This is a genomic window from Crossiella sp. NPDC003009, assembly GCF_053591555.1.
In genome coordinates, this window is record NZ_JBSFUA010000013.1 from 56677 (window position 1) to 114347 (window position 57671).

Below are 57671 nucleotides of genomic sequence, written 5' to 3' on the forward strand. Positions count from 1 at the left end.
CTACCGCCACTTCATCGCCGACCTGCTCGCCGCCGACGGCCTGACCGCCCCGGCCCGCACCGTCTCCTACCGCCGCGCGCACACCCTGACCGCGCTCAGCGAGGCGACCTGGCGCGCCCTGCGCCTGCCCGGCAGGCCACCCCTGGACTACCTGACCCTGTGGCGTGCGGGCCTGGAGTGCACTGTGGACACTCGCAAGGCGCGAGCCCAGCTCGGCTACGAACCGGTCCGCTCCCGCGGCCAGGGCCTGGCGGAACTGCGGGATGCCTTGTCCTGCAACGCCTAGTGGGGCTGGCCCCACCCCGAAGTGTCGAGCTGCCCGGATCGTGCCGGCGCCGCTGGGCGCACAGGATGAACCCATGACCTTCAAGCGGAACACGGTGCGCCGCGCCGCGGTCGTGCTGGCCGCGGGCGCGGTGTGCGCCACCCTGACCGCGGGCAGCGCGGGCGCGATCGTCGGTGGCACCAAGGCGGCGGGGCACTACCCGTTCATGGCCTCGATCCCGATCTCGCTGCCCGGCACGGACCTCAACGGGGTGTGCGGAGCCTCGCTGGTGCACCCGCGCTGGGTGCTCACCGCGGCCCACTGCCTCGACCCCGGGGTGGGCGCCAAGCCGGACGGGACCGTGCGGATCGGCAGCTCCCGCCGCTCCACCGGCGGCTCGGTGCGCGCGATCGAGTTCACGGTGACGCACCCCGGCTACCGGCAGGGCGAGCCCAACCAGGACGACGTCGCGCTGATCCGCCTGGACCGCCCGGTGCGGCAGCAGCCCATCCGGATCGCCGACGAGCCCGGCAGGCCCGGCACCCCGACCCGGCTGCTCGGCTTCGGCACCGTGGTCGACGCCGAGCCGCTCAAGGCCGTGTTCCCCGAACGCCTCCAGCAGCTCAACACCCGGATCGGCGCGAGGACCGAGTGCGCGCCCGGCTACGCCGGCGACACCCGGCTGTGCACGGTGAGCCGGGTGCCGCGCGCGATGGCCTGCTTCGGCGACTCCGGCGGACCGCAGATCCGGCGCGGGCAGCACGGCCGCTGGGAGCTGGCCGGCGTCACCTCAGGACCCGGCGACGGGCCGGGCGACTGCGCGAACGGACCCGGCCTCTACAGCAGCGCGCCCGCCTACGCGAACTGGGTGAAGCGGACCATCGCCGAGAACCGCTAGCTCCACCACCACAGCCAGAGCGCGACCGCGGCCACCACGAACACGCCGATCCCGGCGCACCAGGCCCCGGCCCCGGTGCGCCGGTCCGCGAAGGACTGCAACAGCACCGCGACCGCCGCGGCGAGCAGGTGCCCGCCGACCGCGATCCAGCCCGGCCCCGCCCAGGACTCGGTGGCGGCGAAGATCTGCGCGCCGATCACCAGGACCGCCAGCAGCACCACCGTGGCCGCCACCGAGCCGCTGAGGCCGCGGAGCACCGCGCCCAGCCGGACCCGGCGGGGCCGTTCGTCCAATGCTCCGGTCATGGCGCCAGCATCGCCCACGGCTCGAGCTCCGGTGCGGCCGCCTGGCCTTCCGGGCAGTGCCTGCGGAAGTCGCACCAGGAGCAGTGCCGTCCGGTCACCGGTGGGAACAGCGCGTCCCGGTCGCCACCGGCGGCCAGCTGCTCCCCGGCCACGGCCAGCTCCTCGGCGGCCTCCTCGGCGCGGCGGACCTGGCGGGCCAGCGACTCGTCGGTGTGCTCCCAGGCCGCCACCTCGCCGGTGGGCAGGTGGTGCAGCTCGACCAGGTGGCAGGGGCGGCGCAGGGTGCGGGCGGCGGCCAGCGCGTAGAGCGCCAGCGCCTGCGAGCCCCTGGCGTCATCGGTGGTCAGCGCGTGCCTGCCGGTCTTGTAGTCGACGATGACCAGCTCGCCGTCCCGCTCGTCGATCCGGTCCACCCTGCCCTCGGCCACGATGGTCCCGGTCGGCGTGGACACCCAGCGCTCCAGCCCGACCGGCTCGATGGTCACGTCCAGGTTCCGCACGTACTCGTGCACCCAGCCGCGGGCCCGCTCCCGGTAGGTCCCGGCCTGCTCGCCGTCGGCGAAGCCATCGCCCTTCCAGTGCTTGACCACCAGCGACTCGGCCTGTTCCGGCGTGCGCCTGGCCACCGGCAGGTCGAAGAAGGCGCGCAACGCGTTGTGCACCACCGCGCCCAGGGTGTTGTGCGCCCAGGCGCCGCCGCGCGCGGGCGCCGGGCGGTCCAGGTAGTTCATCCGGTAGCGCCGCGGGCAGCCGGTCCAGGTGGCCAGCTTCGCCGGCGTCACCCGCACCAGCTTGCGCGGCATGCCTTCGAGTTCCAGTCCGAGCTGAGCCACGCCACTCACCGTACTCAGCCGAGCACCGGCACCGCACTCGCCTTCGACACCAGCGCCTCCAGCTGCTCCGGCGCGGTGCTCTCCGCGCCGAGCCGGACGGTCTTGTTGGTGCCGTGGTAGTCGCTGGAGCCGGTCACCACCAGGTTCTGTTCCTCGGCCAGCGCGCGCAGCTCCTCGCGGTCGGCAGGCTCGTGGTCGGGGTGGTCGACCTCCACCCCGGTCAGCCCCTGGCCCACCAGCTCCCTGATCACCTCGGCGGTGACCACCGGGCCGCGCCGCCGGGCGAAGGGGTGCGCGAACACGGTCACCCCACCGGCCGCGGCGATCATCTGCACCGCGCGCTCCACCGGGGTGTCGGTGCGCGGCAGGTAGTAGGCGCCGCCGTCGCGCAGGTACCGGGCGAAGGCCTCGTCCACGGTGTTCACCAGCCCGGCCGCGACCAGCACCCTGGCCAGGTGCGGGCGGCCGACCGAGGCGTCGGGGGCGAGCCCGGCGAACATCGCGTCCGGGTCCACCGGCAGCCCGTCGGCGGCCATCCGCTCGGCGATCAGGCGCAGCCGGGCGCGGCGCTCGGCGCGCAGCCGGGTCTGCTCGGCCACCACCGCGGGCGCTTCCGGGTCGAACAGGTAGGCCAGCAGGTGCACGGTGAGCCTGCCGCCCCGGCCGTCCGGCGCGATGCAGGACAGTTCCGCGCCCCTGACCACCCGAAGGCCGGCCGGGCGGGCCTGCTCAGCCTCGGCCCAGCCGGCCGTCGTGTCGTGGTCGGTGATCGCCACCGCGTGCAGTCCGGCGGCCGATGCCGCGGCCATCAGCTCGGCCGGGGTGTCGGTCCCGTCGGAGGCGGTCGTGTGGGCGTGCAGGTCGATGAGCACACCCACGAGTGTGAACCATTCAGCCGATGATCTTCTTACCGGCCGTTTGCTTCTTCGCCTTCATCATGGTGAAGCGCTCGGCCTGGGCCTTCTTGTCACCGAACACCAGCTCGGAGATGGCGTCGTTGATCTGCTCCGGCTTCGGCAGGTACTCGATCTTGTTGAGCGCCTGGATCTGACCGGCCGACTCGACCACGATCGTGCCGTAGCCGAGCATGCGCCCGGTCATGGTCCGCTCGAAGGTCAGGTCGGTCACCTTGGTCACCGGCATCATGGCCACCTTGGTGGTGAACACGCCGCTGGTGATCATGAAGCGCTTGTCCGTGATGACCAGCCGCTCGACCCACCAGTCGATGACGATGTAGGCGAACCGGAGCAGGATGACCAGCGCCGCGTACCACAGGAGGTTCTGGATGATCCAGGCGTCCGGTGGCAGCAGGTAGGAGATCATCACTGCTCCGGCGAGCAGCGCCATCGCCTCGAAGATGTCCCAGAGCAGACTGGCCCAGTGCCGGCGCACGCGGATGACGCGTCGCTCGGTGTCGAGCAGGTACTCGTCGGAGTCACGAGGCGAGAACACGTGTGGCTACCTCCGGCCGCTAGTTGAACAGCGACCGGACGAAGGTGATGATCGACTCAGCCGCGCCACGAAGCGTGCCGAGGATGCCGGTGACGCCGTCGGCTGCCTGTGTTGGCTGCGTAACGAGCAAGAAGAGAACCAGAGCAACACCTGCGAAGATCAGGATCTTCTTCAAGTTCATGTAAACCAACCCCGTCCGCTAACGGCCTTGTTGGCGCCTGCGGAACCGTTGTACCGCACTCCGCCGCGCTATGGCAGATTTGTACCGCACTTGGGGCAGCGGATCACGTGGCCTTCCCAGGTGAACTACTCTCCGTGTTCATGCCGGAGACCCGGGACCAGCGCGTCCGCTGTGTCGGCGCAGTCGTCTTCGACCCGTTCGGACGCATTCTGTTGATACGCCGGGGCCGGCCCCCTTCGGCCGGTTCCTGGTCCATCCCCGGCGGCCGGGTGGACCCCGGCGAAGATGATCACAGGGCCGTGATCAGGGAGTTGTCCGAGGAGACCGGTCTGACCGGCACGATCGATCGCTGGATCGGTTCGGTAGACCGGCCCTCACCGGCGGGTATCTACGAGATCCACGACTACGCCGTCCGCGCCGATCCCGGCCTCATCCGGCCTGGTGACGACGCGTCCGCGGTGGCCTGGATGGACGGTGTGATCTTCGACGCACTGCACAGCGCAGGGTCCCTTTCGCCCGGTTTGGCGGAGGCGCTCGCCGAGTGGGGAGCGCTCCCCGCCGGAGCCGTGGCCGGGACCGTGCCGGCCTAGTTCGGACCGAGCCAGGTGAGTCCCCGGGTCAGCCGATCGGCGGTAGCCAGCCTGCGCACCCGGGGCTCGCCGCCGGTCCAGTTGATCACGCTCAGCACTCGGTCCGCCTCGGCCAGGTGAGCCGCCCCGTCGCGCGGTTCGCCGGGAAACGCCTGGTAACCCTCTTGGCTGACCCACCACAGTGGACGGTGACTCGCGAGCGTGCGCAAGGCGTCCAGCCAGGCCGCCGCGAACTCGGCCGGACGCCCGTCCAGCAGCCCGCAGCTGGTCACCACCAGCGGGTGCTCGGCCGGAATCCGGGCCGCCGCCTCCGCCAGTCCGGTGACCGGGTCGGCCCGCAGCAGCGGCGGCTTGGCCGAGATCACCTCGTCCGCGGCCAGCCGCAGCAGCCGCAGCCTGCGCGGCTGGTCCGGCCAGACACAGGCCTCCAGCCAGGTCAGCTCGTCCTCGTCGGCCACGTCCACCGGATCGGCGTCCAGGCCGATCCTGGCCGCGATGGCGGGCAGCTTGGCCTGCTTGCCGAAGCCGTCGGCCGGCTTGGCCGACTGGTCGGTGACCTGGCAGTCCAGCACCAGCCGGGCGGTCTTCTTGCCCCGGCTGATGTCCGGGCCGCCGCCCGCCACCGCGTAGCGGAAGCCGTAGCGGTCCGGCACCAGCCGGAACCCGGCCCCCGCCCCGGCCTCGACCAGGCCGATCGGCGCCTTGCCCGCCTCCTTGGCCACCACCGCCAGGCCCGGGTAGAGCAGCGCGGCCGGGCGGACCAGCTCCTCCCGGACCGAGCGCTCGGCCAGGAACGGGCGGATCGCCTCGGCCCGCTCCAGCACGAAGGCGCGGAACAGCGGCCACAGCTCGCCGTCCGGGCCGTCCGCCCCGCCGAGGGAGGAGTAGTAGCGGGTCAGCGGGTGCCAGGGCTCGCGGAAGAGCACCCGCTGGGCCGCGGCCAGGAACAGCTCCGGCGAGGCGTCCCCGACCAGGGCGCTCACCTCGGCGTCCCCGGCCGCACCGGCGCTCAGGCACTCGTACAGCGGGGAGGCCGCGGCCTGGGCGGCGGCGAACTCGCGCAGCCTCTCGGCGGCAGGCGCGCTCACCGCGCTCAGGCCTTCGGCTCGGGGCGGCCGGGCTGCTCGCCGCCGCGGGCCTCGCCGTAGGAGCGCTTGGGCACCATCACCTTGCGCCGGAACACGCAGACCACGGTGCCGTCCTGCTTGTAGCCCTTGGTCTCCACGTAGACCACGCCGCGGTCGTCCTTGGACTTGGACTCGGTCTTGTCCAGCACCTCGGTCTCGCCGTAGATGGTGTCGCCGTGGAAGGTCGGCTTGACGTGCCGCAGCGACTCCACCTCCAGGTTGGCGATGGCCTTGCCGGAGACATCCGCCACCGACATGCCCAGCAGCAGCGAGTAGATGTAGTTGCCGACCACCACGTTCTTGCCGAAGTCGGTGGTCTCCCCCGCGTAGTGCGCGTCCATGTGCAGGGGGTGGTGGTTCATGGTGAGCAGGCAGAACAGGTGGTCGTCGTACTCGGTGACCGTCTTTCCCGGCCAGTGCTTGTACACCGCGCCGACCTCGAACTCCTCGAAGTACCGCCCGAACTGCACGCTGCCTCCCAAAGGTGGTGGCCGATCGACCATGACCGGGGAGGACAGTCTTGCCCGGGTACGGGTAGTCTCGACAACCGGTCTGTGAGCGAATCCACCGTTCCGGCCATGGCCCCGAGGAGGTGAGACGCGATGGGTACAGACAGCAACCCTCCCAGTACCGACCGCGTCCTCGCCGGTGGGCTCGCTACAACGAGGTAGGACCCATCGACCGGTCGGGACGCGCTATCGCGCCGGAGCCCCAGCCAGGTTCTGGCGGCACACCCGTGTTCGCGTCGCGTTCGACTGGAGCCTTCCATGTCCGTTCTGCCCACGCTCGGCCTGCGCGGCCGTGCTCCTCGTAACGGAAGTGCCATGCCGCAGCAGATCCCGGTGCCGCTGTCCGCCTACGTGGTGGACTGCGGCGTGTACGTCGACGGCAAGCGCCTGCCTGGGCGCTGGACCCACACCGGCGCGGTGGAGGAGGTCCGCAAGCGCGGCTCCGGCTTCGTCTGGATCGGCCTGCACGAGCCGGACGAGCAGCAGATCCAGAGCATCGCGGAGACCTTCGGGCTGCACGAGCTGGCGGTGGAGGACGCGGTGCACGCGCACCAGCGGCCCAAGCTGGAGCGCTACGACGACAGCCTGTTCATGGTGCTCAAGACGGTGCGCTACGTCGCGCACGAGTCGCCGACCACGGCGAACGAGATCGTGGAGACCGGCGAGGTGATGGTCTTCGTCGGCCGGCACTTCGTGATCACGGTCCGGCACGGCAAGCACCAGGCGCTGGCCGGGCTGCGCGCCGAGCTGGAGCAGGACGAGGAGAAGCTCGCCCTCGGTCCGGCCGCGGTGCTGCACGCCATCGCCGACCACGTGGTGGACACCTATCTGGACGTGACCAGCGCGGTCGAGGACGACATCGACACCCTGGAGGTGGAGGTCTTCGACCCGCGCAGCGCGGTGGACCCCGAGCAGATCTACCTGATGAAGCGCGAGGTCATGGAGCTGCGCCGGGCGGTGGGCCCGCTGGCCACCCCGCTGCGGCGGCTGGCCGAGGGCTACATCCCGCTGGTGCCGGACGAGGTGCGCACCTTCTTCCGGGACGTGGACGACCACCTCACCACCGTGCACGACCGGATCGTCACCTTCGACGAGATGCTGACCACGCTGATCGACGCGGTGCTGGCCAAGATCACGCTGCGGCAGAACAACGACATGCGCAAGATCAGCGCCTGGGTGGCCATCATCTCGGTGCCGACGATGATCGCCGGGATCTACGGCATGAACTTCGACATCATGCCGGAGCTGAAATGGACCTACGGCTATCCGGTCATCATGTCGGTGATCCTGGTGGCCTGCCTGGTCCTGTACCGCATCTTCCGCCGCAACCAGTGGCTGTGACGAGATGTTGCTGAAGGCAGTGCGCAGCCTGCGCACCTGGATCGTGCTCCTCGCCGCCGTGTGGATCACCGCGGTGATCATGATGATCAGCGCCCAGCCGGAGCGCGGCGCGGCGAGCGTGCAGGAGCTGGCCGAGCGGGTCACCGACGCGCTGCGCGCGGCCGACTCGGAGCGGCTGGCCGAGGTGGTCTCGCTGGCCGAGGGCGCCGAAGACGCCGCCCAGGCCACCGTCTCCGGCTTCGCCGAGGCCGGGGTGAGCGAGATCAGCACCAAGGCGGAGCTGTTGCGCGGGCGGATGCAGCTGACGATCAGCTACCTGCGGCCCGACGGCGGGCGGGGCACCCTGCACCTGCCGACCGTGCACGCGGACAACCGGTGGCAGGTCACGCCCGTCCCGCTGCCCTGAAGGCTGTGTGACAGGACACCGCGGTCATCCGACCTTCGGATGGTCTGTTGGTAGGTAGCGGCGCGCATCATCGGGTTTCCTCTCCCAGCCGCCAGGGGGTTCCCAGTGTCCCGACTTCGCCTTGTGCTGCCCGCGTTCGCCTTGCTCGCCTGGCTCGTGGTGGGCGCGATCGGGTGGCCTGACCTGGGGAAACTCTCCCAGGTGCAGCGCAACGACAACGCCTCCTTCCTGCCTGCCAGCGCCGAGGCGACCAGGGCCGCGGACGAGCAGAAGCGGTTCACCGAGGCCGATGTGCTGCCCGCGGTGCTGGTCTTCGAGCGCGGCTCTGGGCTGACACCGTCCGATCAGGACGCGATCGCGCGCGCGGTGCAGCGGGCGTCCACTGTGGACGGCCTCAAAGGACCGGCCTCGCCGGTGGTGCCCGCGCCGGACGGCAAGGCGGCGCAGGCGCTGGTGCCGGTGGACGGCAGCGACGGGTTCCGGGCCGGTGAGACGGTCAAGGTGCTGCGGGAAAAGGTCAGGGACGGCCTGCCCGAGGGGCTCAACGCGCACGTGACCGGACCGGCCGGGATCGTCGGGGACTTCGCGGCCACCTTCGGCGGCATCGACGGGCTGCTGCTCGGGGTCACCGCGGCGGTGGTGGCACTGATCCTGGTGCTGGTCTACCGGAGTCCGCTGCTGCCGGTGGTGGTGCTGGCCTCGGCCGGGCTGGCGCTGCTGGGCGCGGCGGCGGTGGTCTACCGGCTGGCCAGGGACGAGGTGCTCACGCTGAACGGGCAGAGCCAGGGCATCCTGTTCATCCTGGTCTTCGGCGCCTCCACCGACTACGCGCTGCTGCTGGTGGCGCGGTACCGGGAGGAACTCCGGCAGGCCGGTCCCCGGCTGGCCATGCGGCGCGCCTGGCGGGCCTCGCTGGAGCCGATCTGCGCCTCGGCCGGGACCGTGGTGCTGGGCATGCTGTGCCTGCTGTTCAGCGACCTCAACTCGAACAAGGGGCTCGGGCCGGTGGCCGCGATCGGCATCGGGACCTCGCTGCTGGCCTCGCTGACCTTCCTGCCCGCCGCGCTGATGTTGCTGGGGCGCGGTGCTTTCTGGCCGCGCAAGCCGGCGGCGGCCAAGGACGGGATCTGGGGCAGGGTGGCCGGGCTGGTGGGCAGCAGGCCGCGCTGGACCTGGGTGCTGACCACCGCGGTGCTGCTGTTCGGGGTGGCGTTCGTGCCGCAGCTCAAGGCGGACGGGGTGGCCCAGACCGACGTGTTCCTGTCCACGGTGGACTCGGTGTCCGGGCAGCAGGCGCTGGGGCGGCACTTCCCCGGCGGCAGCGGCTCGCCCGCCGTGATCGTGACCGCGGAGCAGACCGCGGAGCGGGTCGTGGCGGTGGCGCGGGATGTGCCGGGGGTGGCGGAGGTGGCGGAGGTGGCCGCGCTGCCGAAGGTCGTGGACGGGCGGGTGGAGATCAACGCCACCCTGCGGGACGCGGCGGACAGCGAGGCGGCGATCGAGGCGGTGCGGGCCTTGCGCACCGCGGTGCACGGGGTGCCGGGGGCGGCGGCGGTGGTGGGCGGGCCGACCGCGGCCCAGCTGGACGTGCAGGACACCGCGTTGCGGGACCGGGCGCTGATCATTCCGTTGGTGGTGCTGGTGATCCTGGTGGTGCTGGCGCTGTTGCTGCGCTCGCTGCTGGCCCCGCTGCTGCTGATGCTCACCGTGGTGCTGTCCTTCGCGGCCACCCTTGGCGTCTCCGCGCTGGTGTTCAACCACGTCTTCGACTTCCCCGGCGCGGATCCCGGGGTTCCGTTGTACGCCTTCGTGTTCTTGGTGGCGCTGGGCATCGACTACAACATCTTCCTGATGACCAGGGTGCGCGAGGAGGCGGCCCGGCGCGGCACCGAGGCGGGGACCCTGGTCGGGCTGTCGGTGACCGGCGGGGTGATCACCTCGGCCGGAGTGGTGCTGGCCGCGACCTTCGCCGCGCTGGCGGTGCTGCCGATCCTGTTCCTGGCCCAGATCGCGTTCCTGGTGGCCTTCGGCGTGCTGCTGGACACGCTGGTGGTGCGCTCACTGCTGGTGCCCGCGCTCGCGGTGGACCTGGGGCGGGCGATCTGGTGGCCCAGCAAGCTTTCCCGGGCGCAGAAGGTGTCGGTGCTCAGTGACGTCGCAGCAGTACGGCGAGCGGCGCGCTCACGGTGACGGCGGCCGCGGCCACCAGCACGGCCGTGTGCAGGCCGCCGGTGAAGCTGCGGCCGCCGTCCAGGAGCGAACCGAGCACCGCGATGCCGACCAGCCCGCCGAGTTGACCGGCCACCTGCTGCACCGCCGAGGCCAGTCCGGCCTCCTCGGGTGCGGCGGAGGCCAGGATCGCCTCGGTGGCGGCGACCAGGGCCAGCCCGCCGCCGAGGCCGAGCGGCACGGTGGCCAGCGCGACCGCGGTGGCGCCGGAGGCCACGTCCAGCGTGGTCATGGTGAACAGCCCGGCCGCGACCAGCAGCAGACCGGCGACCGCGGGCGGGACCGGGCCGTGGCGGCGGGTCAGCGCGCCGCCGAGCGGGGCGCTGAGCACCACCACGCCGGTCACCGGGACCAGCCACAGCCCGGCGGTCACCGGGTCGAGGGCCTTGAGGTTCTGCAGGTACAGGGTGAGCAGGAACAGCACGCCGAACAGCGCGCCGAAGGTGACCGCGACCAGCGCCACCCCGGCCCGGAACTGCCTGGGGCGCACCAGGTCCAGCACCTGGCGGGCGTGCAGTGCCTTGTCCGTGCGGGACTCCTGGACGAAGAGCAGGGTGAGCGCGATGGCGAGCAGGCCGACCGGCAGGTTGACGTAGAAGATCGCCGACCAGCCGCCGGCGGCCACCAGCAGGCCGCCGAGCAGCGGTCCGGCGGCCAGGCCGAGCGCGGCCACCGCGCTCCACACGCCGATCGCCGGAGCCAGCGTGCGGGGCGGGAAACTGGCCCGCAGCAGGGCCAGCGCGGCCGGTTGCAGCATGGCGCTGAACACCCCTTGCAGCGCGCGCAGGGCGATCACCAGCCAGACCTGGCCGGCCAGCGCGATGGCCAGCGAGGTCAGGGTGAAACCGGCCACCCCGCACAGGAACACCGCCCGCCGCCCGTACCGGTCGGCCAGCGCGCCGGCCGGCAGCAGGGCGAGCGCGGTGGCCAGCAGGTAGGCGTTGGCCACCCACTGCAAGCCGGTCAGGGAGGCGCCGAGGTCGGCGGCCAGGTCGGGGCCGGCGATGGTGAGCGCGGTGCCGTCCACGCCGGTCATCACCGAGCCGACCGCGACCGCGGTGAGCACGAGCCAGGGCGAACGGGTCAGTTCCTCGGTTTTCACGAATTCCCACTAACGTCGAATTGAGGTTCTCGTATGCACAGTGAACGCTGGCGCGACGACCGCGTGGTTGACATCCAGGTGAAATCTTCCGCGTTACGCCGGGAGGCCGAACTCACACTTCTGGTTCCCAGGCAGTGGCGCGAAAGCAAACAGGGCTGGCCGACGCTGTACCTGTTGCACGGCGCGGGCGATGACCATACCTGCTGGCTCCGCTGGACAGATATCCTTCACTTGGCCGACGAGGCCGGGATTCTGGTCGTGATGCCGCCGGGCGGCCGGGTCGGCCTGTACAGCGACTGGCTGGCGCCGGATCACGTGGGAACGATCCCACACTGGGATGAATTCGTTTTCAGCGAAGTTCCCGAGCTGCTGGAAAAGCATTACCGGGCCAGCCAGGTCCGGGCCGGGGCCGGGGTCTCGATGGGCGGCTATGGCGTGCTGCGCGGCGCGCAGCGGCATCCCGGCTTCTTCCGCGCGGTCGCCTCCTTCAGCGGTCTGCTGCACACCACCCGCCGCGGCATGCCGGCCTTCGCCCGCGCCATGCTCCGCCGCGAAGGAGAAAAAGCCAGCTCACTGTGGGCGTCCCGGGCGCACTGGCTGGCCGAGGACCCGTACCGCAACGCCGAGGCGCTGCGCGGCACCCCGCTGCACCTGTCCACCGGCGACGGGCGGCGCGGCCCGCTGGACCGGCGGTTCTCCGGCGGCTCGGTGCTGGAGTGGATCATCGGGCCCGGCACCCTCGACCTGGCCGCGCGACTGGGGCAGCTGGGCATTCCGGTGAGCCTGCACGCCTACCCGGGAACGCACACCTGGCCCTATTGGCGGCGCGAACTGAACACTACCTTTCCTTTTCTGCTCTCCGTACTACGAAAGTAGGGTCTGGCACGTGCCTGGGTTCACATACCCAGGGAGGTTGCATTCCTAACGATCCGTTCGACAATGGATTCACACGGCCATTCGACGAAGCACGGCCGCTCCCCCCAGCTCCCTTCCCCGAAAAGGGTGACTCCCCGATGAACCACATCGAATTCGCCGTGCCGGAACAGCACGACTTCACCGGGTCGATGCCGCTCACCGGTTTTCTGCACCGCAACGCCGGCAGCGACCGCCCGGCATTCACCTTCGTCGACTACAACGAGGACCGGGCCGGGATCGCGCACACGCTGACCTGGCGCGAGCTGGACCTGCGGGCCCGCGCGCTGGCCGCGCAGCTGCGCCAGACCACCGCGCCGGGAGCCAGGGTGGCCATCCTGACCCCGCACGACCTCAACTACGTCGTCGCGTTCCTGGGCTGCCTGTACGCGGGCGTGATCGGCGTGCCGCTGTTCGCGCCCGAGGTGAGCCTGCACGGGTCCCGGCTGGTCGGCGCGCTGGCCGACTGCGATCCCGAGGTGTGGCTGGCGACGGAGAACGCGCTGCCGCAGGTGCGCAAGCTGCTCGACGGCGAGCTGGCGCCCAGCCCCAAGCAGGTGCTCGCGGTGGACAAGGTGGATCCGCTGGCGGCGGCCGGTTTCCGGCCCGCGCTGGTGTCCATGGACGACCCGGCCTACCTGCAGTACACCTCCGGCTCCACCAGGGCGCCCAGCGGCGCGGTGATCACGCATCGGAACCTGGTGGTGAACTCCGCGCAGATCGCCGCCGCCTACGGCATGGACGCCGGCTACACCTGCTCCGGCTGGATCCCGTTCTTCCACGACATGGGCCTGATGTCGATGCTCGCGGTGCCGGTGCTGCTGGGCGCGCACTCGGTGTTCTGCACCCCGTTCGCCTTCCTGCAGCGGCCGGAGCGCTGGCTGCGCCAGCTGGCCGAGCACCCGAACACGCTGACCGCGGCGCCGAACTTCGCCTACGACTACACCGTCGCGCGCACCAGTGACGAGTTCAAGTCCACTGTGGACCTGTCCAGGGTCAAGATCATGATCAACGGCAGCGAGCCGGTGCGGGCCAAGACGATCGAGCGGTTCAACGCCGCCTTCGGCCCGGCCGGGCTGGCCCCCGAGGCGCACCGCCCGTCCTACGGCCTGGCCGAGGCGACCGTGTACGTCACCGCCACCGGAGCGGCCGGACCGACCGTGCTCAAGGTGGACCGGGCCGAGCTCAGCGCGGGCAGGCTCACACCGTCCACTTCGGACACCGCACTGGAGCTGGTCGGCGCGGGCACCGGCATCGCGTTGCGGGTGCTGGTGGTCGACCCGGCCACCGGCGCGGCGCTGCCCGAGGGCGCGGTGGGCGAGGTGTGGGTGCACGGGCCGAACGTGGCCGACGGCTACTGGCAGAAGCCCGAGGAGTCCGCGCAGGACTTCGACGGCCACCTCACCAGCGGCCCGGACTCGGCCCCGGAACGCGGCTGGCTGCGCACCGGCGACCTGGGCGCGCTGCACCAGGGCGAGCTGTTCATCACCGGCCGGGCCAAGGACCTGATCATCATCGACGGCAAGAACCACTACCCGCAGGACATCGAGGGCACCGTGCACGAGGCGCACCCCGCGGTCCGCCGGGACTACGTGGCCGCCTTCGCGCTCACCGAGGGCGCGGACGAGCGGGTGGTGGTGATCGCCGAGTACTCCCGGCACGTGCCGGAGCCGGAGCGGGACCCGGCCGCGGTCGCCCTCGCGGTGCGCCAGGCCGTCTCGGCCCACCACGACCTGCGGCTGGCCGACTTCCGGCTGGTGCCGCCCGGCAAGGTGCGGCGCACCTCCAGCGGCAAGATCGCCCGCGGCGCGACCAGGGACCAGTACCTCAGCGGGGCATACGGAGAGCTGCTATGACCACCAGGCGACAACTCCAGGACTGGCTGCTGCGCCGGGTGGCCGAGACCGTCGGCCGCCCGCCGGAGGAGATCGACGTCCACCAGCCGCTGGACAGCTACGGGCTGTCCTCGCGGGACGCGGTGGCGCTGTCCGGTCAGCTGGAGGACCACCTCGACCGCAGTCTTCCGGCGACGCTGGTCTGGGAGCACCCGACGATCGCCGGAATCAGCGCGGCCCTGCTCGATGGGGCCGCGCCACGGGCCGCTGACGCCGTCCCGCCCGCGGCGTCAGCGGCCCCGCACACCACCGAGCCGATCGCGGTGGTCGGTCTCGGCTGCCGCCTGCCCGGCGGGGTCGACGGCCCGGAAGCCTTCTGGGACCTGCTTTCCAGCGGCCGCGAGGTCATCTCCGAGGTGCCGGAGCAGCGCTGGGCCGGGCACGCCGGTTCGCCGGAGGCGGCCGAGGTGCTGGCCCGCACCACCCGCTGGGGCGGCTACCTGGACGACATCACCGGCTTCGACGCCGACTTCTTCGGCATCAGCCCACGCGAGGCGGCCGGCATGGACCCGCAGCAACGACTGCTGCTCGAGGTCAGCTGGGAGGCCCTGGAACACGCCGGGATCGCGCCAGCCGGACTGCGCGGCAGCCGGACCGGGGTGTTCGTCGGGATCAGCGGCAACGAGTACGGGCAGCTGGCGATCAGCGAGGCCGAGCGGATCGACGCCTGGAGCGGCACCGGCGCGGCGCTGAGCATCGCGGCCAACCGGCTCTCCTACGTGCTGGACCTGCGCGGGCCCAGTGTCGCGGTGGACAGCGCCTGCTCCTCCTCGCTGGTCGCGGTGCACCTGGCCGTGCAGAGCCTGCGCGCGGGTGAGAGCGAGGTGGCGCTGGCCGGGGGCGTGAACCTGTTGCTGGGCCCCGGCGTCACGGTCAACTTCGACCAGATGGGCGTCACCTCGCCGGATGGCCGGTGCCGGGCCTTCGACGCCGCGGCCAACGGCATGGTCCGGGCCGAGGGCGCGGGTGTGGTGGTGCTCAAGCGCCTCTCCGACGCCCGGCGGGACGGGGACCGGGTGCTCGCGGTGCTGCGCGGCTCGGCGGTCAACTCCGACGGCCGGTCCAACGGCATCACCGCGCCCAACCCAGAAGCCCAGGAAGCCTTGCTGCGCACGGCCTACGCCAACGCCGGCATCGCACCGTCCGAAGTGGACTACGTGGAGGCGCACGGCACCGGCACGCTGCTCGGCGACCCGATCGAGGCCGGTTCGCTGGGCGCGGTGCTCGGCGCGGACCGCGATCCCGGCGCGCCGCTGCTGATCGGGTCGGTGAAGACCAACGTGGGCCACCTGGAGGCCGCGGCGGGCATCACCGGACTGATCAAGGTGGTGCTGTCACTGGCCCACGACGCCATCCCGGCCAGCCTGCACTTCACCGAGCCCAACCCGCACATCCCGTTCGACCGGCTCGGACTGGCGGTGGCCGCCGAGTCCCGGCCGTGGCCGCGTCAGGACCGCCCGGCCCGCGCCGGAGTCTCCGGTTTCGGGTTCGGCGGCACCAACGCGCACGTGATCGTCGAGGGGGTAGCCGCGACTGCCTCTGTTTCGACGGTGGAGGGGCCGGACGGCTACCTGTTGTCCGGCCCCTCTCCAGAACGCATCCGGGACAGCGCGGGACGGCTGGCCGAGTGGCTGGCCACCGCGCAGACCGACCTCGGCGCGGTCCGCGACGCGCTGCACCGGCGGTTCGCCGGGCCGAGCCGCGCCTTGGTGACAGCCGAGAACAAGGCCGAACTGCTGGCAGGCTTGCGCACGCTGGCGGCAGGCCGGGTCGCGCCGAACATCGCGGTGAGCAGGGGCGACCGGCTCGGTTCCGGTGTGGTGTGGGTGTTCTCCGGGCACGGCTCGCAGTGGGCCGGCATGGGCGCGGAGCTGCTGGCCACCGAACCGGTCTTCGCCGACGCACTGTCCGAAGTGGACGAACTGGTGCGCGCGGCGGCCGGGTTCTCGCCGCTGGAGCTGTTGGCGGCCAAGGCCGAGCTGAACGGTTTCGCCGTGGTGCAGCCGACGCTGTTCGCGGTGCAGGTGGCGCTGGCCGAGCTATGGCGCGCCGCCGGGGTGCGGCCGGACGCGGTGATCGGGCACTCGGTGGGCGAGGTGGCCGCGGCCGTGGTGAGCGGTGCGCTGTCGCTGGCCGACGGGGTGCGGGTGGTCACCGCGCGGTCCCGGCTGGCCGCGGAGCTGGCCGAGCCGGGGGTGATGGCCGCGCTGGAGCTGCGCGCGGACGAGCTGCCCGAGCTGGCCGCCGGACTGTCCGATGTGGACATCGCGGTGCGGAACGCGCCCGGCCAGACCGTGGTCGCCGGACCGGCCGGCGCGGTGACCGAGCTGGTGGCGCGGGTGGAGGCGAGCGGGCGGATGGCCCGGCTGGTCAAGGTGGACGTGGCCAGCCACTCCGCCATGGTCGAGCCGGTGCTGCCCGCGCTGGCCGCCGAGCTACGCGGCCTGCGCGGCCGCAAGCCGGAGATCCCCTTCTACAGCACGGTTTCGGACCGGCCTACCTTCGACTCCGGCTACTGGGTGGCCAACCTGCGGCAGCCGGTGCGCTTCGCCGAGGCGGTCTCCCGCGCGCTGGCCGACGGGTTCGGCGTGTTCCTGGAGATCGCCCCGCATCCGGTGCTGGCCCAGGCGATCACCGAGACCGCGCGGGCCGAGGAGGCCGATCCGGTGGTGCTGGCCAGCCTGCGCCGCCAGGAGCCGGAACGCAGGCAGCTGCGGCACGAGCTGGGCCGGCTGCGCCTGGCCGGGCATCCGCTGCCCAAGGCCGGGGCCGGGTTCGCCGAACTGCCCACCACACCCTGGCGGCACCAGCCGTACTGGGTCGCGCCGAGCCGCCGCCGCGGTGGTGCCACCGCCGGGCATCCGTTGCTGGGCACGCACCTGGAGCTGCCGGAGGACGGTCGGCACCTGTGGTCGGCCGAGGTCGGGCTGGAGGCACTGCCCTGGTTGACCGACCACCGGGTGGACGACGTGCCGGTGCTGCCGGGCGTGGCCTACGCCGAGATCGCGCTGTCCGCGGCGAGCGCGGCCTTCGGGCTGCCGGTCGGGCAGGTGCAGGCCAGCGACGTGGCACTGCACCGGCCGCTGGCGCTGGGCGCGCGCACCGGGCTGACCACGGTGCTGATCCCCGGCGGCGGGCTGCGCGGGCTGGTCAACATCTACAGCAGGGCCGAGGACGACAGCTGGACGCTGCACGCCACCGCCAAGGTGGCCGCGGCCGAACCTGCGGAAGCTCGACTGGAGCCCTTCGACGGCTCGGATGTGTTGTCCGGCCCGGGAATCGAGCGAGCCGAGCTGTACCGGCGGCTGCGCGCCCTCGGCCAGCAGCACGGCCCGGCCTTCGCCGGCGTGACCGAGGTGCACGCCACCGGCGACGGCACGGCCGCGGCCAGCGTGGTGCTGCCCGAGCAGGCCCCGCCGAACTCGCGGTTCGCCGCGCACCCCGCGGTGCTGGACTCCTGCTTGCAGGTGCTCGGCGCGGCGCTGCCGCCGGTGGCCGACAACGAGCTGCACCTGCCGATGGAGTTCGGCGCGGTGCGGGTCTACGGCGAGGTGAGCCAGGGCGGCCTGTGCCAGGTCCGGGTCTCCGGCGAGGGTGGCGGCATCCTGGCCGACGTGCAGCTCAGCGATCCGGACGGCAGGCTGGTGCTGGAGATCAACGGCGTGTTCGTGCGCAAGGTGCGCCGGGCCGAGCTGACCGTGCCGCTGGGCGAGCTGCTGCTGGAAACGGTGTGGCAGCGCGCCGATCTGCCGCCCGCCCCGGTGGGTGAGACCAGCGGGACCTGGCTGGTGATCGGCGAGGACGACAAGCTGGTCTGCGACCTGGCCGACGGCCTCGCCGCCTCGGGCAGGCACCCGATCCTGCTGTCCACTGTGGACATCACGACCGAGCTGCTGGCCGAGGTGCTGGACCAGGCGGCCCCGGCCGGAATCGTGCTGGTGCAACCGGATCCGGACGGTCCGGAAGGCCTGGACGCGGCGCTGCGGCTGACCGTGGCCGCCTCCGCCGTGGTCGGCGCGGTTGCCGAACGTGGCCTGACCCCACGGTTGTGGCTGGTCGGCGGGGGCGGGGCCGATGTGGTGGGCGCGGAGCTGGTGCGCCCGGCCGCGGCCGCGCTGCGCGGACTGGCCAGGGTGCTGGCCTTCGAGCAGCCCGCGCTACGGGCCAGCTGGGTGGACGTGGACGCCACCGCGGCGGTGGCCGAACTGCTGGCCGAGCTGCTCGGCGGCGGCGCCGAGGACGAGGTGGCCTGGCGCGGCGGGGTCCGGTACGCGGCCCGGCTGCGGCGGGCGACCCTGCCCGAACCGGCCGAGGCGCCGGTGGTGCGCTCCGGCGGCGCGTACGTGGTCACCGGCGGACTCGGCGGGCTCGGCCTGGTGCTGGCCAGCTGGCTGGTGGAGCGGGGCGCGGGCAAGGTGGTGCTCAACGGCCGGTCCAACCCCGGCACCACCGCACGGCAGCTGATCACTGAGCTGCGCGCGGCCGGCGCGGTGGTCGAGGTGGTCACCGGGGACATCGCCGAACCCGGGGTGGCCGAACGGCTGGTCGAGGTCGCCCAGGACGGGTCCAGCCTGCGCGGCGTGGTGCACGCGGCCGCGGTGCTGGATGACCGGGTGCTGGGCCGCCTGGACGCGGAGAACGTGCGCCGGGTGTGGCGGCCCAAGGCCTACGGCGCCTGGCGGTTGCACGAGGCCACCAGCGGGCTGCCGCTGGACTGGTGGCTCGGCTTCTCCTCCGCGGCCGCGCTGCTCGGCTCGCCCGGCCAGGCCGCCTATGCCGCGGCGAATGCCTACCTGGACGCGGTCACCGCCCGCCGCCGCGGCGAGGGCCAGGTGGCGGCCACCATCAACTGGGGCACCTGGGCCGAGGTCGGCCTGGCCGCACAGCGCGAGGTCGGCGCGGTTGCCGCGATCACCCCGGACCAGGGTGTGGCCGCGCTGGAGGCGGTGCTGGCCTCCGGCCGCCCGGCCACCGGCGTGCTGCGCCTGGACGTGCGGGCGCTGGCCGAGCTGTTCCCGGAGGCGGCCAGGACGCCGTTCTTCGCCGAGCTGGTCCCGGCCGCGCCGGTCGCCGAGGTCGAGTGGCCCGGGGTCGACGCACTGTCCACAGTGGACCCAGCGGAGGCCCGCCGGATCGCGGCCGGGCAGCTGCGGGCCAGGGTGGCCGGGCTGATGGGCTTCGCCGCCGAGTCGCTGCCCGCGGAGTCGCCGCTGACCGGGCTCGGCCTGGACTCGCTGCTGGCGGTGCGGGTGAAGAACGCGGTGCAGCACGACTTCGGGCTCACCCTGCCCACCGCGCTGCTGCTGCGCGGCGCGAGCCTGGCCGAGCTGGAGACCTGGCTGTTCGGCGAGCTTTCGCTGGGTGCCAGGGAGTCCGGCCCCGCGCAGCCGGTCAGGGTGCCGCCGAGGGACGCGGCCGAACGGCTGGTCAGCGCGGTGTGGCAGGAGGTGCTGCGGCGGCCGGTCGGGGTCACCGAGACCTTCGAGTCGGCCGGTGGCACCCCGGTGCAGGCCGAGCGGATCGCCGGGCTGCTGGCCGAGCGCAGTGGCCGGGTGCTGCGGGTGGACGAGCTGTTCGCGGTGCCCACGGTGGAGGGCATGGCCCGCTGGGTGCGGGAGCGCGAGGTGGGCAGCGGTCAGTCGCCGCTGCGGGTGCTGCGCAGGGACGGCGGCCAGCCGCCGCTGTTCTTCTTCCACCCGGCCGGTGGCGACACCGCGGTCTACCGGCAGCTGGTCGACCTGCTCGACGCCGACCAGCCCGCCTACGGCCTGGACCGGGTGGACCACGTGCGCGAGCTGCCGGAGAAGGCGGGCTGCTACCTGGACCACGTGCGTGCGGTGCAGCCCAGCGGCCCCTACCGGCTGGCCGGATGGTCCCTCGGCGGGTTCCTGGCCTACGAGGTGGCCCAGCAGCTCACCGCGGCGGGCGCGGAGGTGGAGCTGGTAGCGATGATCGACTCGCTGAACCCGCTGCCACTGCCGGCGGGCCTGGACGAGGTGCGGCTGGCCGAACTGCGCTTCCGCCGCTTCGCCGACTTCCTGGAAGCCAGCTACGGCAGGCGGATCGAGCTGCCGTATGACGTGCTGGCCCGGCTGGACGACGAGGAGCAGATCGACCTGCTGATCGAGCAGATGACCGCGCACCAGCTGGTCAACGTGGAGGTGAGCACCGCGATCCTGCACCACCAGCGCACCTCGTTCCTGGACACCAGGGTCCTGGAGCGCTACCAGCCAGAACTGTACGACGGCCGGGTGGTGCTCTACAGCGCCGCCGACAAGACCCCCGGCGGCCTGAAGGACCCGCGCTTCGACCGGGACGACGCCCCGCTGGGCTGGGACGAGTTCGCCCCGGCGCTGGAGGTGGTCCGGGTGCCCGGCCACCACCTCTCGGTGCTGGACCCGCCCAACGTCGAGGTGATCGGCGCGCACCTGAAGCAGCTGCTGCGTTCGCTGAGCTCAGCGCCGAACCGGCAGTGAGACCCCCGGCCCCGGCGAGCTCCGCCGGGGCCGGGGCGGGTCAGACCTCCGGGTCGGACTCCACGACCCGCCAGCTGACCGAGCTGATGCCCGGTTCCAGGCTCAGGCGGCTGACCGCGGACTCTAGTTCGGTGCCCTGCTTGCCCTTGCCGGACAGGCGGGCGGTGACCTCCACCTTGCCGGAGGCGCCCAGGTCCTCGCTTTCCAGGCCCTGCAACACAAATCCGGCTGTGGTCACCGACTGCACGACCAGCGCGCGGATGTGCGCCTCCTCGGCGTCCCGGCAGACCGCCTTGAAGTCGTACAGGTAGCGCCGGTCGGTCTCGGACTGGGTGCGGTCGACCTTGCGGGCCAGCGAGCGCAGCACCACGTTGGCCAGCACGATCGCCGCCGCCCCCGCCGCGGCGTGCGGGAACAGGCCAGCGCCGGCCAGGCAGCCGACGCCCGCCGCGCCCCAGATGGTGGCCGCGGTGTTGATCCCGCGCAGGCTCACCCCGTCCCGGATGATCACACCCGCGCCCAGGAAACCGATGCCGGAGACCACCTGGGCGGCGATCCTGGTCGGGCTGCCCTCGCCCGGGGTGAGCACGCTGAGCAGCACGAACAGCGCCGCCCCGGTGGCCACCAGCGCGTTGGTCCGCAGCCCGGCCATCCTGGCCCGCCACTGCCGCTCCAGCCCGATCACCGAGCCCAGCACCAGCGCCGAGCCCAGCCGGGCGGCGACCTCCCACCACAGCAACGTCATGACCGCTCTCCGTCCGCCAGCACCAGCTCCTGCGCCACCGCGTCGAAGTCGAACAGCTCGCCGTAGCGGCCCCAGTCCACGGCCACGGCGAGTTGCCGCATCGCCTCCTGTTGGGTGAACCCGCGGCGCAGCAGGTCCAGGAAGAAGGTCTGCCGCAGCCGTCCGGTGCGGCTGGTGCGCAGCGCGTGCGTGATCATCCCGATCAGCGGCGCGTGCGCCTCGGCCAGCTTGGCGAACTGCCGCTTGCTGGCCGGGATGTCCGCCTCGGCCCACACCTGCCCGTCCAGGGTCAGGTGCGCGCCGGCCCCGGCCACCTCGACCAGGCCGAGCATCCCGGCCGCGTCCACCAGCGGCATCAGGTCGTCGACCTCGAAGGACAGCTGCGCGGCCAGCTCGGGCAGCTCGGCCCGGCCACCACTGCCCGCGACCAGCTCGACCAGACCCGCCAGACCCCCGACGCTGGCTTCGGGCAGCGGGCGCATCAGCGGGGTGCGCGGGTCCGGGACCGAACGACCGGCGGCCGAGCCGGTGAGCGCGGTGTAGATCTGGTCGACCACGGCCAGGAACCCGGCGCCACGCCGGTCCCTCGGCCTGGTCAGCGGCACCGTGATCTCCGCCGTGATCCGGCCGGGGTTCGCGCCCAGCACCAGCACCCGGTCGGCCAGCAGCACGGCCTCCTCGATGTTGTGCGTGACCACGCAGATCGCCCTGGTCGGGAACCGCGCGCTGCCCCACAACGCCATCAGCTCACTGCGCAGGTTCTCCGCGGTGAGCACGTCCAGCGCGGAGAACGGCTCGTCCATCAGCAGCGCGTCCGGCTCCAGCACCAGCGCGCGGGCGAAGCCGACCCGCTGCCGCATGCCGCCGGAGAGCTCCTTCGGGTACGCCCCGGCGAAGCCGTCCAGGCCGATCAGGTCGATCATCTCCTCGGCCCGCCGCCGCCGTTCCACTGATGCGACCCCGCGTGCCTGCAAACCGAGCTCCACGTTCTCCCGCACGGTCAGCCAGGGCAGCAGCGCGAAGCTCTGGAACACCATGGCGGTGCCGGGGTTTGGCCCGCGCAGCGCCTCGCCGCGGTAGCTGACCCGGCCGCTGCTGGGCTCGACCAGCCCGGCGATGGTGCGCAGCAGCGTCGACTTGCCGGAGCCGGACTTGCCGAGCAGCGCGACCACCTCGCCCGCGCGCAGTTCCAGGTTGATGTCGGCCAGCACGGGCAGGCCGCTGAAGTTCTTGGAGACGTGCTCCAGTGCCACGATGGTCATGTCAGCACTTCCGTTCTCAGAGGTGGTAGCGGCGCTGGGCGAGGGCCTGGAGGGGCCGCCAGCAGAGCCGGTTGAGGGCGACGACGTAGGCGCTCATGACCACCACGCCGATCAGGATGTGCGGCTGGTTCCCGCTTTCGGTGGCGGTCTTGATGTAGGCGCCGAGGCCGGTAGCGGTGAGCGTGTCGCCGCCGTAGGAGACGAACTCCGAGACGATCGAGGCGTTCCACGCGCCACCGGCCGCGGTCAGCGCGCCGGTCACCCAGGCGGGGAACACCGCGGGCAGGATCAGCCGCCGCCAGCGCAGCCAGCCACGCAGCCGCAGGTCCGCGGCGGCCTCGCGCAGGTCGGCCGGGATCGCGCTGGCCCCGGCGATCACGTTGAACAGCACGTACCACTGCGCGCCCAGGCTCATCAGCAGGATGCCGCCCCAGTCCAGGGTGACGCCGGTGCCGATGAGCAGCGCGGTGACGAACGGGAACAGGAAGTTGGTCGGGAAGCTGGCCAGCACCTGCACCACCGGCTGGGCCAGCCGGGACACCCTCGGGTGCAGCCCGATCCACACCCCGACCGGCACCCACACCAGCGAGGACACCGCCACGATCAGCAGCACCCGGCCGAAGGTGACCAGCCCCAGCCAGGCGGCCTCGCCGACATCGGCCCAGCTCGCGGTGCCCGCGAGGTAGCCGACCGCGGACACCGTGCCCCAGCCCAGCAGCGCCAGCACCGCGACCAGCAGCGCCGCGTCACCCAGCCCGCGACGGCCCGCCGAGGCCTGCCAGTGGTCCCTCGGCCTGCCGAAGACCCTGGCCGCCCGGTCCAGCCCCTCGCCGAGCGGACGCAGCAGCGCGGCCAGGCGGCGGGGCAGGCTGGAGCGGCGCAGCAGGTCCAGCACCAGGCTGCGCGGCGCGGTGGCCGCCTCGGCCTCCTCGATCCGGAACCGCTCGGCCCAGGCCGTCAGCGGCCGCCAGAACAGCAGGTTCACCGCCAGCACCAGCAGCACCATGGCGCCGATGGCCAGCAGCAGCCGGTCGTCCTGGGCGCGTTCGGTGGCCGCGGCCACGTAGCTGCCGATGCCGGGCAACGCGTAGCTCTGGTTGAGCACGCTGATCGCCTCGGCGGCCACCACGAAGAACCAGCCGCCGCCGAAGCTCATCATCCCGTTCCACAGCAGCGGGATCACCGTGCTCGGCGCGTCCAGCTTCCAGAACCGCTGCCAGCGGGTCAGCCGCAGCATGGTGGCCGCCTCACCGAGCTCCCTCGGCTGCGCGCGCAATGCCTGGTACCAGGCGAAGGTCATGTTCCACGCCTGCGAGGTGAAGATGGCGAATACCGACGCGCATTCCACCCCGAGCGTGGAACCCGGGAAAAGCGCGATGAATCCGGTGACCGTGACGGAGAGGAAACCCAGGATCGGCACCGACTGGAGAATGTCCAGTGCGGGCAGGATGATCTTTTCCGCGCGCCGGGACCGGGCCGCCAGCGTGCCCACCACCATGGTGAAGACCAACGAGAGCGCGAACGCGGCGAACATGCGCAGCAGCGTGCGGCCCGCGTAGTAGGGCAGCACCGAGGGATCGGTGCTGATCCGGTCCAGGGAATGGTCGGCGGGCAGCGGGGCGATGACGCCCGCGCCGAGGCGGATGGCCAGGTAGAGCAGCAGGCCGACGCCCAGCGCGACGGCGGCGTCGGTCAGCACGGCGCGACGGCGTGCGGGCACGCCAAGGACAGCGAACATGACGGGATCCGAACTGTGCGAATGCCGGAAAAGGGCAGCAGAAGTCACCGGCTACGCCAGCTCAGGGCGCACCGGGAAATAAGGAAAGAAAGAAGTCAGAAACGACTACTAGGAGGATCACCGAGAGTCATGGGCGATCACCTCCTAGCGCGCGTGCGAAATCGAGCAAACCTTCAGCAGGCTAGCAGCGATTCCGGATCAGCTCCAGCGTTGTTCGTCCCATGTGAACGGGATCCCATGTCCGGAGCCACTGCCCAGGTGCAGCGAAATTCCGGCCGGCCACAATCGGAGCAGCAGGTCGAAGCGGAACAAACCGCCCACCCGTTCCCTGGGCTCGTAGACCAGCAGCGCCAGCGGGCTCTCCTCGGTGGCGCGGGCGGCCGCGTCGGCCAGCACGGTGCGGCCCTGCGCGCGCTGCGCGGGCGAGACGTACTGCCAGACCACCGAGTGCCAGACCACGGTGAGCAGGCCCGGCCTCGGCTGGGCCAGCTGCCGCCGCAGCCACTCGGGCCCGGCCGCGCGCTCCACCTTCACCGGGTCGTCCACGGCCAGCCGCATGGCCCGCTGCAACCGGCGCCAGCGGTCCAGCTGGTCCGGCCAGACGAAGGAGGACAGCTGCCGCTGCCCGTCCAAAGTGGACACGTCCACCGGGTTGAGGTCGCAGCCGGCGCGTTCCACCAGCTCCAGCGGCAGCTCCAGGTCGACCGGCGGCAGGCCGGTCCACTCCGGGTCGAGCTGCAGGCGGCTGCCCTTGTCACCGAGCACCCTGCCGTCGGCCAGCCGGTAGCCGACCCGGTGCGGGCGCAGGTTGAGCCCACCGCTCGCGCCGATCTCCAGCAGCCGGACCGGATAAGGCTCGGCCCGGCCGACAGCGGCGGCGGCCCGGCTCGCGGCCACCAGCAGCCCGCCGTAGAGCGGGGCGGTGCGGCCGGGCTCGTTGGTCTGCACGACCGTGGAGCGCACCAGGGCGCGCAGCTCGTCGGCGTGCTCGGCGAGCACCGGCTCCGCGTCCGACCAGAGCTTGCCCAGGTCGGTGGCGCCGCCGACGCTCGGGTAGTGCTTGGCCAGGCTGGGGGCCTTGCCCTCCAGCACCAGCCGATGCAGTGAGCCTGCGAATCGCAGACCGGGCACACTTCCGCGCCGGTCCCGCTCGGATCCGGCCATCACCGACGCCGTGACGCCACCGGCGGCCAAGTCCTCGGCCGCGGCGGTCAACAGGGCGTGGTTGAGCGGACTCCGCTGGCGGCAACCACGGGCGGCATCCTGGAACAGCTCCACGAGCACAGAGGCGAGGCTAGTCCTTCAAGAACACTGATCGGCAGTCCCCCCAACGGTTTTCACCCGGCTGCGGAAAGCCGCGGGCAGGAAGCTCGACACCCGCGGCCCTCCGGTGCAGGCACCGCTACCGAATGTCGACCGCCACCGCGTTGTACGGCGTGGTCGGCGTGGGCGGAGTGGTGAAGCGGGCGTTCGGCAGGTACAGCCGGTGACCGAACTGGGCCACCGTGGCGGGCACGTCGAATCTCGGATCGGTGATGGACCGGGTCAGCTTGCCGCTGCTGCCGTCCTCGGCCAGCCGGAACTCGGTCACCACGTTGAGCCGGTTCTGCACCACGAACAGCGTGCGGCCCAGCCGGAGCAGCCCGTCGCCGTTGGTCAGCAGCGCGCCGCCCAGGTCCACCGTCTTGGCCACGCCGGTGCGCGGGTCGACCCGGAACAGCTTGCCGGTGTTGGACTGCACCACCAGCAGCGCCGCCCCATCCGGTGTGGTGACCAGGCCGTTGGCGTTGACCCCGGTGGCGCCCTGGACGAAGTCGCCGGTCAGCGGGATGGTGCTGAACTCACCGGCGGCGGGCAGCGAGCCGTTGCGGCCCAACGGCAGCCGGTAGAGCACCGGCTTGAACGAGTCAGTGAAGTAGGCGGCCGAGCGGGTGAGCACAACATCGTTGACGAAGCTGGTGCCCGGTTCGGCGAAGGCGTAACTGGCAAGGACCTTGCCGGTCCGGGTGTCCACCACCCGCGCGTCCCCGCCGCTGCCGCCGGAGACGAACAGCCGCCCGCGCCCGTCCACCTTCAGCCCGAGCGAGGGTGTGCCCGGCCCCTTGCTGAACACGCTGCCCTTGCCGGTGGCCAGGTCGACCTTGAAGATCGATCCGTCCACTCTGGACCCGAAGTAGGCCGAGGCGCCGCCGATGGCGATGCCCTCCGGCTGGAACCCGTTCGGCAGCGGGAACTCGGCGGGAAACGGCGCGGTCCCCGCCACCGCGGCCGGCGCCCCGGCCAGCGCGGCCACCAGCACCGCGGTCCCCGCCAGCAGTCTCCGAACGCGCATCGCTGTTCCTCCCAAAGCCGTGGCGAACCTGACCCAGCGACCTTGTCGAACCCAGCTGATGACTTGCTGAAGATGTTGGCAGCAGTCGGGTTCAGCGGTTCATGGTGCGCGGTCCGTTGCGCGGAACCACACCCCGCCGGATGGAGTCCTCGTGGGTGAGCCGCACCCACTCCTTCACGTGCGGACGGCTGAGCAGGAAGAGCACCGCACCGCACACCGCGAGCATGAGGAAGGTGCCCAGCGCGGGCAGCAGCCCGACCGAGATGCCGCGCATCAGCGAGCGGACCAGGCCGATCGAGCAGATCACCATCGGCAGGCCGGTGGCCAGCTGCGACTGCTGGAGGTTGGGGAAGTCCTTGTGCGCGAGGGAGAGCGCGCCGATCAGGTTGAGCAGGCCGGGCCCGGCCACGATGACCGAGATCGGGATCATCACGATCAGGCTGCCCTCGCCGCCGATGCTCATGGCCAGGATGACGATGCCGAAGGCCAGCATGCCGACGGCCAGCAGGTAGTTGAGCACGATCGCGACCGAGACCTCGCTCGACCGGTTCGCCTGGCCGGGGAGCACCTGCTTGCCGGGGCCGGGCTGGTAGCCGGGGTGCGGCGGCGGCTGGCCCGGCGGGTAGCCCTGGTGCTGGTAGCCGCCGGGCTGCTGGTAGCCGGGTTGTGGCTGGTAGGGAGCCTGCGGCTGCTGGTACCCCGGCGGCCCGTAGGGCTGCCGCGGTTGCGGCGGCTGACCCCACTGCGGTGGCTGCGTCATCGTCTCCCCCTGCCTCGACACTGCCCTGGCAAGCTACCGCACCCTGCCGCCGGACGGCCTACGCTCGCTCCATGGCACGGGTGCTCGTGGTCTCCGACGAGGTGGTGGCCCAGCTGTGGACCGAGCAGGTCCGGCAGCACCAGGTCGACCTCATCCTCGGCGCGGGCGACCTGCCGTTCGACTACCTGGAGTACCTGGTCAGCACGCTGGACCGGCCGTGCGTGTTCGTGCCCGGCAACCACGACCCGGACCTGTCCGGCTACAGCAACGTGCACGGCCTGTGGACCAGGGACGGCATGCCGGCGCGCTGGCCGGGACCGGCGGGGGCGGCCAACATCGACGGCGCGGTGGTGGACGTGGCCGGGCTGCGGATCGCCGGGCTGGGCGGCTCGATCCGGTACAACGCCGGGCCCAACCAGTGGACCGAGCGGCAGCAGGCGCGCCGGGCCAGGCGGCTGGCCAGGCAGGCGAACTGGCGGCGGCTGCGGGATGGGAAATCCGTGGACGTGCTGCTCACCCACTCGCCACCATTGGACTGCGGGGACCGGGAGGACCCGCCGCACCGCGGGTTCGCCTGCCTGCACGACACCGTGCACCGGCTGCGACCCCGGCTGCTGCTGCACGGCCACATTCACCCGCACGGAGAGATGACACCTGATCGTCGGCTGGGCGACACGCTGGTGCGCAATGTTGTGGGCTATCACCTGCTCGACATCGGATCCACCGAGGAGGTTCGGCGTGCGCGGTGACACCGGTTTCCCCCGGGCCGACGCGGAGAACGACTTTCTGCGCGCCCGGCGGCGGCAGGTGCTGGCCAGGCTGGCCGCCTGGCTGCGCAGGGAGCCCGACGACGTGAACATCATGCTGCCCTTCGACGAGGTGGTGGCCGCGCTGGGCCGGGAGAGCGAGCGGCGGCTCGGGCTCCAGGTCATCCGGCTGGACTCGATCGTCGGCAGCGTGGACCGGACCAGGGACTTCGACCGGCGGTTCCGGCCGACCTCGGCCAGGGTGCGGGAGCGCTGGCAGCGGCTGGCGCTGGCCCAGCGGCGCGGGGAGAGCGTGCCGCCGATCGAGGTCTACCGGATCGGCGACCTGCACTTCGTCAACGACGGGCACCACCGGGTCTCGGTGGCGCACGCGCTGGGCCTGCGCACCATCGAGGCCTACGTGACCGAGGTGCGCACCAAGCTCGACCCCTACGGCGTGCGGCACCGCGGCGACCTGATCGTCAAGGACTACCGGCGGATCTTCCTGGAGCGGGTGCCGCTGGTCGGGCAGGCCAGGGCCGCGGTGGTGATGAGCGACCCGTGGGACTACGCCGAGCTGGGCGAGTCGGTCGAGGCCTGGGGCTTCCGGCTGATGCAGGACGAGGGCGAGTTCCGGGACCGGGCCACCATCGCGCGGCGCTGGTTCGCCGAGGAGTTCACCCCCGTGGTAAGCATGCTGCGACAGGCCGACCTGGTCGGCGAGCGCACCGAGGCCGAGGCGTACCTGGTGGTCAGCGGCGAGCGCTACCGGCTGATCCGCACCCACCGGTGGAGCGATGAGGTGGTCAACGCGCTGCGGGACCGGATGCGGTCCTAATCGTCGCCCAGGCCACCCGCCTGCCGTCGCCGGTGGGCGTGTAACCCCAGGTGTGCGCCACCGCGGCCAGCTCCCGGCCGCGGTCGAAGCCGCCGCCCAGCTGGGGCAGGAACGGGTCGTCCACCCGGACCGCCACGGTGAGCAGCCCGTCGCACAGCTCGACCCGCAGCAGCAGGCCCTCGCTCCAGGAGGCGTCCCCGGCCAGCGCCTCGAAGATCAGCCGCTCGGCCACCGAGGTCGCGGCCGCCGCCGAGGCCGGCACGCCCCAGTTCCGGCACACCTCGCCGACCACCTCGGCCACCCACTGCGGGCTGACCCGGCACACCGGCACGCTGAAACGGGCCCGGTTGCGCGGCGGCGTGTCCAGCACCGAGGCCAGCGCGGCGGGCACGGTCGGGAACACCGGCACGAACTCCAGCACGGTGCTGCGGTCCATCACCGCGCGCAGCTCCGGCCCCGGCTCGGCCAGCAGCACCGGCACTCCCGGCCAGCGGGCCACCGAGAGCCGGACCACGGCGAAGACCGACAGCGGCGCCGGGGTCAGCGCGGACAGCCTGGACAGGTCGACCACCAGCGCGTGCGGCGCCGGGTCGACCGCGTGCAGCAGCACATCGCGCAGCTGCGGGTAGGAACTGGAGTCGAGCAGGCCCTCCACCCGCAGGACGGCGGCGTCGCCACCGGCTTCGACCCGCGTCATCAGGACGCTGTCTTCGACCGACATCATCTCCAGCCTCGCTCTTTCTGGCGGCCCGCGAGGACTCGGGAACAGGAGTAAGTGGCGGTGGCGTCGATGGTCGAGGGGGGAGTCAGACATCGACGCCACCCGCCTCCGGCACGGCCACGCAGGGGTCAGCAAACGCGTCGCGCCGGTACGGAGGGCTCCCGGGGGGAGTGGAACCCTCTGTAGTCATCGTCGGCTGCCCGCGCCCGCGAGAGGACGGGATAAATACCTATCTTTCGCCCGAACCGCCGTCCCGGTTGCGCCGTTGCGCCACCCAGGCCGCGATCCGGGCCCTGGAGCTGAAGCCCAGCTTCTGCAGGATCCGCTCCACGTGGCCCTCCGCGGTGCGCACCGCGATGACCAGCCGCTCGGCGATCTCCTTGTTGGACAGGCCCTCCGCGACCAGCTCGGCCACCTGCCGTTCCCGCTTGGTCAGCGCGTCCGGCGCACCGGCCTTGACCGGCCGGGACCTGGCCGGTGGGCGCAGTTCCAGGGCGAGGTCGATGGCGGCCTCGGTGGTCAGGTCCCGGCCGCGCTCGTGCGCCGCGGTGTAGGCGGCCTCGCCGAGCGCGGCCCTGGTGTCGGCCACGCAGCTGACGTGCGGCTGGAGGAAGTGGCGCGAGCCGAACAGCGGGTAGCCGACCGCGCTCCACTGCGCCTCGGTCGCGCCGAGCAGCACCGCGGCCCGCTCCGGCCTGCCCTCGGCCGCGGCGGTCCAGGCCAGCAGCTCCACCGCGAGCACGATGCCGAGCAGGTCGTGGAAGTCCCGCTTGACCCGCAGCGAGGCCTGCGCGCCTGCCCGCGCGGCGGCCAGGTCGCCGCGGCAGAAGTCGACGAGGCTGAGGCAGAAGGTGGCATACGCCGAAGCCCACCGCTCGCCTGCGGCGCTGCTCAGTCCGCAGGCGGTGTGGCACAGCTGCGCGGCCCGGTCGAACTCGCCGCGGAAGCTCAGCGCCACCGCCAGTTCCACGTAGCTCATCAGCACGTGCCCGTTGACCAGGCCGAGCCGGTTGTAGCGGGCGATCGCCGAGCCGAACAGCTCGACCGCGTTGTCCAGGTCGTCGCCGAGCAGGCTCAGGCAGCCCAGCCGGTGCACCGCGTAGGCCAGCACCACCTCGTCGCCGTCGCTCTCGGCCAGCGCTTTGACCTCGGTCAGGCAGTCCCGCGCGACGGCCAGCCTGCCCTGCAGGTTGGCCACGTAACCGTTGACCCACAGCGCCTTGCGCCGCGCGGGCCGGTCAGCGGGGTTGTGCTCCAGCGCCCTGCCGAGCCAGTAGCCGCCCTCGGCGAGGTAGCCGCAGCCCGTCCAGTAGCACCACAGCGCGCCGGCCAGCCGCAGGCCGCACTCGGCCCGCTCCGGCGCGGACAGGCAGAACTCCAGCGCGGCCCGCACGTTGGCGTGCTCGGACTCCAGCCAGCGGAAGGTCTCCAGCTGCCTCGGCCCGAACCACTCGTGCTCGGCGCGCTCGATCAGCCGCAGGTAGTGCGCGCAGTGCTTGTGCTGCACCACGATCCGGGCCGGCTCGCCCAGCTTCTCCAGGCCGAACTGGCGCAGGGTCTCCAGCAGCCGGTAGCGGGCGCCTGCCGGGTGGTCCTCGCGGCTGAGGATGGACTTGTCCACCAGCCCGGCGACCAGGTCGAAGACCTCCTCCACCAGCAGCCCGTCCCCGCTGCACACCGCACCGGCCGCGGCCAGGTCGAAGCTGCCGGCGAACACCGAGAGCCGGGCCCACAGCAGCTGTTCCCTCGGCGCGCACAGCTCGAAGCTCCAGTCCACCGCGGCGCGCAGGGTCTGGTGCCTGGGCAGCGCGGCCCTGCTGCCGCCGGTGAGCAGGCCGTAGCGGTCGTGCAGCCGTTCCTCGATCTCGCCGACGGTCAGCGCGCGCACCCGCACCGCGGCCAGCTCGATGGCCAGCGGCAGCCCGTCCAGCTGCTTGCACAGCCTGGCCACCGTGGGCAGGTTCTCCGCGGTCAGGGTGAAGTCCGGGGCCACCGCGGCGGCCCGTTCGGCGAACAGGGTCAGCGCGGTGTCCTGCCGTCGCGCCGCCTCCGGCTCCGGCACCACCAGCGGCGGCACCGGCCAGACCTGTTCGCCCGCCACGCCCAGCGGCTGCCTGCTGGTGGCCAGCACGCGCAGGCCGGGGGCGGTGCGCAGCAGCCGGGCGGCCAGGGCGGCGCAGGCGTCGAGCAGGTGTTCGCAGTTGTCCAGCACCAGCAACAGGCTCCGGGCGCGCAGCTGTTCGGCGAGCACCTCCAGGCGGTCCCGGCCGGTGTCGTCGTGCAGGCCGAGCGCGGTGGCCACCGCGTGCGGCACCAGTTCCGGGCCGGTCAGGTCGGCCAGCTCGACCAGCCAGACGCCGTCCCGGAATGAGCGGCGCAGCTCGGCGGCGACCCTGGCGGCCAGCCGGGTCTTGCCGACGCCGCCCACGCCGGTGAGGGTGAGCAGCCTGGTCCCGCTCAGCTGGCGTTTGACCTCGGCGATGTCCGGACGGCGCCCCACCAGAGTGTTCACCTCGGCCGGCAGGTTCCCCGCCGGTCGCGGTGACAGCGCGCTCCCCACGAGGAGACCCTAGGTCGCCGGGGGTAGCCAATCAACCACGGTCAGCGTGGTGCGCCCGACCGGTCCACCGCTTCCTTGATCGCCCGGTCCACCGCCTGCTGGAACGCGGTGACCACGGCCCTGGTGGTGGCCGGGCGCAGCTTGCGCAGCGCGATGATCAGCTGCTCGCGTTCCTCCGGCGGCCTGCCGTGCTCCTGGTAGGGCCGCAACACCCTGGTGGAGAACAGCTTGCGCAGGTCCGCCGCGATCCGCTCGGCGTGCTTGTTGATCACCTCGCCGGCGTCCATCAGCAGCTCGAAGGGCATCGGCAGGTCGATCAGCTCCAGCGCGAGGGAGAACTCCACCGCGCTGGCCACCCGGAACTTGTCCTCGTCCACCATCTCCAGCACGTGCAGCATGAGCAGGCGGCCGAGCTCCTCGTCGGTGAGCCTGCGCCCGGCGCGGCGGTCCACCGCGTCCCGGTCCATCTCCTCGTACTCCCCAGCCCACGGCGCGACCAGCGCCCCGTGCAGCGCGATGTCCTGCACGGTGGCATCCGGTTCCAGCCTGGCCATGTAGCGCTCGACCGCGGCCAGGGTGAAGCCCAGGTTCTGCAGCTCGCGGATGAGGTCCAGCCTGGCCAGGTGCTCGGGCCCGTACAGCCCGACCCGGCCGCGCAGCGTCGGCGGCGGCAGCATGCCCTTGCCCGCGTAGAAGCGCACCGTGCGCACGGTCATCCCGGCGCGGGCGGCCAGCTCATCCACGGTGAGCGTCGGATCGTCGGCGTCCAGCACGGAGTGGACAATACACCCCTGTTGGTGTGACAGTAGTGGTGTCACACTCATCGCGGCACGTTCTCGCACCGGTGGAGGTATTCCGATGGCTGGCCCGCTGAGCGGGATCAGGGTGGTCGAGCTGTCCGGGCTCGGACCTGGTCCCTTCGCCGGCATGCTGCTCGCCGACCTGGGCGCGGACGTGGTGGTGGTGCAGCGGCCCGGCGGATCCGTGCTGACCGGCACCGGCCGCTACGACGTGCTCAACCGGGGCAAGCGGTCCCTGGTGGCCAACCTCAAGGACCCGGCCGAGAAAGAACTGGTGCTGCGCCTGACCGAGCGCGCCGACGTGCTGCTGGAGGGCTTCCGCCCCGGTGTCACCGAACGCCTGGGCATCGGCCCGGAGGACTGCTGGGCGCGCAACCCGAAGCTGGTCTACGGCCGGATGACCGGCTGGGGCCAGGACGGCCCGTGGTCGTCCATGGCCGGGCACGACATCGGCTACATCGCGGTCACCGGCGCGCTGGGCGCGATCGGCCGCGCGGGCGGGCCGCCGCAGGTGCCGCTCAACCTGCTCGGCGACTTCGGCGGCGGCGGGATGTACCTGGTGGTCGGCGTGCTGGCCGCGCTGCTGAGCGCGAAGACCACCGGCAAGGGGCAGGTGGTGGACGCCGCGATCGTGGACGGCACCGCGCACCTGGCCACGCTGATCTTCGGCATGCTGGCCAGCGGCGGCTGGCGGGACGAGCGCGGGGCCAACATGCTGGACACCGGCGCCCCGTACTACGACGTCTACCCCACCGCCGACGACCGGCACCTGGCCGTGGGCGCGATCGAACCCCAGTTCTTCGCCGAGCTGCTGACCAAGCTCGACCTCACCGACCAGGCCCCGCCGCAGCACGACACCGCCCGCTGGCCGGAGCTGCGCGCGCTGATCGGCGAGGCCGTCCGCGCCCAGCCGCTGTCGCACTGGGCCAAGGTCTTCGACGGCAGCGACGCCTGCGCCGCCCCGGTGCTGAACCTGACCGAGGCCCCCGGCCACCCGCACCTGGCCGCCCGCGGCACCTTCACCGAACGCGACGGCGTGCGCCAGCCCGCCCCCGCGCCCCGCTTCTCGCACACCCCCAACCCCCCGGTCGGGCCGCCGCCCGCGCCGGGTGAGCACACCGAGGAAGTCCTGACCGACTGGGACGTGTCCCGCCCCGCCTGACCCCCCTGCCGCACACCCCATCCCGGGAGAGTTCGATGCGCCGCGACATCTTCACCAGCGAGCACGACGAGTTCCGCGAGCTGGCCCGCACCTTCATCGCCAAGGAGGTCGAGCCGAACCACGCCCGCTGGGAGGACAACGGCATCGTCGACCGGGAGGCCTGGCTGGCCGCGGGCCGGGTCGGACTGCTGGGCATGGCCGTGCCGGAGGAGTACGGCGGTGGCGGCGCGCCGGACTACCGCTTCAACCTGGTGCTGGCCGAGGAGCTGGTGCGCGCCGGCGCCAGCGGCCTGGCGCTGCCGCTGCACAACGACATCATCCTGCCCTACCTGCTGAACCTGGCCACCGAGGAGCAGAAGCGCCGCTGGCTGCCCGGGTTCTGCTCGGGCGAGCTGGTCAGCGCGATCGCGATGACCGAACCCGGCACCGGCAGCGACCTGCAGGGCATCACCACCACCGCGGTCCGCGACGGTGACCACTACGTGCTCAACGGCCAGAAGACCTTCATCAGCAACGGGATCATGGCCGACCTGGTGATCGTGGCGGCCAAGACCGACCCAGCCGCGGGCGCGCACGGGGTCAGCCTGCTGGTGGTGGAGCGCGGCATGACCGGGTTCAGCCGGGGCCGCAACCTGGACAAGATCGGCCAGAAGGCGCAGGACACCGCGGAGCTGTTCTTCGACGACGTGCGGGTGCCGGTGGACAACCTGCTCGGCGAGGAGGGCAAGGGCTTCGTCTACCTGATGCAGAACCTGCCGCAGGAGCGGCTGTCCATCGCGGTGGCCGCGGTGGCCGGGGCCGAGCGGGTGCTGGAGCTGACCAAGCAGTACTGCAAGGACCGCGAGGCCTTCGGCAGGCCGATCGGCAAGTTCCAGCACAACCGGTTCCTGCTGGCCGAACTGGCCACCGAGATCACCATCGCCAGGGTGTTCGTGGACCGCTGCGTCACCGAGCACACCAAGGGCGCGCTGGCCATCGACGAGGCCGCGATGGCCAAGTGGTGGACCACAGAACTCCAGACGAAGGTGGCCGACCGCTGCCTCCAGCTGCACGGTGGGTACGGCTACATGACCGAGTACCCGGTGGCGAAGGCCTTCCTGGACGGCCGGGTGCAGACCATCTACGGCGGCACCACCGAGATCATGAAAGAGATCATCGGTCGCACCATGGGGTTCTAGCGGGAGGGAATGACGATGGGCCGATACCGGCGGCTGGAGGTCATCCGGGGACTGGACCCGGTCCGGGACCACTGGGAGATCTACCGCCTGTCCGCCAGTTTCGAGTTTCCCTGGGACTACCGCAAGGCGCTGGAGTTCGCGCTGTTCCGCACCTACGCGGTGCCCAGCATCTCCGCGCTGCTGGACCGGACGCGGGAGTTCGCGCAGCGCCCGCAGCGGCGCTACGACGACACGCTGCTGCTGATGGGCGCGCTGACCGAGCACGGCTACGACTCCGCGAACGGGCGGGCCGCGCTCAAGCGGATCAACCAGATGCACGGCCGCTACGAGATCAGCAACGACGACATGCTCTACGTGCTGTCCACCTTCGTCTACGAGCCGATCCGGTGGCTGGCCAGGTACGGCTGGCGGCCGCTGCACGAGCACGAGCGGCTGGCCGCCTTCCACTTCTACCGCGAGGTGGGCAGCCGGATGGGCATCAAGCAGATCCCGGACGGCTACGGGAAGTTCGAGTCGTTCAACCGGGAGTACGAGCGCGAGCACTTCCACTACCGGGACAGCAACCGGCGGGTCGGCACCGCCACCGTGGACCTGTTCTGCTCCTGGTACCCCGCGCCCAGCAGGCCCGCGGTGCGGCGCGCGCTGTACGCGGCCATGGACGAGCCGCTGCTGCGTGCCTTCGGCTTCCCGCGCCAGCCGGCCTGGCTGGAACGCGCCGTCGGGCGGGCGCTGGCCGGGCGCGGGAAGCTGGTCCGGCACCTGCCGGTGCGGCGGCACTCCCGCAGTGCGTCCGACCCGCGCAACCGCAGCTATCCCGGCTTCCCGGAGGGCTACCGGATCGCCGATCTGGGCGTCCACCCGGAGTGAGGTGGGTCTCAGGAGACTCGCCCGCACCACTGTGACATCATTACTGTCACATCACCAGTGCACGATTCACGAGCCGCGATCAGGGAGGCTCCCCGCCGATGACGTCAGAGGCCTTTGTCTACGAAGCCGTGCGCACCCCGAGGGGTCGCGGCAAGAACACCGGATCGTTGCACGGCACCAAGCCGATCAGCCTGGTCGTCGGGCTGATCGACGAGCTGCGCGAGCGCCACCCCAGCCTGGACCCGAACTGGATCTCCGACGTGGTGCTCGGCGTGGTCTCCCCCGTCGGCGACCAGGGCTCGGTGATCTCCCGCATCGCGGCGCTGAAGGCCGGTCTGCCGGACACCGTGGCCGGGGTGCAGATCGACCGCTTCTGCGGCTCCGGCCTGGAGGCGGTGAACCTGGCCGCGCAGAAGGTCCGCTCCGGCTGGGAGGACCTGGTGCTCGCCGGTGGCGTGGAGTCGATGTCGCGGGTGCCGATGGCCTCCGACGGCGGCGCCTGGTTCAACGACCCGGAGACCAACTACGCGGTGGACTTCGTGCCGCAGGGCATCAGCGCGGACCTGATCGCCACCATCGAGGGCTTCAGCCGCGACGACGTGGACGCCTTCGCGGTGGAGTCGCAGAGCCGCGCGGGCAAGGCGCAGGCCAACGGGTACTTCGACCGCTCGGTGGTCCCGGTGCGCGACCGCAACGGCCTGACCGTGCTGGAGCGCGACGAGTTCCTCCGCCCCGGCACCACCCCGCAGGCGCTGGCCGGTCTCCAGCCCTCCTTCGCCGGGATCGGTGAGCTGGGCGGCTTCGACGCGGTGGCGCTGCAGAAGTACCACTACGTGGAGAAGATCAACCACGTGCACCACGCCGGCAACTCCTCCGGCATCGTCGACGGCGCGGCACTGGTGCTGATCGGCTCCGAGCGGGCGGGCACCGAGCTGGGCCTGACCCCGCGCGGGCGGATCGTCTCGGCCGCGCTCAGCGGCGCGGACACCACCATCATGCTCACCGGCCCCGCCCCCGCCGCGCGCAAGGCGCTGGGCCTGGCCGGGCTGACCGCGGCCGACATCGACCTGTTCGAGATGAACGAGGCCTTCGCCGCGGTGGTGCTGAAGTTCATGCGCGACCTGGACGTGCCGCACGAGAAGGTCAACGTCAACGGCGGCGCGATCGCGCTCGGCCACCCGCTCGGCGCGACCGGCGCGATGCTGCTGGGCACCGTGCTGGACGAGCTGGAGCGGCGCGGCGGCCGGTACGGCCTGGTGACCCTGTGCATCGGCGGCGGCATGGGCGTCGCGACCATCATCGAGCGACTCTGAGAGCGGAAGGCGACATGTCGGAACACACCTCCACCATCCGCTGGGACGTCGACGAGGACGGCATCGTCCTGCTCACCCTGGACGACCCCGAGCAGAGCGCGAACACGATGAACGAGCGCTACACGCGCTCGATGGCCGAGACGGTCGAGCGGCTGGAGGCCGAGCGCGAGCAGATCACCGGTGTGGTGATCACCTCGGCCAAGAAGACCTTCTTCGCCGGCGGCGACCTCAACGACCTGCGCCAGGTGACCCCGGCCGACGCGCAGCGGTTCTTCGACGGCCTGACCGAGGTCAAGGCGCAGCTGCGGCGACTGGAGAAGCTGGGCCGCCCGGTGGTGGCCGCGCTCAACGGCACCGCGCTGGGCGGCGGCCTGGAGATCGCGCTGGCCTGCCACCACCGGATCGCCATCGACGACGGCCGCAGCAAGTTCGGCCTGCCCGAGGTCACCCTGGGCCTGCTGCCCGGCGCGGGCGGGGTGACCCGCACGGTGCGCATGCTCGGCATCGCCGACGCGCTGCTGAAGCTGCTGCTCCAGGGCCAGCAGCTGCGCCCGGCGCAGGCCAAGGAGACCGGCATCGTCGATGAGCTGGTGAGCAACCGGGAGGAGCTGATCGCCCGCGCCAAGGAGTGGGTGAAGGCCAACCCGGACGCGGTGCAGCCCTGGGACGTCAAGGGCTACAAGATCCCCGGCGGCACCCCGTCGAACCCGAAGTTCGCGGCCAACCTGCCCGCGTTCCCGGCCAACCTGCGCAAGCAGCTCAAGGGCGCGCACTACCCGGCCCCGCACAACATCCTGTGCGCCGCGGTCGAGGGCAGCCAGGTCGACATCGACAACGCGCTGGTGATCGAGAGCCGCTACCTGACCGAGCTGGCCGCCGGGCAGATCTCGAAGAACATGATCAAGGCGTTCTTCTTCGACCTGCAGCACATCAACGGCGGCGGCTCCCGGCCGGCGGGCGTGGCCAAGTACGAGCCGCGGAAGGTCGCGGTGCTCGGCGCGGGCATGATGGGCGCCGGGATCGCCTACGTCTGCGCCCGCAACGGGATCGAGGTCCTGCTCAAGGACGTCTCGGTGGCCGCGGCGGAGAAGGGCAAGGCCTACTCCCAGACCATCCTGGACAAGGCGGTCTCCCGCGGGAAGCTCACCCAGGACAAGCGGGACGAGGTGCTGGCCCGCATCACGCCCACCGACAACGCCGCCGACCTGGCAGGCGCGGACCTGGTGATCGAGGCCGTCTTCGAGGACGTCTCGTTGAAGCACAAGGTCTTCGCCGAGGTGGAGCCGGTGGTCGCGCCGGACGCGCTGCTGGCCTCCAACACCTCCACGCTGCCCATCACCGGCCTGGCCGAGGGCGTGTCCCGGCGGCCGGACTTCGTCGGCCTGCATTTCTTCTCCCCGGTGGACAAGATGCCGCTGGTGGAGATCATCCGCGGCGAGCAGACCAGCGACGAGGCGCTGGCCAAGGCCTTCGACGTGGTGCTCAAGATCAAGAAGACGCCGATCGTGGTGAACGACAGCCGCGGCTTCTTCACCAGCAGGGTGATCGGCACCTTCCTCAACGAGGGCGTGTCCATGCTCGCCGAGGGCGTGCCCGCCCCCAGCATCGAGCAGGCCTCGGCCCAGGCCGGCTACCCCGCCCCGGTGCTCCAGCTGATGGACGAGCTGACCCTCACCCTGCCCCGCAAGATCCGCAACGAGACCAAGGCCGCCATCGAGGCAGCAGGCGGGACCTGGGTCTCCCACCCGGCCGAGGCGATCATCGACCGCCTGGTCGAGGAGTTCGACCGCAAGGGCAAGTCCAGCGGCGCGGGCTTCTACGACTACGCCGACGGCAAGCGCACCGGCCTGTGGCCGGGCCTGGCCGAGCACTTCCCGGCCACGCCCAACGGGATTCCGTTCGAGGACCTCAAGGAGCGCATGCTCGTCATCGAGGCCATCGAGACGGTCAAGTGCTTCGAGGAGGGCGTGCTCACCTCGGTGCCCGATGCCAACATCGGCTCCATCTTCGGCATCGGCTTCCCGGCCTGGACCGGCGGCGTGATCCAGTACATCTACGGCTACCAGGGCGGTGTGGACGGCTTCGTCGCCCGCGCCAAGGACCTGGCCGCCAAGTACGGCGACCGCTTCACCCCACCCGCCGTGCTGTCCGACCCCTCCGCCCGCGAAAAACTGCTGGGCGCCTAGTGTCGTGAGTCGGAAGTGCGCCAGCTGACGCGAAGCGGGGCGGGGACCGAGTTCCGGTCTCCGCCCCGCTTCGCGTTGTGCTCAGCCCGAGTACGTCAGGTTCTTGCCCGACTGCGGGTCGAACAGCTGGATCTTGTCCGGGTCGAACCAGACCTCCAGCTGCTGGCCCTCCGTGGCGCCGGAGGTCGCGGACAGCCGGGAGATGATCTGGCTGCCCTCGGCGCTGCTGGACCCGATGTCGGTCAGGCCCGCGTCCGCGGCCAGCTCCTCCAGATCCGCCGAGCTGGCGCGCTCGCCGGAGACGGTGAAGTAGGCGTACTTGTCCGAGCCCATCGACTCCAGCACGTCCACGTGCGCGGAGAAGATCGTGCCGCGGGCCTTGGCCGCCGGGTCCACGATCGCGGCGTCCTCGAAGTGCTCGGGGCGCACGCCCACGATCACCTCGCGGCCCGCCCCGGCCTGCGAGACCAGCGAGCGCACCCGGTCCGACAGCGGAATGTCGCCCAGGCCGCTGCGGACCGTGCCCTCCTCCAGGGTCGCCGGCACGAAGTTCATCGCCGGGGAGCCGATGAACCCGGCCACGAACAGGTTCGCCGGGTTCTCGTAGAGGAACTGCGGGGCGCCCACCTGCTGCACCACGCCGCCGCGCATGACCACGACCCGGTCGCCGAGGGTCATCGCCTCGGTCTGGTCGTGCGTCACGTACACCATGGTGGTGCCCAGCTTCTTCTGCAGCCGGGAGACCTCGGTGCGCATCTGCACGCGCAGCTTGGCGTCCAGGTTGGACAGTGGCTCGTCCATCAGGAACGCCTTGGGGCTACGCACGATCGCCCGGCCCATGGCCACCCGCTGCCGCTGGCCACCGGAGAGGTTGGCCGGTTTGCGGTCCAGGTGCTGACCAAGGTCGAGCACCTCGGCGGCCTCGTTGACCTTGCGCTCCACGGTGGCGTTGTCCACCTTGGCCAGCCGCAGCGGGAAGGCCATGTTCTCCCGCACGGTCATGTGCGGGTAGAGCGCGTAGGACTGGAACACCATGGCGATGTCCCGGTCCTTGGGCGCCCGCTCGTTGACCCGCTCCCCGCCGATGCGCAGCTCGCCGGAGGTGATGTCCTCCAGGCCCGCGATCATGTTCAGCGTCGTGGACTTCCCGCAACCGGAAGGGCCCACCAGGATGATGAACTCGCCATCGGCGATCTCGACGTTCACCTCCTGCACGGCGAGCGCGCCGTCCGGGTACTTCTTGGTCACCTTGTCCAACACGATGTCGGCCACGACTCACCTCACCCCTTCACGGCGCCGGACGTCAGCCCGGCGACGATGCGGCGCTGGAAGAACAACACGAACAGAATGATCGGCACCGTGATCACGACCGCGGCCGCGGAGGTGGTGCCGGTGGGGTCCTCGAACTGCGAGTCCCCGGTGAAGAACGCCAGTGCCGCCGGCACCGTCCGCGAGGTCTCGGTGGAGGTCAGCGAGATCGCGAACAGGAAGTCGTTCCAGCAGAAGATGAACACCAGGATGGCCGTGGTGAACACCCCCGGCGCCGCCAGCGGGGCGACCACCTTGAAGAACGCCTGGCCCGGGGTGGCCCCGTCCATCTTGGCGGCCTTCTCCAGCTCCCACGGGATCTCCCGGAAGAACGCCGAGAGCGTGTAGATCGCCAGCGGCAGGGAGAAGGTGATGTACGGCAGGATCAGGCCCGGCCAGGTGTCGAACAACCCGAGCGAGCGCTCGATGTCGAACAGCGGCGAGACCAGCGATACCTGCGGGAACATCGCGATCAGCAGCGAGACGCCGACCAGCGCCCGCTTGCCGGGGAAGTCCAGCCTGGCGATCGCGTAGGCCGCCATGGTGCCCAGCACCACCGCGATGGCGGTGGCGATGATCGCGATGCCGATCGAGTTGACCAGCGGCCGGAGGAACCCGGTGGTGTTGAAGATCGCCTCGTAGTTGGCCAGCGTCCACTCACTCGGCAGCAGACCGCCGTCCTTGACCGCCTTGGGGGTCTTGAAGGACAGCGACACGATCCACAGCACCGGGAACAGCGCGTAGATCACCACAACGGTGTTCAGCAGCCCCCAGCTCCACTTGCGGCCGGTCGTCTCGGCTCCACCGATGGCCATCAACGCCTCCCCTGCGGGTCGCTGCCGGGTGCCGCGGTGCCGAACACCTTGATGAACACGAAGGCGATGATCGCCACCGCGATGAAGATCAGCACCGACATGGTGGACCCGATGCCCAGGTTCAACCCCTTGATCAGGTTGTTGTAGGTCAGCATCGACACCGAGGACGTCTCCTGCGCACCGCCGGTGAGCACGAAGATGTTGTCGAAGATGCGGAAGGCGTCCAGGGTGCGGAACAGCAGCGCGACCAGGATGGCCGGCTTCATCATCGGCACGATGACCTTGGTGAAGCGCTGCCAGCCGGAGGCGCCGTCCAGCGCGGCGGCCTTGAGCAGGTCATCCGGCACCAGCGCCAGCCCGGCCATCAGCAGCAGGGCCATGAACGGCGTGGTCTTCCAGATCTCCGCCACCGAGATGATCATCAGCGACTGGACCTTGTCGGTCAGTGGCGCGGCCTCCCCGGCGAACCACTCGGCCAGGTACCCGGTGCCGGGCGTCCAGGCGTAGCGCCAGGAGAACGCGGCGACCACGGTCACGATGCCGTAGGGGATCAGCGCCGAGGTGCGCACCAGCCCGCGCCCGACAATGGTGCGGTGCATGATCATGGCCAGCGCCATGCCCAGCACCAGCTCGATCACCACGGTGATCAAGGTCAGCAACGAGGTGATCCCGAACGCGGTCCACCAGTAGCTGTTGCCCAGCACGGCCACGTAGTTGTCCAGGCCGACGAACTCCCGCTTGTCCGGGAACTTCAGGTCGAACCGCTGCAAGGACAGCCACACCGAGTAGATGATCGGCCAGCCGGTGACCGCGACCATCACCAGCGCGGCGGGGGCGCACAGCAGCAGACCGAGCTTGCGCTCAGCCTTCTTCCCTTCGCTGCGCACGACTTTGGTAGCCATTACGGCATCACCCCCTTCGAATCGAGAGCCTCCTGGACCTCGGTCCGCAGCCGGGCCGCGGTCTTCTCCGGGTCGATGGCCGAGGGCGGGGACAGGATGAGCGACATCACCGAGGCGACGTTCTGCCAGGCTGGCGTCAGCGGCCGGTTCGAGGCGTCCCGCAGCTCCTCGCGGATGGTCTCCTTGAACGGGTAGTCCTTGAGCATCTCCGGCCGGTCGTAGACCGAGTCGATGGTCGGCGGCACCCCGTCGTTGAGCACCGAGAACAGCTGGTTCTCCGGGCTGCGCAGGCACAGCGTGGCGGCGAAGGCCAGGTCGGCCTTGCGGGTGTACCGGCTCACGCCCCAGTTCGCGCCGCCGATGGTGACCCGGCTGGGCTTGTCCGCCGTCGCGCCGGGGAACCGCGCCCACTTGAACTTCTTGGCCAGCTCCGGGTTGCCCTTCTGCATGGCCGGGTAGACGAACGGCCAGTTCAGCTGGAAGGCGGCGTTGCCCTTCTCGAACTCCAGCCGGACCCCGTCCTCCTTGGAGTTGGTCAGCGAGGCGCTGGCGATGCCCGAGGTGGCGAAGTCCTTGAGCAGCTGCAGGGCCTTGACCGCGCCCTCGTCCACCACGGCCTTGGTGCCGTCGTCAGAGATGATCTTCCCGCCGAGCGAGGCGACCAGGGTGTTGTAGTGCACCACCAGTCCCTCGTACTGCGCGCCGGTGAGCACCGCGGTGTAGGGCTTGCCCTCGGCCTTGAGCTGCTGAGCCTGGGAGATCATCTCGCCCCAGGTCTTCGGCGGCGTGGACACCACGTCGTCGCGGTACCAGAGCAGCTGGACGTTGGTGTTCTTGGTGGCCGCGTAGGTCTTGCCCTTGTACCGGGTGGACTCCAGCGGACCGGCGAGCACGTCGGCCTCGGCCTCCGCCTTGTTCTGCCCGGTCCACTCCAGCAGCCAGCCCGCCTCGGCGAACTCGGCCAGCCATGGGCTGTCCAGGTAGACGATGTCCATCTCGTCGTCCTCGGCGGCGAGCCTGCGCACCTGCTGCTCGCGCTGGCCGTCCGCTTCCCGGGGCAGTTTGTTCCACACGATCTGGTATTTGCCGGCCGCCTGCTGGTTGCAGCGGTCAACCACCTTCTGGAAGTTCTGTTCCGGTGCGCCGTAGAGGTTGATGATGTTGCCACCGGACTCGCCGCCACCACACGCGGTCAACACCGGTGTGGCGACCACGGCGGCGGTGAGCAAGCTCAACGTCCGTACGCGTCTGGTCCGACTGCCTCGCCAGGGGCCATCCATGCGCCCTGCCTCCCTTCCTGCTGAAACCCGGAAGGCAAGCCTGGACCGCGTGCAGACGACCTGGCCGACGAAGCGTGAGAACGGGCACCTCGTCGTGCCCTCCCGGAGTTGGGAACCGAACCTAGAGCCGCTGATCAGTGGCCGCAACCGGCAAGCAGCAACGATTCAGAAACACAGAAGTGGGAAAATTTTCCTACCCGTTCGGCGCAGCGTTACCCAGTCAGTCCGTCTTGGCGATCGGTCCGCGCATGGCGAGCTTGGCCAGCATGTCCCTGCCCTGCTCAGCGTTGCGCGGCGAGCAGAGCACGTCGTAGCGACCGGCCACCAGCTGGCTGGCCGAGACGAAGTCCCGCTTGCCGCGCTGGGTGGCGTACCCGGCCGCGGCGAAGATCATGAAGAACACCACGCCGGTGACCAGCGAGATCAGGATCGGGCCGAGCGCGAGCCCCTGCTGGTTGCTGAACAGGCTCACCAGCACGCCGACGAACAGGCCGAACCAGGCCCCGGAGGCCGCGCCGGTGCCCAGCACCTTGCCCCAGGTCAACCGCCCGGTGACGCGTTCGACCAGCATCAGGTCCACCCCGACGATGGTCACGTCCTGCACCGGGAAGGAACTGTCGGCGAGGTAGTCGACCGCGCGCTGCGCCTCCTCGTACTTGGCGTAGGAGCCGATCGGCCACCCGGTGGGCGGGGTGGGCAGGCCACCGGGCCGGGAACCGGAGAACGAACTGGTCAAGACAAGCACCTCCGCAGGACTGAAGCCTCAATCCTGCCAAGGTTGCCCGGTTTACGCCCTCCGACGCGCGCGGAACTTAGTTCCGGAGACCGTAGTCACGCAGCAATCCCCTGCTGATGATCGTCTTCTGGATCTCGCTGGTGCCCTCGCCGATGAGCAGGAACGGCGCCTCGCGCATCAGGCGCTCGATCTCGTACTCCTTGGAGTAGCCGTAGCCGCCGTGGATGCGGAAGGCCTCCTGGGTGACCTCCACGCAGTACTCGCTGGCGATCAGCTTGGCCATGCCGGCCTCGACGTCGTTGCGCGCGCCGGAGTCCTTGAGCCGGGCGGCGTTGACCATCATCAGGTGCGCGGCCTCGACCTTGGTGGCCATCTCGGCCAGCTTGAACGCGATCGCCTGGTGCTGGGCGATCGGCTTGCCGAAGGTGGTGCGCTGCTGGGCGTAGGAGACGGCCAGCTCGAAGGCGCGGATGGCGATACCGCAGGCGCGCGCGGCCACGTTCACCCGGCCCACCTCGACGCCGTCCATCATGTGCGCGAAGCCCTTGCCGGACTCGCCGCCGAGAATCTTGTCCGCACCGATCCGGAAGTCGTCGAAGACCATCTCGGTGGTGTCGACGCCCTTGTAGCCCATCTTGTCGATCTTGCCGGGCACGGTCAGGCCGGGCAGCACCTCGCCGTAGCCGGTGGGCTTCTCCACCAGGAAGGTGGTCAGGTTCTGGTGCGGCTTCTCGCGGCCCTCGTCGGTGCGCACCAGCACCGCGGTCAGGTTGGAGGTGCCGCCGTTGGTCAGCCACATCTTCTGGCCGTTGATCAGGTAGCTGTCGCCCTCGCGCACCGCGCGGGTGCGGATCGCGGCCACGTCGGAGCCCAGTTCCGGCTCGGACATGGAGAAGGAGCCGCGCAGGTCGCCGGTGGCCATCCGGGGCAGCAGGTCCTGCTTCTGCGCCTCGGTGGCGTGCTGCTTGACCATGTGCGCCACGATGAAGTGGGTGTTGATCACGCCGGAGACGCTCATCCAGCCGCGGGCGATCTCCTCGACCACCAGCGCGTAGGTCAGCAGGGACTCGCCGAGCCCGCCGTACTCCTCGGGGATGGTGAGCCCGAACAGGCCCATCTCCTTCATGCCCTCGACGATGTCCGCGGGGTAGCTGTCACCGTGTTCCAGGGCCTGCGCGTGCGGGATGATCTCCTTGTCCACGAACGCGCGGACGGTGCTGAGGATCTCCTGCTGGATGTCGGTGAGACCGGCGGTCTGGGCGAGCCTGGCCACGACGCTCCCCTTTCTCTACAGCACTGTAGGCGCGGTTTGTTACCGGCGAGTATGGCTGCTTCGGGGTGGTCGCGCGCTGTGAAGGTGCTCACCACAGCGGGTCAGCCGGCCACCAGCTCCAGGCTGGCACCGCAGTGCCGGCAGGTCTCGGCATAAACGTGGACATCCGCGGCACAACCTTGACAGGGGCGCAGACTGCGTTCCAAAAGATCATCGTCGGTGCGTTTCCGGAAAAAGAACATGCCAGCAGACTCGCTGGTCAGCACCCCCGCAAAGCAAGCCAGGTTGCGTTTTCGTGTGCCATCTCACTGAATTCGACGACAATTAGTGTCCGATCAATTCTGCCGCGTAGTTCGATCATGAATTACCTGGAGAACTGATGTGGGCGGCGTTCCGGGAGCGTGTCGGTGAGGCTGGCCAGCGCGGTGACCGCGTAGGTGGCCACCACCGCGCTGGCGGTGAACCACCAGCCGATCGGCAGTCCGTAGCCGGCGAACAGCAGTGCGCCACCGGCGAAGACGGCCGCGCTGAGCAGGGCGGCCAGCACCCTGCGGTCCACCCGCATCCAGCAGGTGGCCAGCCAGGTGGTCAGCGCCGCGCCCACGGTGATCGCGGCCGGGCCGAAGGAGAGCCCGGCCGAGGCCGCGTACAGGCCGCCCGCGCCGGCCAGCACGCCGAGCCCGGCCAGCGCGGCGGGCCTGCGCACCCCGCCGACGGACTTGCGGCGCACCGCGCGGACCGCGGCCCTGCCTGCGAGGAAGACCACCAGCACGGTGGCCACCACCAGGGCCCAGCGGCCGAAGTCCCACACCGTCGGCCCGAGCCTGGTCCACCAGGGGATGTCCGCCCAGTCGTCGGGGCGGTGCGCGGTGACCAGCCCGGCCAGCGCTACCGAGGTGGTCAGCAGCGCGCGTTCCGGCGCGGTGACGAAGAACAGCACGGCCAGCAGCAGTGGTTTCAGCGCGGACATGGCCACGCGGGCCGCGACCATCGGCACCGTGTGGGACTCGGGCTTGATGGTGCGGTGCGCGAGCAGGCCGAGCCGGATCGCGGTGCGCGCCATCCGCACATCGCCCAGGTCCCTGATCTCCTGGTGCCCCACCTGGTACTCGGCGACCTTCTTCTCCAGCGCGCCCGGCGGCACCGGCGCGGCGGGCTCCGGGCTGCCCGGGTTGGCCCCCAGCTCGACACTGTCCACAAAGGACATCTCGGCGGCGATCACCGCCCACTGCACGCGTTCGGTGAGCGCAGCCCTGGTCTCGCGCAGCGCAGGCGGCACCGGGTTGGGCGCGAGCACCTCGGCCAGCTCGGCCCGCACCGCCTCCCGGCGGGTCTCGAACCGCCTGCTGAGGAAACGCCGCCATTCCTTGTCCGCCACCGGGTTCTCCGTGCCCAGCTCGGCCGGGCCGGGCGGGGTGGTGGCGATCCGCTCGATGTCGGCGAAGAGCTCGTCCAGCTCTCGGCCGCGGGCGAACTCGCGCAGCCGGGCCGGATCGGTGAGCAGCGAGACCAGGCTGGCCGCGGCGTCCAGCCTGCCCCACATCCAGTCATTCGCCCGCCACTTCGCCGAGCAGAACGCGGCGAACGCGCCGAGGTCGGTGCCGCAGAGCTTGTCGTCCGGGCTGAGGTTGTCCTTGCCCGCCAACAGTTCCCGGAAGTCGATCGGGGTGGGCGCGTCACTGGCGATGCGCAGGAACCTGATCCGCCCGCCCGCGCTCTGCGCCGCGTGCAGCGGCGCGGTCAGCGCCACCACCTGGGCCAGCGTGATCGGCAGGTCGGGCGCGGTCTCCAACAGCTGGTGCACTACCGCGTCCAGCTCGGTCTCGGTGCTGCGCGGGCGGCGCGGCGCGGCCTCGGCCAGCCGGGTGGCCGCGGTGTAGACGGCCGGCCAGGCCAGCCCGAGCGCGTCCACCGCCCTGGGTTCCAGGTCCTGTTCCCGCTCCTCCACCCCGTCGGCTTCCAGCGCCTCGGCCAGTTCGAGCAGCCGTCCCTGGAACCGCTTGTTCGCCTCGACCTGCTCCTGCTCGTCGCCGGGATCCGGGGTGAGCGCGGCCTCCAGCACCCAGCCCAGCGGCTCGCTCACCCCGGGCCCCAGCTCGCGCTGTGCCTGCCGGTACTCCTCGAAGGTGGTGCCGACCCAGGCCCGCAGGTCGGTGGGCTCGCCCGGCTCGGCCGCGGCCAGCGCGGGCCAGCGCCCGTCCGCGTGGTCGGCCAGCACGTCGGCGATCTGGCGCAGCCGGTACAGCACCGCCTTGACCTCGCCGATCGCGGGCAGGTAGGCCTCGTCGGCCCACAGCTCCAGTTCCCTGGCCCAGCGGATGCACAGGTCCACGGCCGCGCCGAGCGCGGTGACATCGGCGAACACGGTCTCCGGATCCGCGGCGGCCGCGGCGGCGAGCACCTCGGTCAGCCGCGGCGCCAGGGAGCGCCTGGCCTGCGGCGACCACCCGGCCACCGGATCGTCGTGCAGCGGGGCGAGGCGCAGCAGACCGGGCGGCCGCTTGGCCGGGTCGAGCAGCGTGACGGTGATCCGCTCGGCGTCCAGGCAGGCCCGCAGGTGCGCGTGCGCAGGCCCGACCCGCCGCACCAGCTCGGTGAGCCCGGTCCCGCGCTCGGCGGCCGGTAGCGCGGTCAGCGGCGCGAACAGCGCCCGCCGCCGCAGCTCGATCCGCCGCACCTCCCGGTTGTGCGCGTCCAGCTCCTCGATATCGGTGAGCAACGACTCCTGGTTGTACCGCGCGGCCAGCGCCGCCAGCCCCACCGGCAGCCCGCGCCGCCGCTGGCTGACCGGCTTCGCGGTGGTGCCCACGATCGGTTCGGGGTTGAGGTAGACCAGCCACCGCTCGGTCGGCCCGTCCGCGGGCGAGGCCGCGATCGCCTTGATCGCCGCCCCCACCGGAATGTTGTCCAGCACCCCGCCGTCGATGACCTGGAACGCCTTGCCCCCGGCAGGCGCGGTCTCGGAGAAGCAGCCGATCAGGTCCACCTCGCCGGCGGGGGTGTCCGGCTGCGCCCGCACATTCGCCGGCTCGAACGCCAGTGGGAAGGAGGAGGTCGTCCGCGCCGCCTGCGCCAGCTGCGCCGCCGTCCGCCGCGCCTCCGTCCCGGCCGCGAAGTCCGACAACGGATCCCCGGCACACCCCCGGTGCCGGAACCGGAACGCCGCCGAGCGCCGCCGCTCCCGGATGGTCGCCAGCCGGTCGTCCCACCGGGTCACCGTGATCGGGTCCAGCAGCGTCGCGGTCAGCAGCAGGTCCACCCGGTCCGCCAACGGCCCCCGGGCGGGTTCGGCCACCAGCTTCTGCAACCGCTGCCGCAGCTCCTTGCCGAAGTACCCGTCCCCCTCCAGCAAGGAGGGCGGCTTCGCCTGGAACATGGTCGGCGTCGCCCGGCACATCGCGTCCAGATCCCCCAGTTGCACCCAGAGGTCCCGGATGGCGTCGAACCGGAACCCGTACACCAGGCTCGCCGCCATGATCGCGCTGTTCAGCCCACCCGCCGAAGCCCCGGTGAGCACATCGATCCGCACCGACTCGTACCCGGCCAGCCCAGCCAGCCCCGCCCACGGGTTCCCGGGCTCATCCGCCGCCAGCGCACACCGCAACCGCGCGATCTCCGAGGCCGCCCCACCAATCCACACGGCCAGCGACACCCCACCCCGCATGGACAGGGCGAGCCGCAACTCCTGGCGGTTGTGACCGGGCTCGGACGCGGCGGTCCCGGCAGCGGGGTCGAGTGGGCCCATGGGATCAGTGTCTGATCAACGGGACACGGATGGGGCGGTGCGCGGGAAGTACACACGGTTGGCCGAGCGGGGCCGTGCGAACGGTTGCCCGAACGGGCAGTCAGCGGGCGCGGCGAGCCAGCTCGGTGAGCCAGGCGTCGAGGTGCGGGCACTGCGCGCGGAGCGCGGGGAGGCCGAGGTCCTGGATGGCCTTGGGACCGTGCGCGGTTTTCAGGTAACCGGGGTGGTAGCGGAGCAACCGCTTGGACGGCGCGGAATCCGGGCTGTCGTTCACCAGTTCCGGCCCACCCGCTTTGCCGCAGTCCCGGCTGAGCTTGGTCGCCAGTTGTGGAGAGCGAACGTGCGCGGCGAGTTGGGCTCCGGCGGCGAAAACCCAGCTCTCGGTCTCGTGCAGGACCAGGTGCGGCACGAACCGCGGATCACCGATCGCCGCGGCGACCTGCTCCTCCACCTGGCGGACCCGGCCGACCGGATCACCCCGCGCAGCGAGGAATGGGTGACGCCGTAACCGAGTCCGGTCAGCTCGGGCCGAGCAGTTCCCGTACCAGGATCTCCTCGGTCTGGCCTTCCACGAGCAGATGGATCCGCTGGTACTCAGCCACGTGCCGAGCCCTCGTTGGTGGGACGGCCGCCGATCAGGTTCATCTCCCAGATCTCGCCGAGGGAGCACTCGTCCAGCCAGATCCGCAGCGCTTCCGGATCCGGCCGGTGGAACCTCGAGGCACCCTCCGCTCGCTCGACCACGATCAGGTCGTCCACGGTGAACTGGTTCATCAGGGTCACGGACTGGGTCGCGATCAGCACCTGGCTGCGGGTCGAGGCCGCCCGCAGCAGGTCGGCGAGCTGGACGATCGCGAAGGGGTGCAGGCCGAGCTCGGGTTCGTCCAGCACCACCATGGCGGGCAGCCTGGGGTGCAACAGGAGAGTTGCCAGGCAGACGAAACGCAGTGTGCCGTCGGACATCTGCCCTGCGGAGAACACCTCGTCCGATCCCAGCTGCCGCCAGCGGAGCAGCACTCGTTCCTCTTGGTTCGGCTCAAGTGCGAAGTCTCGGAAAAACGGAGCGACTAGCCGAATCACGTTGACGATCTGGTCATAAGCCGCCGCGTAGCCAGGGTGATGGTCGTCGCGCAGCGCGATCAGCACTGCGGCCAGGTTTCCCGCGTCCTGTCTAAGCGTCAGGTTGTCAGCGGTCGAGGTCGTGCGTTTCGGCGGCGCGCTCACACCGGCGTCGTGGAAGTGGAATACACGGCAACCGCGAAGCAGTTCGACGATGTCCTCAAGAACCTTGAACCCCGGGGAACGGGACGCAACCTGGTGGATCTTGGTTTCTCTTCCTCCGCGACCAAGCTGCCCGGTCCAGTCACCGGAAACCAGCGTCTCGGAGTCGAATACGAAGTAGTCCTCACCAGCGGGCTCAAGCACGGCGGCATAGCCATGCGGTGCAGCATCAAGTTGCAACCGGACAGCGGCCACGTCACGCGAGCTGTTCAGCAGAGCTGCCGCCCCGCCGTTCTTCCCCACGAAGTACTCAAGGTCCTCGTCAACGATCCGGCCCAGCAGCTCCAGCGCCCGGATGAAGTTGCTCTTGCCCGCGCCGTTCGCCCCGACCAGCACGTTCAGCCGCCCGAGGTCAACCGTCGCCGACCTGATCGAGGTGAACCCCTCGATCTCGAGCCTGCGCAGCAGCCGCTCGGTCACGCGATCACTCTACGGCCGGGCGCCGCGGCCGGTCAGCCGCGGCGCCGCGCGCGCCTCAGCTCTCCGGCGGCGTCCACCGGTCCGTCCGCGACATCCCGGCCGCCCGCCCCTTCGCGCTGATCACCAGCGCCATCTTCCGCGAGGCCTCGTCGATCATCTCGTCGCCCAGCATCGCCGCGCCGCGCTTGCCGCCCGCCTCCGAGGTGAACCACTCGTAGGCGTCCAGGATGTTCTCCGCGTGGTCGTAGTCGGCCTGGTTCGGGCTGTAGGCCTCGTTCGCGGCCTCCAGCTGGCCGGGGTGCAGGACCCACTTGCCGTCGAAGCCCAGCGCCGCCGACCGGCCTGCCACCCGGCGGAAGCCGTCGACGTCCTTGATCTGCAGGTAGGGGCCGTCGATGGCCTGCACGTCAGTGGCGCGGGCGGCCATCAGGATGCGCATCAGGATGTAGTGGTAGGCGTCGCCCACGTCGTAGCCGGGGGGCTGTTCGCCGACGACCAGGGACTTCATGTTGATCGAGGCCATGAAGTCGGCCGGGCCGAAGATGATGGTCTCGATGCGCGGGGAGGCGGTGGCGATGGCGTCCACCTCGACCAGGCCCTTGGCGTTCTCGATCTGGGCCTCGATGCCGATCTTGCCGACCTCGTAGCCCATGGTCTTCTCGATCTGGGTCAGGGTCAGGTCCAGCCAGGCGACCTGGTCGGCGGTCTGCACCTTGGGCAGCATGATGCAGTCCAGGTTCGCGCCCGCGCCCTCGACCACCTCGACCACGTCCCGGTAGGTCCACTCGGTGGTCAGGTCGTTGACCCGGACCACCCTGGTCTTGCCCTCCCAGCCGCCCTCGTTCAGCGCCGCCACGATGGTCTTGCGAGCCGCCGGCTTGGCCAGCGGGGCACACGCGTCCTCCAGGTCCAGGAACACCTGGTCGGCTGGCAGGGTGCGGGCCTTGTCGATCATCTTCTGGCTCGAACCGGGAACGGCGAGACAGGAACGACGGGAACGCCTGCGGTCGACCACTGCGGACCTCCTTGTACCGACCAGTAACAACGCGGCTTGGGCGAATGCTGGCACGCCGATCAAGACTCGGCCACTCCGCTGAGGTCTCTCTCACAACGCGTGCGATGCTGAACCGGTGGAGACCACCCGACTGCTGGACGCGGCCCTCCGCAAAGCGGCCGCGGTCTGGATCACCCCGGCCGGGGGCCGGGCGAGCCTGGTGTGGGCGCTGTGGCGGGACGGCGCGCTCTGGATCGCGGTCGGCGGCGCGGAGCAGACCGTGCCCGGACTGACCGACGGCGCCGCCTGCACGGTCACCGTCCGCTCCCCCAGCACGCACTCCCACCTGACCGAGGTGGCCGCGGTCGCCCGGCTGACCGAGCCGGACCCGGACACCCGCACGGCGCTGGCCGCCGCCCGGCTGAACGCGGAGCTGCGCTGCGCCCAGGTCTTCCGGGTCGAACCGACGTGATCGCGGTACCCGCCCGGTTCGTCTCCGAGATCATCGCCAGGCAGGGCGACACCGCGCGGCCGTGGCTGGACCAGCTGCCGGAGCTCATCGGCGACCTGTGCGAGTTCTGGCGGGTCGAGGTGGACGGCCCGCTCGCGCACGGCCGGTTCGCGCTGGTGGTGCCGGTGCGCAGCGGCGAGGACCGGTACGTGGTCAAGGTCTCCTGGCTGGACGAGGACACCAAGCACGAGTCCACCGCGCTGCAACGGTGGGGCGGCTGCGGCGCGGTGCGGCTGCTCGCCGAGGACCCGGCCCGCGGCGCGATGCTGCTGGAACGCCTCGACGAGCACCGCACACTGGAGCGGGAGCCGCACGACGCGGCCTGCGAGATCGTCGGCAACCTGGCCAGGCGGCTGTGGGTGCCGCCACCGCCGAGCGTGCCCCGGCTGATCGACGACGCCCTGCTGTGGGCCGCCGACGCGCACCACGAGTGGGACCGGGTCGGCCAGCCCGTGCCGCACCGGCTGGTCGGCCGGGCGGTGCGCGCGCACATCGAGCTGACCTCCGGCGGCTACCGGCCCTCGCTGCTGCACCGCGACCTGGAGTTCGCCAACGTGCTGGCCGGCCGCCGCGAACCCTGGCTGGCCATCGACCCGAAGCCGATCTCCGGCGACCCGCACTACGAGCTGCTCCCGTTGCTGCGCAACCGGTTCGGCGAGCTCGGCGGCGCGGCCGGGCTGCGCAGGCGGCTGGCGCTGCTGACCGACGCCAGCGGGCTGGACCTGGCCCGCTCCCGGGAGTGGGCGCTGGCCAGGGCGGTGGACGAGTGGATCAGCGCGGTCGGGCAGGGGCCCGCGCACCAGGAACGGGCCGAGGTGGCCAAGACGCTGGCGGAGTGGCTGGCCGAGAGCTAGGCGGGGGCGGGACGGGCGCGAGCTAGTCCGGCACGCGCAGGCTGCCCTGGCCCACCTCGACGACCCCGCCCCACACCGTGACCTCCCGCGCCAGCCCACCGGCCGAGGTCACCGCGCAGTGCAGCTCCGACGGCCGCCCCACCCATTCCCCCTGCCGCACCAGGTACTCCGACCGCCCCTCCGCGGGCAGCAGCCCCCGCGCGACCAGCCACACCCCGAGCCCCAGCGCGGCCGAGCCGGTCGCCGGGTCCTCGCCGCCGGTGCCGCGGAACATCCGCACCGTCGCGGTCCGGGCCGCCGGGTCCCAGGCCACCGGCACGATGCCGCGGCCGAGCACCGCGGCGAGCACCAGCTCGGGCCGGGCGGTGGCGGCGGGCAGTTCGGCCGGGTCGGCCAGGAAGTAGTTGAAGTCCAGGCCGCAGCCCGCGATACCGGCCTTGACCGAGGCCTCGGCCGGGCGCAGGCCCACTGCCTCGGCCAGCACCCCGTTGTCCAGGTCCGCACCGAGCACGGGGGCGCCGCCGGTGAGCCGGGCGCCGCGCTCGTCGACCTCCACCGGCAGCAGGCCCGCGCCGCACTCCTGCACCGCGGTGCCGTGCCCGAGCACACCGTCCCTGGCCAGCACCCAGGCCGTGCCCACGCTGGGGTGTCCGGCGAAGGGCAGCTCGACCAGCGGGCTGAACGCGCGCAGCCGGTAGTCCGCGCCGGGCCGGGTGGGCGGCAGCGGGAAGGCCGTCTCGGAAAGGTTCAGCTCGCGCGCGATGGTCTGCATGGACCGGGTGTCCAGCTCCTGCGCGCCGTGCACCACGGCCAGCGCGTTCCCGGCGTAGGGCGTGGCGGTGAACACGTCCACGAGGTCCATGCGGAGGGTCTTGCCCGGTAGTGCCACGGCCGTGACGTTAGCCTGCGGTCATGCCAGGTCCGAACCGGGTTTTCGCCGCACAGCTGGCCGGTCTGACGGTCTTCGGACCGGACGGTGAGTCCATCGGCAAGGTCAGGGATGTGGTGGTGGGCCTACGGGTGGACCGCTCGCCGCCCAGGGTGCTGGGGCTGGTGGTGGAGCTGATCACCCGGCGGCGGATCTTCGTGCCGATGCTGCGGGTCACCTCGATCGAGCCCAGCGCGGTCGCGCTGGCCACCGGCTCGGTGAACCTGCGGCACTTCCACCAGCGGCCCAACGAGGCGCTGGTCATCGGCGAGCTGCTGGACGCGCACGTGACGCTGGCCGACGGCGGCTCGGCGGTGGTGGTCGACGCCGGGCTGGAACCCACTCGCACCAGGGACTGGCTGGTCAACAAGCTGGCCGTGCGGCAGCGGTCGGGGCGGCTCGGCAGGCGCGGGCCGGTGCAGGTGCTGGCCTGGGAGAAGGTGGGCGGACTGGCCCGCGCGCGGATCGCCGAGCAGCCGCAGGGCACCCAGCAGCTGCTGGCCGTCTTCGACGGGATGCGCGCGGTGGACGTGGCCTCCGCGCTGCACGAGCTGACCCCCAAGCGCCGGTACGAGGTGGCCGACGCGATGGACGACGAACGCCTGGCCGACGTGATCGAGGAGCTGCCGGAGGAGGACCAGAAGTCGCTGCTGCGGCACCTCGGCGAGGAGCGAGCCGCGGACGTGCTGGAGGCGATGAACCCCGACGACGCGGCCGACCTGCTGGCCGAGCTGGACGAGGGCGACAAGGACCGGCTGCTGGAGCTGATGGAGCCGGCGGAGTCCGCGCCGGTGCGCAGGCTGCTGGAGTACTCCTTTGACACCGCGGGCGGTCTGATGACGCCGGAGCCGATCGTGCTCGCCCCGGACGCCACCATCGCCGAGGCGCTGGCCAGGGTGCGCAACGGCGACCTGACCCCGGCGCTGGCCAGCATGGTCTTCGTCTGCCGCCCGCCCAGCGCCACCCCGACCGGCCGCTACCTGGGCTGCGTGCACTTCCAGCGGCTGCTCCGCGAACCACCCTCGGACCTGGTGGCGGGCCTGCTGGACAAGGACCTCTCCCAGCTCTCGCCGACCGCGACCCTGTCCGAGGTCACCCGCTACTTCGCCGCCTACAACCTGGTGTGCGCGCCGGTGGTCGACGAGGGCGAGCACCTGCTCGGCGCGGTCACCGTGGACGACGTGCTGGACCACCTGTTGCCGGAGGACTGGCGGGCGAGCGGCCTGCCCGACACCGAGGTCACCGAGGAATCGAGCACGGAGGACCGTTCCCATGCCTGAGCTGTTGCCCCGCCGCAGGCTCGACCAGCCCCGCCAGCCGCGCAGGCTGTCCTTCGACGTGGACCCGGAGGCCTTCGGCCGGTTCTCCGAGCGGATCGCCCGGTTCCTGGGCACCGGCACGTTCCTGTTCTGGCAGACCATGCTGGTGATCGTGTGGATCGGCTTCAACCTGCTCGCGGTGTCCCTGCGCTGGGACCCCTACCCGTTCATCCTGCTCAACCTGGCCTTCTCCACCCAGGCCGCCTACGCCGCGCCACTGATCCTGCTGGCGCAGAACCGCCAGGACGACCGCGACCGGATCTCCCTGGAAGAGGACCGGGCCCGCGCCGAACGCACCAAGGCCGACACCGAGTACCTGGCCCGCGAGCTGGCCGCCCTGCGCCTGGCCGTCGGCGAGGTCGCCACCCGCGACTACCTGCGCAGCGAACTGGACCGCCTGCGCACGGACCTGGCCGCGCTGGAGGGCGACCGCAAACCCAAGCGGGACAAGCGCGACAAAGCCGCGGACCGGGTCCGCGAGGATCCGCGCTGGGCGGATGACCGGGTCTAGCGCGCGGGCGGCGGGTCCCGCACTAGGCCTGGGCGCGCCGGTTCGACGCGACGGGTAGCTCGCCGTCAGCGAGCTGGGAACATGTTCGTCCCAACGAGTCCAGCTCCGCGCTGCCCAGCAGCGAGACGAAGTGCCTGCTGATCCCGCTGAGGTGGGTGTCCGCGGCCGACCGGAGCCGGTCGAGGCCGCGGTCGGTGAGCACCGCGACCACCCCCCGGCCGTCGCCGTCGGCCCGCTCGCGGCAGACCAGTCCGGCGCGTTCCAGGCGGTCGACCAGGCGGGTCACCCCGGAGCGGGAGAGCAGCACGGCTTCGGCCAGCTCGGTCATCCGCAGCTGGCGCTCCGGAGCCTCGGCGAGCTGGACGAGGACGTCGTAGGCGGCAAGGGACAGGCGCTGTTCGGTGATGAGCTCGGCTTCCAGCCATCGGGTGATGCGGGCGTGGGCGCGCAGGAACGCGCGCCAGGTCGCCAGCTCACTGCTGGTCGGTAATCGAGCCGTACCGGGGTCCGACACGATCCACCATGTTACGGAGAGCTGCAAACCGGTCGCGGAGTGCCCCGGCAATTCGGTCAAAAAAGTTGGCGGAGGCTGCCGGTGGGCAGGGTGGAACTACCGCTGGACGTAGCATGGCCAGGTGACCCCTTCCCGTGTCAGCCCTTCCGTCGACGCCATCCGCGAGGCCCTGTCCCACGTCCAGGACCCGGAGATCCGTAAACCGATCACCGAGCTGGGCATGGTCAAGGACGTCGAGGTGGCCGAGGACGGCTCGGTCGACGTCTCGATCTACCTGACGGTCGCGGGCTGCCCGCTCCGCGACAAGATCACCAGGGATGTCACGGAGGCGGTGTCCGCGGTCGCGGACGTCACCGGCGTGCGGGTGCACCTGGACGTGATGAGCGACGCCCAGCGCACCGAACTGCGCAAGAGCCTGCGCGGCGGCCAAGAGGAGCCGCGCATCCCGTTCGCCGAGCCGGGCTCGCTGACCAGGGTCTACTGCGTCGCCTCCGGCAAGGGCGGGGTCGGCAAGTCCAGCGTGACGGTGAACCTGGCCGCCGCGATGGCCG

At 71.5% G+C, this 57671-nt stretch carries 50 protein-coding genes (2 of these 50 only partly in view); 21 read left to right on the forward strand and 29 right to left on the reverse strand.

The annotated features are described in order from the left end of the window. Together ACWDY5_RS17015 and ACWDY5_RS17020 are read left to right on the forward strand one after the other, a co-directional pair. Positions 1–286 carry the end of an NAD-dependent epimerase/dehydratase family protein gene (locus ACWDY5_RS17015; protein ID WP_449723129.1) on the forward strand. The gene continues 569 nt to the left of window position 1, outside the view, so only the last 286 of its 855 coding nucleotides appear in the window; its start codon lies off the left edge, out of view; the stop codon is at positions 284–286. Positions 287–359: 73 nt separating this feature from the next. After that, on the forward strand, positions 360–1163 hold the full coding sequence (locus ACWDY5_RS17020; protein ID WP_449723130.1) for a S1 family peptidase: 804 nt from the start codon (positions 360–362) through the stop codon (positions 1161–1163). Here the strand turns inward: ACWDY5_RS17020 and ACWDY5_RS17025 are convergent. From ACWDY5_RS17025 to ACWDY5_RS17045, 5 genes are read right to left on the reverse strand one after another with little or no spacing between them, the layout of a single operon-like run. Beyond that, positions 1160–1468, reverse strand: a complete 309-nt coding sequence (locus ACWDY5_RS17025) for a hypothetical protein (RefSeq protein ID WP_449723131.1) — start codon at positions 1466–1468, stop codon at positions 1160–1162. The genes ACWDY5_RS17020 and ACWDY5_RS17025 overlap by 4 nt on opposite strands. Continuing rightward, on the reverse strand, positions 1465–2301 hold the full coding sequence (locus ACWDY5_RS17030; RefSeq protein ID WP_449723132.1) for a RecB family exonuclease: 837 nt from the start codon (positions 2299–2301) through the stop codon (positions 1465–1467). The genes ACWDY5_RS17025 and ACWDY5_RS17030 overlap by 4 nt, the downstream gene beginning before the upstream one ends. A 14-nt stretch (positions 2302–2315) precedes the next feature. Continuing rightward, positions 2316–3173, reverse strand: a complete 858-nt coding sequence (locus ACWDY5_RS17035; protein WP_449723133.1) for a PHP domain-containing protein — start codon at positions 3171–3173, stop codon at positions 2316–2318. Between the two features lie 19 nt (positions 3174–3192). After that, complete coding sequence (locus tag ACWDY5_RS17040) at positions 3193–3753, reverse strand: PH domain-containing protein (RefSeq protein WP_185000006.1); 561 nt, start codon at positions 3751–3753, stop codon at positions 3193–3195. A gap of 19 nt (positions 3754–3772) precedes the next feature. Then, a complete protein-coding gene (locus tag ACWDY5_RS17045; RefSeq protein ID WP_185000007.1) occupies positions 3773–3934 on the reverse strand; it encodes a hypothetical protein in 162 nt (53 codons plus the stop codon). A gap of 140 nt (positions 3935–4074) precedes the next feature. Between ACWDY5_RS17045 and ACWDY5_RS17050 the strand changes: the two genes are divergently transcribed. Next, positions 4075–4524 carry an NUDIX hydrolase gene (locus ACWDY5_RS17050; protein ID WP_449723134.1) on the forward strand — a complete coding sequence of 150 codons (450 nt, stop codon included), beginning with the start codon at positions 4075–4077 and terminating at the stop codon, positions 4522–4524. Here the strand turns inward: ACWDY5_RS17050 and ACWDY5_RS17055 are convergent. Next, complete coding sequence (locus tag ACWDY5_RS17055; RefSeq protein ID WP_449723135.1) at positions 4521–5612, reverse strand: DUF2332 family protein; 1092 nt, start codon at positions 5610–5612, stop codon at positions 4521–4523. The genes ACWDY5_RS17050 and ACWDY5_RS17055 overlap by 4 nt on opposite strands. Before the next feature lie 5 nt (positions 5613–5617). Next, positions 5618–6121, reverse strand: a complete 504-nt coding sequence (locus ACWDY5_RS17060) for a MaoC family dehydratase (RefSeq protein ID WP_252485958.1) — start codon at positions 6119–6121, stop codon at positions 5618–5620. A gap of 297 nt (positions 6122–6418) precedes the next feature. Between ACWDY5_RS17060 and corA the strand changes: the two genes are divergently transcribed. From corA to ACWDY5_RS17075, 3 genes are all read left to right on the forward strand, one after another. Further along, positions 6419–7501 (forward strand): magnesium/cobalt transporter CorA, encoded by a 1083-nt coding sequence (gene corA / locus ACWDY5_RS17065; protein WP_449723136.1) that lies wholly within the window; start codon positions 6419–6421, stop codon positions 7499–7501. 4 nt (positions 7502–7505) lie between these two features. Next, positions 7506–7907 (forward strand): hypothetical protein, encoded by a 402-nt coding sequence (locus tag ACWDY5_RS17070; RefSeq protein WP_449723137.1) that lies wholly within the window; start codon positions 7506–7508, stop codon positions 7905–7907. A 105-nt stretch (positions 7908–8012) separates the two neighbouring features. Further along, positions 8013–10097: an MMPL family transporter gene (locus ACWDY5_RS17075; RefSeq protein WP_449723138.1), complete on the forward strand. Its 2085-nt coding sequence runs from the start codon at positions 8013–8015 to the stop codon at positions 10095–10097. Here the strand turns inward: ACWDY5_RS17075 and ACWDY5_RS17080 are convergent. Then, on the reverse strand, positions 10054–11238 hold the full coding sequence (locus ACWDY5_RS17080; RefSeq protein WP_449723139.1) for an MFS transporter: 1185 nt from the start codon (positions 11236–11238) through the stop codon (positions 10054–10056). The genes ACWDY5_RS17075 and ACWDY5_RS17080 overlap by 44 nt on opposite strands. Positions 11239–11271: 33 nt before the next feature. On the opposite strand from ACWDY5_RS17080, the gene ACWDY5_RS17085 reads away from it, so the two are divergent. The 3 genes from ACWDY5_RS17085 (at position 11272) to ACWDY5_RS17095 (ending at position 20521) form a co-directional block, all read left to right on the forward strand. Then, the gene (locus ACWDY5_RS17085) at positions 11272–12114 is read left to right on the forward strand and encodes an alpha/beta hydrolase (protein WP_449723140.1); all 843 of its coding nucleotides are present in this window, start codon (positions 11272–11274) and stop codon (positions 12112–12114) included. Positions 12115–12251: 137 nt separating this feature from the next. Further along, positions 12252–14006 (forward strand): fatty acyl-AMP ligase, encoded by a 1755-nt coding sequence (locus ACWDY5_RS17090; protein WP_449723141.1) that lies wholly within the window; start codon positions 12252–12254, stop codon positions 14004–14006. Then, a complete protein-coding gene (locus ACWDY5_RS17095; RefSeq protein ID WP_449723142.1) occupies positions 14003–20521 on the forward strand; it encodes an SDR family NAD(P)-dependent oxidoreductase in 6519 nt (2172 codons plus the stop codon). The genes ACWDY5_RS17090 and ACWDY5_RS17095 overlap by 4 nt, the downstream gene beginning before the upstream one ends. Positions 20522–20561: 40 nt before the next feature. On the opposite strand, the gene ACWDY5_RS17100 is transcribed toward ACWDY5_RS17095, so the two are convergent. From ACWDY5_RS17100 to ACWDY5_RS17125, 6 genes are all read right to left on the reverse strand, one after another. Further along, positions 20562–21266: an MgtC/SapB family protein gene (locus ACWDY5_RS17100; protein WP_252485950.1), complete on the reverse strand. Its 705-nt coding sequence runs from the start codon at positions 21264–21266 to the stop codon at positions 20562–20564. Next, positions 21263–22528 (reverse strand): ABC transporter ATP-binding protein, encoded by a 1266-nt coding sequence (locus ACWDY5_RS17105; protein WP_449723143.1) that lies wholly within the window; start codon positions 22526–22528, stop codon positions 21263–21265. Before ACWDY5_RS17105 ends, ACWDY5_RS17100 begins: the two co-directional genes overlap by 4 nt. Positions 22529–22544: 16 nt before the next feature. Further along, positions 22545–24266: an ABC transporter permease gene (locus ACWDY5_RS17110; protein ID WP_449723144.1), complete on the reverse strand. Its 1722-nt coding sequence runs from the start codon at positions 24264–24266 to the stop codon at positions 22545–22547. Positions 24267–24464: 198 nt separating this feature from the next. Next, complete coding sequence (locus ACWDY5_RS17115; RefSeq protein WP_449723145.1) at positions 24465–25550, reverse strand: DUF2332 domain-containing protein; 1086 nt, start codon at positions 25548–25550, stop codon at positions 24465–24467. A gap of 118 nt (positions 25551–25668) precedes the next feature. Next, entirely contained in the window at positions 25669–26598 is a 930-nt protein-coding gene (locus ACWDY5_RS17120) for a superoxide dismutase (protein WP_449723146.1), read from the reverse strand. Positions 26599–26689: 91 nt separating this feature from the next. Beyond that, a complete protein-coding gene (locus ACWDY5_RS17125) occupies positions 26690–27358 on the reverse strand; it encodes a hypothetical protein (RefSeq protein ID WP_449723147.1) in 669 nt (222 codons plus the stop codon). A gap of 71 nt (positions 27359–27429) precedes the next feature. On the opposite strand from ACWDY5_RS17125, the gene ACWDY5_RS17130 reads away from it, so the two are divergent. Then, positions 27430–28107: a metallophosphoesterase family protein gene (locus tag ACWDY5_RS17130; protein ID WP_449723148.1), complete on the forward strand. Its 678-nt coding sequence runs from the start codon at positions 27430–27432 to the stop codon at positions 28105–28107. Beyond that, a complete protein-coding gene (locus ACWDY5_RS17135; RefSeq protein WP_449723149.1) occupies positions 28097–28942 on the forward strand; it encodes a chromosome partitioning protein ParB in 846 nt (281 codons plus the stop codon). Before ACWDY5_RS17130 ends, ACWDY5_RS17135 begins: the two co-directional genes overlap by 11 nt. Here ACWDY5_RS17135 and ACWDY5_RS17140 read toward each other — a convergent pair. From ACWDY5_RS17140 to ACWDY5_RS17150, 3 genes are all read right to left on the reverse strand, one after another. Next, positions 28911–29663 (reverse strand): STAS domain-containing protein, encoded by a 753-nt coding sequence (locus ACWDY5_RS17140; RefSeq protein ID WP_449723150.1) that lies wholly within the window; start codon positions 29661–29663, stop codon positions 28911–28913. The two genes, ACWDY5_RS17135 and ACWDY5_RS17140, sit on opposite strands and share 32 nt — an antisense overlap. Positions 29664–29892: 229 nt before the next feature. Further along, positions 29893–32223, reverse strand: a complete 2331-nt coding sequence (locus ACWDY5_RS17145) for an ATP-binding protein (protein ID WP_449723151.1) — start codon at positions 32221–32223, stop codon at positions 29893–29895. Between the two features lie 41 nt (positions 32224–32264). Next, the gene (locus ACWDY5_RS17150; RefSeq protein WP_283661494.1) at positions 32265–32996 is read right to left on the reverse strand and encodes a MerR family transcriptional regulator; all 732 of its coding nucleotides are present in this window, start codon (positions 32994–32996) and stop codon (positions 32265–32267) included. Between the two features lie 85 nt (positions 32997–33081). Here ACWDY5_RS17150 and ACWDY5_RS17155 point away from each other — a divergent pair, with 85 nt between their 5' ends. The 5 genes from ACWDY5_RS17155 (at position 33082) to ACWDY5_RS17175 (ending at position 39729) form a co-directional block, all read left to right on the forward strand. Beyond that, positions 33082–34185 (forward strand): CaiB/BaiF CoA transferase family protein, encoded by a 1104-nt coding sequence (locus ACWDY5_RS17155; RefSeq protein WP_449723152.1) that lies wholly within the window; start codon positions 33082–33084, stop codon positions 34183–34185. A gap of 35 nt (positions 34186–34220) precedes the next feature. Then, positions 34221–35363, forward strand: coding sequence for an acyl-CoA dehydrogenase family protein (locus tag ACWDY5_RS17160; RefSeq protein ID WP_449723153.1), 1143 nt, complete (start codon positions 34221–34223; stop codon positions 35361–35363). Positions 35364–35378: 15 nt separating this feature from the next. After that, the gene (locus ACWDY5_RS17165; RefSeq protein ID WP_449723154.1) at positions 35379–36230 is read left to right on the forward strand and encodes an oxygenase MpaB family protein; all 852 of its coding nucleotides are present in this window, start codon (positions 35379–35381) and stop codon (positions 36228–36230) included. Positions 36231–36328: 98 nt separating this feature from the next. After that, complete coding sequence (locus ACWDY5_RS17170; protein ID WP_449723155.1) at positions 36329–37543, forward strand: acetyl-CoA C-acetyltransferase; 1215 nt, start codon at positions 36329–36331, stop codon at positions 37541–37543. A 14-nt stretch (positions 37544–37557) separates the two neighbouring features. Continuing rightward, entirely contained in the window at positions 37558–39729 is a 2172-nt protein-coding gene (locus ACWDY5_RS17175; RefSeq protein ID WP_449723156.1) for a 3-hydroxyacyl-CoA dehydrogenase NAD-binding domain-containing protein, read from the forward strand. A gap of 81 nt (positions 39730–39810) precedes the next feature. Here ACWDY5_RS17175 and ACWDY5_RS17180 read toward each other — a convergent pair whose 3' ends face one another. The 10 genes from ACWDY5_RS17180 to ACWDY5_RS17225 form a co-directional block, all read right to left on the reverse strand. Beyond that, positions 39811–41001: an ABC transporter ATP-binding protein gene (locus ACWDY5_RS17180; protein WP_449723157.1), complete on the reverse strand. Its 1191-nt coding sequence runs from the start codon at positions 40999–41001 to the stop codon at positions 39811–39813. Positions 41002–41009: 8 nt separating this feature from the next. Then, positions 41010–41852, reverse strand: a complete 843-nt coding sequence (locus ACWDY5_RS17185; protein WP_449723158.1) for a carbohydrate ABC transporter permease — start codon at positions 41850–41852, stop codon at positions 41010–41012. After that, positions 41852–42754 carry a carbohydrate ABC transporter permease gene (locus tag ACWDY5_RS17190; protein WP_449723159.1) on the reverse strand — a complete coding sequence of 301 codons (903 nt, stop codon included), beginning with the start codon at positions 42752–42754 and terminating at the stop codon, positions 41852–41854. Before ACWDY5_RS17190 ends, ACWDY5_RS17185 begins: the two co-directional genes overlap by 1 nt. Continuing rightward, the gene (locus ACWDY5_RS17195) at positions 42754–44034 is read right to left on the reverse strand and encodes an ABC transporter substrate-binding protein (RefSeq protein ID WP_449723160.1); all 1281 of its coding nucleotides are present in this window, start codon (positions 44032–44034) and stop codon (positions 42754–42756) included. Before ACWDY5_RS17195 ends, ACWDY5_RS17190 begins: the two co-directional genes overlap by 1 nt. 220 nt (positions 44035–44254) lie before the next feature. Beyond that, positions 44255–44770: a general stress protein gene (locus ACWDY5_RS17200; protein ID WP_449723161.1), complete on the reverse strand. Its 516-nt coding sequence runs from the start codon at positions 44768–44770 to the stop codon at positions 44255–44257. Between the two features lie 76 nt (positions 44771–44846). Then, positions 44847–46043, reverse strand: coding sequence for an acyl-CoA dehydrogenase family protein (locus ACWDY5_RS17205; RefSeq protein ID WP_449723162.1), 1197 nt, complete (start codon positions 46041–46043; stop codon positions 44847–44849). A 364-nt stretch (positions 46044–46407) separates the two neighbouring features. Further along, positions 46408–49788: a patatin-like protein gene (locus ACWDY5_RS17210; RefSeq protein ID WP_449723163.1), complete on the reverse strand. Its 3381-nt coding sequence runs from the start codon at positions 49786–49788 to the stop codon at positions 46408–46410. 100 nt (positions 49789–49888) lie between these two features. Beyond that, positions 49889–50239 (reverse strand): DUF4276 family protein, encoded by a 351-nt coding sequence (locus ACWDY5_RS17215; RefSeq protein ID WP_449723164.1) that lies wholly within the window; start codon positions 50237–50239, stop codon positions 49889–49891. Between the two features lie 143 nt (positions 50240–50382). Continuing rightward, positions 50383–51489, reverse strand: a complete 1107-nt coding sequence (locus ACWDY5_RS17220; RefSeq protein ID WP_449723165.1) for an AAA family ATPase — start codon at positions 51487–51489, stop codon at positions 50383–50385. Positions 51490–51544: 55 nt separating this feature from the next. Continuing rightward, the gene (locus ACWDY5_RS17225) at positions 51545–52504 is read right to left on the reverse strand and encodes an HpcH/HpaI aldolase/citrate lyase family protein (protein ID WP_449723166.1); all 960 of its coding nucleotides are present in this window, start codon (positions 52502–52504) and stop codon (positions 51545–51547) included. Between the two features lie 115 nt (positions 52505–52619). Here ACWDY5_RS17225 and ACWDY5_RS17230 point away from each other — a divergent pair, with 115 nt between their 5' ends. Both ACWDY5_RS17230 and ACWDY5_RS17235 read left to right on the forward strand, forming a co-directional pair. Then, a complete protein-coding gene (locus ACWDY5_RS17230) occupies positions 52620–52955 on the forward strand; it encodes a hypothetical protein (protein ID WP_449723167.1) in 336 nt (111 codons plus the stop codon). Beyond that, entirely contained in the window at positions 52952–53848 is an 897-nt protein-coding gene (locus ACWDY5_RS17235) for an aminoglycoside phosphotransferase family protein (protein WP_449723168.1), read from the forward strand. The genes ACWDY5_RS17230 and ACWDY5_RS17235 overlap by 4 nt, the downstream gene beginning before the upstream one ends. A gap of 22 nt (positions 53849–53870) precedes the next feature. Here the strand turns inward: ACWDY5_RS17235 and ACWDY5_RS17240 are convergent, their stop codons facing one another. Then, positions 53871–54737 (reverse strand): PhzF family phenazine biosynthesis protein, encoded by an 867-nt coding sequence (locus ACWDY5_RS17240; RefSeq protein ID WP_449723169.1) that lies wholly within the window; start codon positions 54735–54737, stop codon positions 53871–53873. Between the two features lie 23 nt (positions 54738–54760). On the opposite strand from ACWDY5_RS17240, the gene ACWDY5_RS17245 reads away from it, so the two are divergent. After that, positions 54761–56056 carry a magnesium transporter MgtE N-terminal domain-containing protein gene (locus tag ACWDY5_RS17245; protein WP_449723170.1) on the forward strand — a complete coding sequence of 432 codons (1296 nt, stop codon included), beginning with the start codon at positions 54761–54763 and terminating at the stop codon, positions 56054–56056. Further along, positions 56049–56606 carry a DUF1003 domain-containing protein gene (locus tag ACWDY5_RS17250; RefSeq protein WP_449723171.1) on the forward strand — a complete coding sequence of 186 codons (558 nt, stop codon included), beginning with the start codon at positions 56049–56051 and terminating at the stop codon, positions 56604–56606. Before ACWDY5_RS17245 ends, ACWDY5_RS17250 begins: the two co-directional genes overlap by 8 nt. Positions 56607–56628: 22 nt before the next feature. On the opposite strand, the gene ACWDY5_RS17255 is transcribed toward ACWDY5_RS17250, so the two are convergent. Continuing rightward, positions 56629–57120, reverse strand: a complete 492-nt coding sequence (locus ACWDY5_RS17255; protein WP_252481087.1) for a MarR family winged helix-turn-helix transcriptional regulator — start codon at positions 57118–57120, stop codon at positions 56629–56631. Positions 57121–57241: 121 nt separating this feature from the next. Here ACWDY5_RS17255 and ACWDY5_RS17260 point away from each other — a divergent pair, with 121 nt between their 5' ends. Continuing rightward, positions 57242–57671: the 5' end (the start) of an Mrp/NBP35 family ATP-binding protein gene (locus tag ACWDY5_RS17260; RefSeq protein WP_449723172.1), read on the forward strand. 716 nt of this gene lie beyond the right edge of the window; 430 of the gene's 1146 nt are visible here — the first part of the coding sequence; its start codon is at positions 57242–57244; its stop codon lies off the right edge, out of view.

Bases quoted from the DNA above. Each gene is read 5' to 3' on its own strand.
- ACWDY5_RS17020 (WP_449723130.1), top strand. From the start codon at position 360: ATGACCTTCAAGCGGAACACGGTGCGCCGCGCCGCGGTCGTGCTGGCC.
- ACWDY5_RS17025 (WP_449723131.1), bottom strand. From the start codon at position 1,468: ATGACCGGAGCATTGGACGAACGGCCCCGCCGGGTCCGGCTGGGCGCG.
- ACWDY5_RS17045 (WP_185000007.1), bottom strand. From the start codon at position 3,934: ATGAACTTGAAGAAGATCCTGATCTTCGCAGGTGTTGCTCTGGTTCTC.
- ACWDY5_RS17050 (WP_449723134.1), top strand. From the start codon at position 4,075: ATGCCGGAGACCCGGGACCAGCGCGTCCGCTGTGTCGGCGCAGTCGTC.
- corA (WP_449723136.1), top strand. From the start codon at position 6,419: ATGTCCGTTCTGCCCACGCTCGGCCTGCGCGGCCGTGCTCCTCGTAAC.
- ACWDY5_RS17070 (WP_449723137.1), top strand. From the start codon at position 7,506: ATGTTGCTGAAGGCAGTGCGCAGCCTGCGCACCTGGATCGTGCTCCTC.
- ACWDY5_RS17085 (WP_449723140.1), top strand. From the start codon at position 11,272: ATGCACAGTGAACGCTGGCGCGACGACCGCGTGGTTGACATCCAGGTG.
- ACWDY5_RS17090 (WP_449723141.1), top strand. From the start codon at position 12,252: ATGAACCACATCGAATTCGCCGTGCCGGAACAGCACGACTTCACCGGG.
- ACWDY5_RS17095 (WP_449723142.1), top strand. From the start codon at position 14,003: ATGACCACCAGGCGACAACTCCAGGACTGGCTGCTGCGCCGGGTGGCC.
- ACWDY5_RS17100 (WP_252485950.1), bottom strand. From the start codon at position 21,266: ATGACGTTGCTGTGGTGGGAGGTCGCCGCCCGGCTGGGCTCGGCGCTG.
- ACWDY5_RS17105 (WP_449723143.1), bottom strand. From the start codon at position 22,528: ATGACCATCGTGGCACTGGAGCACGTCTCCAAGAACTTCAGCGGCCTG.
- ACWDY5_RS17110 (WP_449723144.1), bottom strand. From the start codon at position 24,266: ATGTTCGCTGTCCTTGGCGTGCCCGCACGCCGTCGCGCCGTGCTGACC.
- ACWDY5_RS17120 (WP_449723146.1), bottom strand. From the start codon at position 26,598: ATGCGCGTTCGGAGACTGCTGGCGGGGACCGCGGTGCTGGTGGCCGCG.
- ACWDY5_RS17125 (WP_449723147.1), bottom strand. From the start codon at position 27,358: ATGACGCAGCCACCGCAGTGGGGTCAGCCGCCGCAACCGCGGCAGCCC.
- ACWDY5_RS17130 (WP_449723148.1), top strand. From the start codon at position 27,430: ATGGCACGGGTGCTCGTGGTCTCCGACGAGGTGGTGGCCCAGCTGTGG.
- ACWDY5_RS17140 (WP_449723150.1), bottom strand. From the start codon at position 29,663: ATGTCGGTCGAAGACAGCGTCCTGATGACGCGGGTCGAAGCCGGTGGC.
- ACWDY5_RS17155 (WP_449723152.1), top strand. From the start codon at position 33,082: ATGGCTGGCCCGCTGAGCGGGATCAGGGTGGTCGAGCTGTCCGGGCTC.
- ACWDY5_RS17160 (WP_449723153.1), top strand. From the start codon at position 34,221: ATGCGCCGCGACATCTTCACCAGCGAGCACGACGAGTTCCGCGAGCTG.
- ACWDY5_RS17165 (WP_449723154.1), top strand. From the start codon at position 35,379: ATGGGCCGATACCGGCGGCTGGAGGTCATCCGGGGACTGGACCCGGTC.
- ACWDY5_RS17170 (WP_449723155.1), top strand. From the start codon at position 36,329: ATGACGTCAGAGGCCTTTGTCTACGAAGCCGTGCGCACCCCGAGGGGT.
- ACWDY5_RS17175 (WP_449723156.1), top strand. From the start codon at position 37,558: ATGTCGGAACACACCTCCACCATCCGCTGGGACGTCGACGAGGACGGC.
- ACWDY5_RS17185 (WP_449723158.1), bottom strand. From the start codon at position 41,852: ATGGCCATCGGTGGAGCCGAGACGACCGGCCGCAAGTGGAGCTGGGGG.
- ACWDY5_RS17190 (WP_449723159.1), bottom strand. From the start codon at position 42,754: ATGGCTACCAAAGTCGTGCGCAGCGAAGGGAAGAAGGCTGAGCGCAAG.
- ACWDY5_RS17195 (WP_449723160.1), bottom strand. From the start codon at position 44,034: ATGGATGGCCCCTGGCGAGGCAGTCGGACCAGACGCGTACGGACGTTG.
- ACWDY5_RS17210 (WP_449723163.1), bottom strand. From the start codon at position 49,788: ATGGGCCCACTCGACCCCGCTGCCGGGACCGCCGCGTCCGAGCCCGGT.
- ACWDY5_RS17245 (WP_449723170.1), top strand. From the start codon at position 54,761: ATGCCAGGTCCGAACCGGGTTTTCGCCGCACAGCTGGCCGGTCTGACG.
- ACWDY5_RS17250 (WP_449723171.1), top strand. From the start codon at position 56,049: ATGCCTGAGCTGTTGCCCCGCCGCAGGCTCGACCAGCCCCGCCAGCCG.